Source organism: Paractinoplanes toevensis (assembly GCF_018332695.1).
GTDB lineage: Bacteria > Actinomycetota > Actinomycetes > Mycobacteriales > Micromonosporaceae > Actinoplanes > Actinoplanes toevensis.
In genome coordinates, this window is the sequence record NZ_BOQN01000011.1 from 1 (window position 1) to 57,671 (window position 57,671).

Consider the following 57,671-nt stretch of genomic DNA (forward strand, 5'->3'; position numbering starts at 1 on the left):
CGCCAGGGTGCTCGCCGGGGCCGGGCCTCGCCGTAGCGCGCCGAAGATGGCCGGCACCAGCTCCGGGCGGTAGTCGACCACGTAGATGGTTTCCTTGACGACGTCGTCCCAGGTCGCGCCGGCCGCGGTCAGCAGCTCGGTGATGTTCTCGGCGATCTTCGCGGCCTGGGCGGCGTGGTCGCCGGCGCCGATCAGCCGGCCGTCGGTGTCCCAGGCGACCTGGCCGGAGAGATAAAGCATGCCGCCGGCGGTCACGCCCTGGCTGATCACGTCGGGGACGGCGAAGACGGTGGGCGGGTTGAGGCGTTCGATTCTCATGCGAGGTGTCCGTCCGGTCGTACGAGTCCTGCTTCGGTCTTGATGTGCCTGCCGGTTCTTAGGCGCTCGAAGAGCGTGCCGTCGTGGTCGGGCACGCGCCGGCCGGTCGCGTAGGCCACGTCCAGGCCGGACAGTCGTTCGGCGAGCTGCCGGGACATGTCCGGTGCGGTGGCGATCAGCCGGCTCAGCAGCGCCCGCAGTGCCTGGCCCTCCGGTGTCCAGCCGGTCATCAGGGCGGTCTGGGCCCGGGTGTGTTCGAGCAGGGCGGCGCCGACCGGGTGGCGTTCCTCGTGATAGGTGTCGAGGAGGGCATCGGAGGCTCGCCCGGTCACCACCGCGGCGAGTTTCCAGCCCAGGTTGTGGGCGTCCTGGATGCCGACGTTCATGCCTACGCCGCCGGTGGGGAAGTGCTGGTGCGCGGCGTCGCCGGCCAGCAGCACCGAGCCCTGGCGGTAGACCGTCGCCTGCCGGGTGGTGTTGCCGAAGCGGGACAGCCAGACCGGGTCGCGCAGGCCGAGATCGGTGCCGGTGATGCGCCGCACCGACGCGCGCAGGTCGTCGAGGGTCAGCTCGCCGGGGCGGTTGTCCGACGGGTCGGCGCCGACCAGCCGGGTGATCCCGCCGCCCATCGGCACCATCATCAGCCCGCCGCCGGGGCCGGCGTAGTTCGCGAACCGTGGCTGGTCGAGCACCACGTCGCCGAGGAATCCCCAGGTGGTGGCGTCGGTGCCGGGGAAGTCGATGCCGGCCGCGGTGCGCACGACGCTGCGGGTTCCGTCGCAGCCGGCCACGTAGCGGCCCGGCACGATCTCGCCGCCGGTCAGTTCGACGCCGCGATCGGCGAGGCCGATCACCCGGCAACCCCGGCGGATGGTGGCGCCGAGTGCGCGGGCGCGGGCTTCGAGCAGTTCCTCGGTACGGGCCTGGGGCAGCGCGAGGGTGAAGGGGTACGGCGTATCCAGCACCGCGAAGTCCAGCCGGTCGGGGAGCCCGCCGAAGTGACCGTTCGGGATGCGTACGCCCTCGGCCAGGAACGTCTCCGCGACGCCGCGGCAGTCGAGGATCTCGATGGTGCGGGGGTGGATCGTCAACGCCTTCGAGTTCGGGTCCCGCTCGGTTCTGGTTTCCAGCACGGTGACGGTGGCGCCGCCCAGCCGCAGTTCGCCGGCGAGCCACAGGCCGGTCGGCCCGGCTCCGACAATGACGACATCGCTCTCTTGGTCACTGACCAAATTCATGCGGCGAGTACACTTGGTCAGTGACCAAGAGTCAAGGGGATGTGGTGCGGACCGCTCTGGCGATCCTCGACGAGCACGGCGCCGCCGCCGTCTCCATCCGGGCGATCGCGGAGCGGCTCGGCGTACACATGAATGCGGTGTTGTGGCACGCCAAGAGCCGGGCCCGGCTCGGCGAGCTGATGGCCGACGCGATCGTCGGCGGCGTCCGCCTCGACGGCCTGCCGGCCGGCTGGCGCGAGCGGGCCGCCGAGATCGTCCGGCGCTACCGGCGCGCGCTGCTCGCCCACCGCGACGGCGCTGCCGTGGTGACCGGCACCTACGCGGCCGAGCCGGCCACCCTCGACGTCGCCGAGGCGCTGATCGGCGCCCTGCTCGACGGCGGCCGGCCGGAGCGCGACGCCGCCTGGACGTGCTGGAGCCTGGTCTACTTCACGCTCGGGCTCACTCAGGAGGAGCAGGCCGGGCCCAGCCGCTTCACCCCCGAGCTGCAGGTCGGCGACCGTCCCGCGCTCCGCCGGGTGCTGCCCCACCTGACGGTGGACAGCTTCGACGAACGCTTCGAGTACGGCCTGGCTAGGCTGCTTTCATGATCGCTCACCCGGGGCTGCGCTTCGCCGATCACACCGTCACCGTGCCGCTCGACCACCGGCGGCCGGGTGCGGAGACGATCGAGGTGTTCGCCCGCGAGGTGGTGGCGGCCGACCGGGCCGGCGACGACCTGCCGTGGTTGCTGTTGCTGCAGGGCGGGCCGGGCGGCAAGGCGCCGCGGCCGGTGCGGGCCGAGAGCTGGATCGGCCGGGCCGTGCGCACCCACCGGGTGTTGCTGCTCGACCAGCGTGGCACCGGCCGTTCGCCACTGGGCGCGGAGGGCCGCACGCCGGAGGAGCTGGCCGACCACCTCAAGCTGTTCCGCGCCGACAGCATCGTCGCCGACGCCGAGATCCTGCGCGAGCGGGTGGCCGGCGGCACCAGGTGGGACACCCTCGGCCAGAGCTACGGCGGTTTCGTCACCATGGCCTACCTGTCGCAGGCCCCGCAGGGCCTGCGCAACTGCTTCATCACCGGCGGCCTGCCCGGCCTGACCGCGACCGCCGACGAGGTGTACGCCCGCACCTATCCGCGGGTCGCCGCGAAGAACGCCGAGTACTACCGGGCGTTCCCGGACGACGCGGCCGCGGTCCGCCGGATCGCCGACCATCTCGCCGGCACGGACGTCCGGCTGCCCGACGGCGACCGGCTGACCGTCGAGCGGTTCCGCTTCCTCGGCAGCATGTTCGGCATGAGCGACGGCTACGCCCAGCTGCACTGGCTGCTCGACGAGGCCTGGCACGGCGACCGGCTGTCGGACACCTTCCGGTACGAGGTGATGGCCCTGACCGGCTTCGTCGGCCAGCCACTGTTCGCGCTGCAGGAGTACTGCTACGGCCAGGCGAACGGCCCGACCGGCTGGGCCGCGGCGCACGCCATCCGGAACTATCCGGCGTTCGCCGCCGACGCCGACCCGCTGCTGTTCACCGGCGAGATGATGTACCCCTGGATGTTCGAGCAGATCGCCGCGCTACGCCCGTTCGCCGGCGCCGCCCACCTGCTGGCCGAGGCCGACGACTGGCCGGCCCTCTACGATTCCGAGCGCCTGGCCGCCAACGAGGTGCCGGTGCTGGCCGCGGTCTACGCCGACGACATGTACGTCGACGCCGGCCTCTCCCTGGACACGGCCGCGGCGGTGGGCAACGTCCGCACCTGGGTGACCAACGAACACGAGCACGACGGCCTGCGCACCTCGGGCGACGCGGTGCTGTCCCACCTGATGGAGATGGCCGCCGGCCTACGCTGATGCCGATCGACCCTGTGTCGCCAGATCGCCGCGTCGCGGGCGTTCGAGATCTTCATCGTCGTCACGATCGGCGCCAACGCCGTGGTTCTCTGCCTGGAGACCTATCGCGACCTGGCCGAGGCCATCCCGCCGCTGCACTGGCTCGAATGGCTGTTCCGGGCCATCTTCGTGATCGAGATCGTGATCCGGATCCTCGCCTACGGCCGCCGCCCGCAGGACTTCTTCAAGCACGGCTGGAACGGCCGGGGGTCGGCGGATTCCTGGCGCTCGCGCTGGTCACGTTCTATGTGTACGGGATGGCCGGCTGGCTGATCTTCGAGGAGGCCTACCCCGAGCAGTACGGCACGATCGGCCGCGCGTGATCACGCTGTTCGTGCTGCTTTCCCGGGAAACCCTGCCCGACCTGATCGAGCAGGGCATGGCACTGTCCCCGTGGACGCTGGTCTACTACGTCAGCTACGTGCTGATCACGGTCAACCTGCTGCTCAACATCCTGATCGCGGTCATCGTCAACTCCATGGAGGAGGCCCGCCGCCTGGAGATGACCGAGGCCCTCGGCACCGACGACGACGGTGACGGCATCCCCGACGACATCGACCGCATCATGATCAGCCAACGCCTGGACGACCTGCGCACCACGAGCGCCGAACTGGAACGCGAACTACGCATCGACCGCAACGACTGACCCTGCGGCATCGACGATTCGCAGCTGGGAGCCGGTGGTCCTGCCCGGTCTGCTCGCGATGTCGGAGTTGCCGGCCGTGACATTTCGGATCTTGCCGTACGACGTCGGCGAGCATCCGCTGCTGGGCGCGTCGATCGCGATTCTGGACTTCCCGGAGCCCACCGACTCGGGCCTCGTCTACCTGGAAGGTTTCGGCCGGTCGCGGAACTTCCTCCGGCTTGCGAACGAGGTCGCTCGGTACCGGGACGAGTTCGAACTGCTGAGCCGGCGTTGTCTCGACCGGCGGCGGACGACCGCGATGATCGACGGCGTTCTCGACCGCAACGACTGAGCGAACGCCGACTGCGGCCGCCGGCCGGAGCCGGCGGCCGCGGTTCGGCGGTCAGTACTTGAAGGTCGCCACCAGGCTGGTGAGGTCGCCGGACATCCGGGCCAGTTCGGCCGTGGCCTGCCGGGTGTGGGCGACGCCCTCGCTGGTGTGGTGGGCGGCGTCGGCGACGCCGGTGATGGTCTGCGAGATCTCCATGGTGCCGCCGGCCGCCTCGGTCACGCTGCGATTCATCTCGGCGGTGGTGGCGGTCTGCTCCTCGACGGCGGACGCGATCGTGGTCTGGAAGTCGCTGATCCGAGTGATCACGTCGGTGATCATCTCGATCGCGGAGACCGCGCCGCCGGCGTCGGACTGGATCGCCTCGACCCGCCGGGAGATCTCCTCGGTGGCCTTCGCAGTCTCCTGGGCGAGGTCCTTGACCTCGGAGGCGACGACCGCGAAGCCCTTGCCGGCCTCGCCCGCCCGGGCCGCCTCGATGGTGGCGTTGAGGGCGAGCAGGTTGGTCTGCTCGGCGATCGAGGTGATCACCTTGATCACGTTGCCGATCTCCGCGGACGAGACGCTGAGCTGGTTCATCGTGACCGACGTGGCGTTGGCCGCGGTGACCGCCTCGGTGGCGACCCGGGCCGCCTCGGAGGCGTTCTGGGAGATCTCCCGGATCGCGGCGGCCATCTCCTCGCCGCCGGCCGACACCGTGGTGACGCTGGCCGAGACCTCGCCGGCCGTGTTGGACACCGCGGCCGCCTGGCGGGAGGTCTCGGTGGCCGAGCCGGCGATCTGCTCGGCGGTCGCCGAGATCTCCTCGGTGGCGGCGGCCAGGTCGGTCGCGGAGTTGTTGATCGTCGACACGGTGGAGCGCAGCCGGTCGACCGCGGTGTCGAGCGCGCGACCCATCCTGCCCGGCTCGTCGCCGCTGGTCAGCCCGGTGCGGTGGGTCAGGTCACCGTCGGCCAGCGCTTCGGCCACCTCCTCGACCTTCCGCAGCGAGCGGACGATCGAGCGGCTGACCAGTTGGCCGATCAGGCCGGCGAGCAGCAGGCCGCCGACCATCAGGCCGATCGAGAGGGTCCGGCTGTCCCGGTAGGCGTCGCGGGCGGCCGCGTCGGCGGTGACCGCTTCCTTGTTCTCCGCGGCCAGCAGGCTCTCGACGTTCGTGCCGATCTTCTCCATGAGCGGCACCACCGTGTCGGTGCGCACCTTGGTCCAGGTGGCCGTGTCGCCCGCTTCCGCGGCCGGGATCAGCTTGTTCTGCACCGCTTCGACGTACTCGTCCCAGTCCTGCTGGAGGGCGTCGACGGTGACGTCGGTGGTGCTGGCCGCGCGGTAGGCGTCGAGGGCGGTCTCGAATGCCGCCGCGTCGGTCTTGAACGCGGCCGAGTATTTCTGGGTGGACGCGGCGTCGGTGGCCAGCATCAGGTTCGCGGTGTCCAGGCGGGCGGTGATGGCGGCGGCCCGGGCGTCGCCGAGCGCACTGACCGACAGCAGATTGTGCTCGTAGATCTTGTCCGCCGCCGAGCTGGCCTTCGACAGCGACATCAGCCCGGTGATGCCGATGGCCAGGGCGGCAGCACCGGCCACGCCGACTGAGCTGAGAATCTTCACGCCGGTGGGCAGGTCACCGAAATTACGGCGGTTTTTCACGGGAGCGCCTTTCGCGTCGCGCTGACGGGATCGTCACGTACCGCTATTGATCGGCGACCGAGGGTGCTACTTGATGCATCCTGCACCAGAATGCATTCTGCCCCGGCCGGTACGGTCGTCGATATGGACCTTCAGGGATTGCTCGACGAGGCGGCGAAACGACACGGGGTGCCGGGTGCGGCCGTCGCGGTCGGTGCCGGTGGAGACCTGTTCGAGGCGGCCACCGGCGTGGTCAATCGGGACACCGGGGTGGAAACGACCCCGGACGCCGTGTTCCAGATCGGTTCGGTCACCAAGGTGTGGACCGCCTCGCTGGTGATGCAGCTGGTCGCCGAGGGAGTGGTGGAGCTCGACGCGCCGGTGCGCGGCTATCTGCCGGAGTTCGGGGTGGTCGATCGCGCGGCGACCGAGTCCGTGACGGTTCGCCAGCTGCTGACGCACACCGGCGGCTTCGAGGGTGACCTGTTCGAGGACACCGGGCGCGGCGACGACGCCCTCGCGAAGCTGCTCGCGTTCATGCACACCCACGCCACCCCGGTGCACCCGCCGGGCGCGATGCACTCGTACGCCAACTCCGGTTTCTGCGTCCTCGGCGCGCTCGTCGCGAAGCTGCGCGGCAGCACCTGGGAGTCGGTGATGCGGGAACGGCTGGTCGAGCCGCTCGGCGTCACCCATCTGACGCTGTACCCGGAGGAGGGGTTGTGGTTCCGGGCGGCGGTGGGCCACCTGGGCGAGGAGCGGCACGTCGCCCGGGCCGATCTGCCCCGCTCCAACGCCCCGGCCGGGTCGACCCCGGCCGCCGCGCCGCGCGAGCTGGTCCGGTTCGGCCGGATGTTCCTGGCCGACGGCGTGGCCGCGGACGGCACCCGGGTGCTGCCGGCCGGCACGTTCGCCACGATGCTGGAACCGCAGGTCACCGTGCCGGCGCTGGGCGAGCGGTACGTGGCCCGCTGGGGTCTCGGGTTCGAGCTGTTCGACCACGACGGCGTGGTGGTGGCCGGCCACGACGGCGGCACCATCGGCCAGAGCGCGTGCTGGCGGATCGTGCCGGGCCGGGACGTCGTCGTCGCGGTCTCCGCGAACGGGCCGGACGCCACGCCGCTGATCGACGACGTACTGGCCGCGGTCCTGGCCGACACGGCCGGCATCCGGCTGCCGGAGCGGCTGCGGCCGCCCACCGAGCCGGTGCCCTTCGACCCAAGTCCCTACGTCGGCAGCTTCGAAGGACCGCTCGCCCGTTACGAGGTGGCCGCGGCCGACGGTGGCCTGGACATCACCACGATCCCGCGGGGTCTCGCCGCCGAGGTGGGCGAGAAACCGAAGACCGCCCGCTGCGTCGCCCTCGGCGACGACTGCTTCGTCGCGGTGGAGAAGGAGGAGGGCGTCCACCTGGTGGCGAAGTTCGTCGAGGGCGGACGCTACCTCTACGGCGGCGGGCGAGCGATCCCGCGAGTCTGACTACCGCAGCTCGGTCCAGTCGAGCAGGCCGGCTCCGAGGTCACGCACGGTGGCCAGCAGTCCGAGCCGGGCCGCTCGCAGGGCCGGGTCGTCGGCCATCACGAAGACCTCGTCGAAGAACGTCGACAGGGGACCGGCCAGCCGGGACACCGCGCCGGTGAACTCGAACAGGTCGGGCGACGCGGGCGGCTTCACCGCCGACACCGCCTCGTGCAGGGCGATCTCGGCCGGCTCGGTCAGCCGCGCCGGGTCGTAACCGGCGGCGGTCCCGGCCGGGACGATCCGGCGGCAGCGCTGGATCGCCTCGGCGACGGCCACGAAATCGGGGTTTGCCGCCACCGACCCGAGCTGGTTGAGCAGGTTGACGGCGACCGACGGGCGGTCGGCGTGCGGCAGCACGGCCCGCACCCGGTCGACCGGGTAGCCCTCCTCGACCAGGGCCTGCTCGAACCGTTTGGCCAGGAAGTCGGCCGCCGCCGCCGGCACGGCATCGGACACCTCGACCGGCTGCAGCGCGGCCGCCGCCCGCAGCGCCGCCGTCAGGGACAGGCCGGCCAGGGCCGGGTGCGCCCGGTGCACCGCGAGCAGGCCGAGCACGGCCCGCCGTACGGCGAAAGGGTCGCTGCTGCCGGTCGGCAGCCCGACCGTCGCGGCCAGGCCGGCCACCAGATCGAGCCGGTCGGCCAGCGACAGCAGCGCACCGGGCAGCGAGGCCGGCAGGTTGTCGCCGGTGTTGCGGGGCAGTTCGGCCTCGTAGACGGCCTGCGCGACGGTCCGCGCCTCGCCGGCGTGCAGCGCGTAGTCCCGCGCCATCACGCCGGCCAGGCTGGTCATCTCGGTGACCAGCTGGGAACCGAGGTCGAACTTCACCAGCGCCGCAGCCCGGTCCAGGGTGGCCGACGACAGGCCGAGGTCGGCCGCCAGGGACAGCGCGAGCGAGGCGATCCGGTCCGCGCGATCGGCCATCGAGCCGAGCCGGTCGGTGAAGGTCAGCCGGTCCAGCCGGGCGCGCAGGTCGGCCGGAGTGACCGATCGGTCGGCCCGGTAGAAGAACGCCGCGTCCTCGTAGCGGGCCCGCAGCACCGCCTCGTTGCCCTGCCGCACCAGCTCGACGTCGACCGGGCCGTTGGCCACGGTCACGAACATCGGCAGCAGCGCGCCGTCGGCGTCGCGCACCGGCAGATAGCGCTGATGCTTGCGCATCACGGTGGTCAGCACGGCGTCCGGAAGGGAAAGGTACGACTCGTCGAACGTGCCGAGCAGCGGCGTCGGCGCCTCCACCAGGTAGGTGATCTGGTCGATCAGCGCCTGCTCACCGCGCACGTCGATCCGCCCGTCCGGGTACACCTCGTCCTGGGCGCCGGTGACGATCAGTTCGGTGCGGTCCTCGGGGTCGGCGACGATGCCGTTGAAGGCGAGCGTCTCCATGAACGTCTCGGCCGAGGCGATGCTCAGCACCGGCTCGGCCGCGGTGCGCAACACCCGGGTCCGCCGGCCGGCCGCCAGGGTGCCGGCCGCGACCGGCACGACGTCGTCGCCCCACAGCGCGAGCAGCCAGCGGACCGGCCGGCTGTAGGACAGCTGCGGGTCGTTCCACCGCATGTTCTTCGCACCGCGCAGGCCGGTGACGACCTTCGCGAGCACCGGCGCCAGGACGGCCGCTGCCGCGCCGCCGGCTTCCGGTTTGTTCACCACCACATGGCGTACGCCGTTGAAGTCCCCCTCGGCGGCCTGGTCGAGCGACGCACCCTGCCCCCGCAGGAACCCCTGGAGCGCGGGCGTCGGGCTGCCGTCGGCCGCGTACGCCTGCGCCAGCTTGGGACCGCGCACCGTGCGTACGTGATCGGTCTCCCGGGCCGCGACGTCGGCGACCAGCGCGACCAACCGCCGCGGCGTGGCGAAGACGCGCACGTCGCCGTGGGCGAGGCGGGTCGCACCGAGACCGGATCTGATCTCCCGTTCGAGGTAGGCCAGGGCGGACCGGCACTCGGCCGGCGGCAGCTCCTCGGTGCCGATCTCGAACACCAGCAGCCGCGCCGCGTCCTTCTCGGCGGGCAGCGCGGCCGGCGTCGCGAGCGGCGGCACGGCGGCCAGGCCGAGCGGATGGCCCAGCTCGTCGCGGCGGGCCACCCACAGCTTGGCGACCTCGCCGGCCAGCCGCCGCATCCGGCCGAACTCGGCGGCCCGGTCGGCGGTGGAGACGGCGCCGCGCGAGTCGAGCACGTTGAACGCCTGCGAGCACTTGAGCACGTAGGTGTGCGCGGGCACCGGCAGCCCGGCGTCGATCAGCCGCTGCGCCTCGCCCGCGTACAGCTCGAGCAGTTGCCGGTTGGCGGCCACGTCGGCGTTGTCCAGGTAGTACCGGGACATCTCGTACTCGCCCTGGCCGAACACCTCGCCGTAGGAGACTCCCGGGCCGTACTCGATGTCCTTGAAGTGGCTCTTGTCCTGCAGCGCCATGATGATGCGCTCGATGCCGTAGGTGATCTCCACGCTGACCGGGTCGAGGTTGATGCCGCCGGCCTGCTGGAAGTAGGTGAACTGGGTGATCTCCAGGCCGTTCAGCCAGACCTCCCAGCCGAGACCCCACGCGCCGAGCGCGGGCGACGCCCAGTTGTCCTCGACGAACCGCACGTCGTGCGCGGCCACGTCGATGCCGATCGCGGCCAGGCTGCCCAGGTAGAGCTCCTGCGAGTTGCCCGGGTCGGGCTTGAGGATCACCTGGAGCTGGGTGTGGGTCTGCAGCCGGTTCGGGTTCTCGCCGTAGCGCGAGTCGTCCGGGCGCACCGACGGTTCGACGTAGACGACCCGCCACGGCTCCGGCCCGAGCACCCGCAGGAACGTCGCCGGGTTGAGGGTTCCCGCCCCGACCTCGGTGTTCATCGGCTGGACGGTCAGGCAACCCTGTTCCGTCCAGTACGCGGTCAACCGGGCCAGAGCGTCCTGCATGGTGAGCATGGTGGGCAAGTCTAGGAGAGCGGCCGAGAGGGTAGGTACGGAATATGCTCGCTGGAGATCTCTACAGCTTCGAGGACCTCCTTTCGGAGGACGAGGCCGCCGTGGTGCACCGTGTCCGCTCGTTTCTCGACGCCGAAGTCGTGCCGATCGCCAACGACCAGTGGGCGCGGGCTGCCTTCCCGTCCCATCTGATCAAGCGGTACGCCGACCTGGAGATCGCCGGGCGCGAGGGGTCGTCGTTGCTCAACGGATGGCTCGCGCTGGAGATGGCCCGGGCCGACGCCTCGATGGCCACGTTCTACGGGGTGCACGCCGGGCTGGCGATGGGCAGCATCCGCGCGTGCGGGTCGGCTGAACAGCAGGAGCGGTGGCTGCCCTCGATGGCCGCTTTCGATCAGGTCGGTGCGTTCGCGCTGACCGAGCCGACCGGCGGCTCCGACGTGGCCGCCGGCCTGCGCACGACGGCACGGCGCGACGGCTCCTCGTGGATCCTCAACGGGCAGAAGCGCTGGATCGGCAACGCCACCTTCGCCGACCTGATCGTGGTCTGGGCCCGCGACGTCGAGGACGACCAGGTCAAGGGCTTCGTGGTGCCCGGTGATGCGCCCGGCTTCACCGCCACCAAGATCGAGAACAAGATCGCTTTGCGTACGGTGCAGAACGCCGACATCGTGCTGGACGACGTGCGGGTGCCCGAGGCCGACCGGTTGCAGCGGGCCAACTCGTTCAAGGACACCGCGAAAGTGCTGCGCGCGACCCGCAGCGGCGTGGCGTGGGAAGCGGTCGGCGTGATGCTGGCCGCCTACGAGATCGCCCTGGCCTACGCCAAGGAACGCCATCAGTTCGGCAAGCCGATCGCCGGGTTCCAGCTGGTGCAGGACCTGCTCGTGCGGATGGCCGGCAACGTGACCGCGTCGCTCGGCATGTGCGTGCGGCTGGCCCAGCTGCAGGACGCCGGGCGCTACCGCGACGAGCATTCGGCGCTGGCCAAGGCGTACTGCACGACCCGGATGCGCGAGGTGGCCGGCTGGTCCCGCGAGCTGCTGGCCGGCAACGGCATCGTCCTCGACTACGACATCGGCCGCTTCGTCGCCGACGCCGAGGCGCTCTACTCCTACGAGGGCACCCGCGAGATCAACACCCTGATCGTCGGCCGGGCGGTCACCGGGCAGAGTGCTTTTGTCTGACGCTCCGCACCGTGATGCCGCGTTGGGCCGCCGTCGCGAGGATCTGCTCGCGTTCGCCGGGCTGCAGCGCGGCGGTGGGCATCGGCATGAAACCGGCCTTGCCGATCAGGAAGAGCAGCTGCTCCGGCGCGGCGTCGATGCCCCTGACCGCCGGCCACGAGTATCCGTGCTGGGTGAGCGCGTCGCTGCGCTGCACACCCCAGTCGGTGATCGCGAACGTGCCCGGCATGCCGTGGAACTGCCAGCACCGGTCCACCGCCCGCCGGACCAGCAGGGTCGGGGCCCCGACCGCGAACAACAGGCCCAGGCTGACGCCGAACACCCCGAAGATGTCCGAGGTGGCCAGGTCGATCAGGGCGACCAGCGCGAGCAGCAGCCCCAGGCCGCGGATGAGCCACAGCGCGGGCTGCGACCGGCTCCGGACGGCGGCCGTGATCAGCCGGCGGTCGGGCGGCGGCGAGGTCAGGATCTGCACGCGGCCCACCGTACGGCCTTGATGATCTTGAGGCTAGCCGCCGCCGCGCTTTTGCCGGAGCCGGTAGGCGGCCACCGCGTTGCGGTTGGCGCAGGTCGTGCTGCAGAAGCGCCGGGACCGGTTGCGGGTCAGGTCCAGCACGATGCCCGCGCAGGTGTCGTCGGCGCAGACCGCCAGGCGGGACATCTCGTTGCCGCGGACGAGGTCGGCGACCGCCATCGCGGTCTCCACGATCACCCGGCGGACGAGGGGCTCGTCGGCCGCCACCGCGTGCACGTGCCAGTCGATGTCGTCGTGCCGCACCAGCCGGGGGACCGCGCCGGCCTCGGCGAGCATCCGGTTCACCATCTCGGCGGCGTCGTCCCGGTCGGCGGCGAGCAGCTCGCGCAGCACCGGCCGGACCGCCTGCAGCTCGTCCAGCTCGGCGCGGTCGCGGTCGCGCCGGCCGGTGTAGCGGTACTTCGCATACCAGGCGTCGACGTCCTCGACCGTGAGCAGCGTGTCCGGGTCCTCACCGCTGTTGACCAGGTCGACCGCGGCCTGCAGCGCCGCCTCCGTGTCATGGGCTAGAAGCACCTTGACATCTTACCCACACGCTCATAGCGTCATGTGTCATGACGCAGATAGCCAATGACACACGCATGATCCCGGTCGGCGTCAGCGGCGGCATTCTGCTGGCCGCCTTCTCCGCCACCACCTTCGGCCTCTCCGGCCCGCTCGCCACCGGCCTGCTCGGCAACGGCTGGAGTCCCGGCGCGATCGTCCTCGCCCGCATCGCCATCGCCGCCATCGCACTGGCCCCGTTCACGGTGGTCGCGCTGCGCGGCAAATGGCATCTGCTGCGCAGCCAGGCGATCCAGATCCTGCTGTACGGGGTGCTGGCCGTCGCCGGCGCGCAGTTCTGCTACTTCTCCGCCGTGGCCACGATGGACGTGGCACCCGCCCTGCTGATCGAATACACCGCCCCCGCCGCCGTGGTCGCCTGGCTCTGGATCACCAAGGGCCAGCGCCCGAGCCGGCTCACCGTCATCGGGGCGGTGCTGGCCGCCGCCGGCCTGGTCCTGGTGCTCGACCTGATCTCCGGCGCCGACCTGGCCTGGTCCGGCGTCGCCTGGGCGTTCGCCGCGATGATCGGCGCCACGGCGTACTTCCTGATCTCCGCCGAAACCGGCAGCGGCCTCCCGCCGCTGGCCCTGGCCGGCGCCGGCCTGGTGGTCGGCGCGGTGACCCTCGGCGTCCTGGCCGCGACCGGCCTGCTGCCGATGCGCGCGAACACCGACCCGACGGCGTACGCGTTCGGCAGCCTGCCCTGGTGGGCCCCGCTGCTCCTGCTGGGCGTGGTGACCGCCGCCATCTCCTATGCGACCGGCGTGGCCGCGATCCGCCTGCTCGGCTCCCGGGTGGCGTCCTTCGTGGCGCTGCTCGAGGTGGTGGCCGCGGTCCTGTTCGCCTGGCTCCTGGTGGACCAGCTGCCCGGCCTGGCCCAGCTGGCCGGCGGCATCCTGGTGATCGCGGGCGTCGTGGCGGTCCGCCTGGGCGACCGCGACATCGCCTGACCGAGGGACGCGATAGACCAACAGTTGCGCGTTCCGGGCTTGCGAGGGCTGATCCGAACCTGCGGACGGCCAGGCACCCCTCCAAGGGGTGCGGTCAGGACGTGCGTTCCCGCAAAGGGGGCTGCTGCGGAGGGCTCGACGCGCGACCTTGTCGAGTTCCGGTTCGCTCCGAACATAAACTCCACGAGATCCCGGGGTGCGGAAGGGGGATGATCGTGGCGCGGGCGGTACTGGGAACGTGTGCGCGGCTGCTGGGCGAGCGCCTGGCCGCGCTGGGGTTCGAGGCCGACGGCGCCGTCTTCCGCCGCTACAACCCCGGCGGTGACGTGGTCATCGTCGACCTGCAGCCGCATCGGTCGTTTCTCGGCGACACCCAGTTCTTAGTGAACCTGGCGTTCCTGCTCGACCCCGCCTGGCGGCACTACGGCTTTCCGCCGGAGAAACGGCCGGACACCTCGCACGGCACCTGGTGGGAGCGGGTGAACCCGACCGACTGGGAGGACCACGACGACGGCGAGGGCTTCGTCGAGCAGTGGGTGGTCGCCGGCGAAGCGGACTGCGCGACCGTGGTGGAGCGGTTGTTCGCGCGGCTGGGCGAGCGGCTGCCGGTCGTGCTGGACTGGCTCGACCGTGACCGCCTGCGGCAGGCCGTCGCCGAGGGCACGCCGGTGGGCTACGCGACCGAGCTCTGGCTGATGGCCGAGGACGGCCCGTCCGACCGGCTGCGCGCGGAGCTGTTCGACTCCGGGCCACCGGAGGACGGCTCGGACGTCGACCGCGCGATCTGGGCGTATGCCCACCGGTTCAGCCGCTGACCCGGACTCGTCGCGCGGGCGGCTGTGCCAAACTCTGGCGATGGGATGGCTGCGGCGGCGTGATCCGCAACTGCTGGCGGTGCGCCGGGCCGCTCGGGTCACCCTGGTCGCCTGCCTCGGTTTCTACGTCTGCCGCTATCTGCTCGATACTCCGGCCATGGCGCCCTACGCGCTGTTCGGGGCGGTCGCGCTGGGTGCGCTGTCGCAGATCCCGGGTACGCCGAGGCGCCGCGCGGGCACCCTGATCGCCGTACTCCCGGTGGCCTGGCTTCTGGTTTCGCTCGGGACTCTGCTGAGCGTGAGCAATGTGGCCGCCGCGGCCGGGATGTTTCTGTTCGGGTTCGTGGTCAGCTATGTGGGGGTGGGCGGGCCGCGGCTGGCCGGGCTGGCCGCCGGCATGCAGCTGCTCTACATCCTGCCCTGCTTCCCGCCCTACGACCCGGGGTCGCTGCCGTCCCGGCTGGCCGGGGTGACCTGCGCGATCGTGCTGCTCGCGGTGGCCGAGGTGGCGCTCTGGCCGGATCCGGTGCCGACGCCGTACACCGCGCGGCTGGCCGATGCGATCGACAGCCTCGCCGACTGCCTGTCCGCGGTGGCCGACTCCTGGGAGCACGGTTCCAAGGAGCGGCTGGCCGAGTTGCTGCCGGAGGCCACCGACCGGGCCGACGCGCTGCGGCCCTCGCGGCTGCCGCCGCTGCAGCGGCCCGCGTCGGCGGGGCGGCGGGATCGCGCGCTCAGCGCCGCGGCGGGCACGGCCCGCCTGCTGCTCGGCCGGGCCGTCGATCTTTTCTTCGTCGAGCAGCGCGGGGCGGTCACGCTGCCGGCGGCAACCAATTTGGTACGCCGGACCGCCGGCTGTACGGCGTCGGCCGCGGCGTGGCTGCGGGGCCGGGGGCCGTTGCCGGACACCGATCAGGTCGCGGCCGCGCTCAGCGAGTTCCGGGTGGCCCGGATGAACACCGACCCGGGCGGCATCCCGCCGGAGCGGCTGCGGCTCGGTGCGCTCGCCCTGGCGCTGGGGGAGTGGACGAAGTCCCTGGTGGTGGCGATCCGGCTGGCGGCGGGGGAGCGGCCGGCGCACGCCGATCCGACGGGACCGTTCTGGTACGCGTACCGAAGCACCCCGAGCCTTTATTGGCACCGCCTGCGGGAAAATCTCACGCCTCGCTCCGTCGCCTTTCAGGGCGCGCTGCGCCTGGCCGCCGCCCTGGCGGTGGCCCGGCTGCTGGCCGGGGAGCTGGATCTGTCGCACGGGTTCTGGGTGTTGCTGACCATCCTGACGGTGCTGCGCACGTCGGCCGCCGAGACCCGGTCGGCGCTGCGGCCCGCCCTGGTCGGGACGGTGGCCGGGTCGCTGGCGGCGGCGGTGCTGCTGGTGGTGGGCGTGCATCCGACGGTCTACGCGGTCGTGTTGCCGGTGGTGATGCTGGTCGGGTTCGCGGCCGGGCCGCTGCTCGGGCTGGGCTGGTCGCAGGCGCTGTTCACGCTGGTCATCACGCTGGTGTTCGCGCAGGTCACGCCGGTCGACTGGCGGCTCGCCGAGGCCCGCGTGCTGGACGTGCTGGTGGGGGCGGCGATCGGGGTGCTGGCCGGACTGTTCGCCTGGCCGCGCGGCGGGGGCGGGGAGCTGCACCGGGCGGCCGGCACGTTCCTGGGCTCGTCGGCGGAGGTGATCCGGGAGACGGTCGCGGTGATGGCGGACGGCCGGCCGCCCGGCGCGGCTCTGCCGCGGGCCCGGCTGGCGGGGCAGCTCGCGGACGCGTCGTTCGCTCTGTACCAGAGCGAACGTCACTCCGCGGCCGCGGTGGACTGGCAGGCGACGCTGCTGGCCGGCCACCATGCGGTACGCGGTGCGGAGGCACTCGTGCGGTCCTGCCCGGCCGGCGGTCTGCTGCCGTGCGTGGCCCCGCTGACCTCGGCGGCGGACGACGTGGCCGGCCGATACGACCGGGCCGCGGCCGACCTGCTGGCCCATCGCCGCACCCTGGTCGAGCCGGTGCCGGCCGCGGTGGAGTGGCCCACCGACCTGGGTCAGGACCTCTACATCATCGCCGACCTGCGGGTCTGGCTGGACGGGCTGCGCGAGGACCTGGGCCGGATCCCGGGGCTTCCGGAGCCGGGCGACGACCTGCGGGTCCGGGTCTCCCGGGTGGCCGACGGGGCCAGTTGATCGTTTTCCGAAAAACCTGAAATAAGCGCGTCTATCAGACATTCTGCCCAGGTGGTGCAGCGTGCGGGGCCCAGCCGGGCCGAGGTCACCCAGGGTGTGAACGAGCGCCTGGACGCCACCCTGCACGCCTACCCGGGACTGCGGCTCGAGGTCGTCCCGGCGCAGTTCCTGCGCACCCCGGAAACCACGTCCGGCATCCGCATCCTGCGCGGCGGGCGGCTGCCGGAGGCCGGTGACGAGGTGTTCGAGGTGGTCGCGGAGCTGTGGCGGGACGCCGGCGCCCACGTCGAGGACGCCGCCGGGCTGGACGGGCGGCTGCTGGTCGCGCAGGACCAGGCCGGTTACGTGATCTCGCTGGTGCGGCATTCGGGGGACGACCCGATCCTCACCGTCGCCTCGCCGCCGATCCCGCAGCCGTTCCTGGACCGCGGCCTGGTCGCCGGCCTGTCGGCCGGGCTCGGCGCCGGCTGTCTGGGGCCCTGCGTCAGCACGGTGGTGCCGTCCGCGGTCATCCCGGCCCTGGTCGGCGCGCACCTGACCTACTGGGCCTGGGTTCCGCTGTTCCTGCTGGTCGCGGGCGGCAGCCTGTATTTCCCGGAGACCCGGCGCTTCGGCACCGGCATGGTCATCGGCGGCGTACTCGTCGGGCTGCCGATCGTCGCGATGTTCGGTTAGGCCGCGTCCCGGCTCGGGTCCGGCCCCGCAGCGTGTCTTCGCGCCGCGGCGCCTCCGTGGCACACGGTGTACTGGTACTCCACTACACCGATCCAGAAGGCTTCGAGGCATCGACGTGATCAACTTCCGGTTTTATGCGCTGGCACTCGCCTCTGTTTTTGCCGCCCTGACCATCGGCCTGGTCCTGGGTACCGCCGTGGCCAACGGGCCGGTGACCGACGGCCTCAAGGATCAGACCAGCGTGTTGAGCAGGAACCTGAGCAATCAGCGGGACGAGAACCAAAAGTTGCTGGCGGAATTGAAACGCGATCAGAACTTCGCCACGGAGGTCGCTCCGGCGTTGCTCGGCGGCAAGCTGTCCGGCCGGAAGCTGCTGGTGGTCGCGCTGCCCGGCTCCTCCGAGTACGCCGACGACGTGGTCGCCATGCTCACCATGGCCGGCGCGACAATCACCGCACAGCTCGCCGTCCACGACCGGTTCTTCGATCCGGCGGCAGCGTACGAGCTGCTCGACCTGATCCACCGGACAGGGCGGCCCACGGTGCCGATCGACGGACTTCCGGCCAACTCCGACGCTGTCGAGACGGCCGGCGCTCAGCTCACGCTCGCGCTTCTGCAGCACCCCGACAGCCTCCCGGCACCGGCCGACGTAACGGCGGTGATCACCGCGTACGCGAAAGCTGATTTTCTGAGCGTCGGTGACACTGCTGCCGGCGGCGCTGAGGGCGCCGTCATCATCTCGGGCGAACCGTTCTCCGACAAACACGCAACCGAGATGAACCGATCAGCAGTCACCTTGTCGACCCAGTTCAGCCTGAACAAGCCACTCGTCATAGCCGGCTTCGGCCCGGGCGACGGCAATCTCATCGCCGCCGTCCGGCGCACCCCGAAACTGGCCGGGACGATCTCGACCATTGACAACGCCGGATTCCCGAAGGGCCAGGTCGCGACCGGCCTGGCTACTGCCGAGCGGATGGTGCAAGGCAAGGTCGGCCAGTACGGCAACGACGTCGGCGCCACCTCCGAGGTGCCCAAAGCCGCCGCCTGAACGTGGTACCTAGGCCGCGTCCCGCTGGGCGCGGCGGCTGCCGCCGCCAAGTTCCTTCGTCTCCCGCTTGGCGTCGTACATCGCCGTGTCGGCGCCGCGCATCAGGTCGTCGTAGGCGTCCGCGTCGTCGGGGTAGAGCGCGATGCCGACGCTGCCGCCGATCCGTACCTGCGCGCCGTCGATGCCGAACGGCTCGCGCAGCCGGTCCACGATGCGCCCGGCCACCCTGGTCGCGATCTCCTCGTCCGGGTCGTGGGTCAGCAGGATCGCGAACTCGTCGCCGCCGAGGCGGGACACCACGTCGTTGTCGCGCACCGTCCCGAGCAGCCGCTTGGCCACCTGCTGCAGCAACTCGTCGCCGGCCTGGTGCCCGGCGGTGTCGTTGACCTCCTTGAAGCCGTTGAGGTCGAGCAGCATGAGGGCGACCCGGCCGCCGGTCGAGGCGGCCGAGGCGACCGCGTGCTCGGCACGTTCCAGCAGGTAGGAGCGGTTCGGCAGGCCGGTCAGCGAATCGTGGAAGGCCTGGTGGCTCAGCTGCGCCACGTGCGCCTGGGCGGCCTGGCGCATGCCGGCGCTGTCGACGATCAGCGCGCCCTCGACCGAGAGCTGCTCGGCCAGGATGCGGTCGCGGCTGGTCCAGTCGCGGGTCCGGTCGGCGTCGCCGCACAGGATCATGCCGACGCACCCCTGGCCGGACATCATCGGGATCGCAATGTACGACTTGAGGCCCATGGTGCGCACGAAACCGCCGGTCAGCACGGCGGCGGCGGTGCTGTCCGAGACCAGCGCGGGCTGGCCCTCGCTGATCGCCCGCCACACCGGGGAGTCGGTGGCGGCGCTGCCGATCAGGTGCCGGAAGCGGGTGTCGCCGTCGGGCAGGCCGACGCTGTGCACGTACCGGATGTTGCCGTCGCCGTCGACCAGGCACAGCGCGGCGAAGTCGGAGCGGAACGCCTCGGCCGAGCAGGTGACCAGGGTGCGTCCGGCCGCCTCGACACTGGTGGCCGCCATGCCCTGCTCGAACAGCCGCCGGATGGTGGTGGAGACGTGCGACAGGAACTGCCGCTGCTTCTCCGCCGCGATGCCCTGCAGCGTGGTGGCGAAGTGCAGGGCGAGCGAGGAGAGCGTCTCCGGGCGCAGCGCGGTCAGGTCGGTGCCGGTGAGCAGCAGCACGCCGACGGTCTGCCCGCCGATACGCAGCCGGATCGCCATCCGCTCGCCGTCGACCAGCGGTGCGGCGCCGGCCGCCATCCGGAACACCTTGCCCGCGGTGAGCAGGTCCCGGCCGCCGGCCGCGCCGACCCGGGCGGTCGGGTTGAGCAGGCCGGTCTCGGAGTCGAGCTCGAAGACGGTCGCGGCGGTCAGCCCGGCCGCCTTCTGCAGGAAGGGTTCGACCAGGTCGAGCACGTGCTGGACGGACGGGGTGTCCTTGGTCATGAACGCGACCAGGCCGGCGAGCAGGGCATCCTGCGGGTCGCCGGGGGCGCTGTGCGCCACCGGTGTCGCCGGTGCGGCGCCCATCGGCCGCACACCACTGCTCACGCTCATGGCCCTAAAGGTCGGCACTGCCGGCGGGCGGTTGAGTGGCCATCCGCGCAGGGCCGGTCGCAGTTCGGTTGCGCCTTGCCTCCTTGTACATAGATCGCCATGAAACCTTGACGAAACCTGAGCAATGTTGTTGAGCTGTGTTGGCTCATGGTGAAACACGAGCGCACTCTTCCGCTCCGAAGGGAAAACGCGCGTGACAAAACATGTCCGGGGCCGGTGGCTACTGGCCGCCGCGTCCGCCTCCGCCCTCCTCCTGAGCTTCTCCTCGGCCCCCGCCAGCAGCGCGCCCGGCGCCGGTGACGCGGCCGCCCCGGCCGCACTCACCTCCGCGGTGCGGGCCGACCCCACCGCCTGGCACGCCGGCATCCCGCCGCTGGCCACCCCCTGGACCAACAAGGTCGGACCGAACAACGCCCTGCCCGAGTACCCGCGGCCGCAGCTCACCCGGGACCGCTGGCAGAACCTCAACGGGGTCTGGGAGTTCGCCAAGGCGAACACCGGCGAGGCGGTGCCGGCCGGTAAGTCGCTGGGCGAGCGCGTTCTCGTCCCGTACCCCATCGAATCTGCCCTTTCCGGCATTCAGCGCCACGAAGATCGCATGTGGTACCGCCGCACCTTCACCGTCCCGGCCGGCTGGAAGGTGGGCAGCGGCAACCGGCTCCAGCTGCACTTCGGGGCGGTCGACTACGACGCCCGGGTGTATGTGAACGGCGTCCAGGTCACCACCCACCGCGGCGGTTACGACGGGTTCGACGTCGACGTCACCGACGCGCTCACCACCGGGCCGCAGGAGCTGATCGTCTGGGCCGAGGACCTCACCGACGCCACCGGCCAGCCGATCGGCAAGCAGCGCCGCACCGGCGACCGCGGCATCTTCTACCAGGGCAGTTCCGGCATCTGGCGGACGGTCTGGATGGAACCGGTGCCGGCCGCCTCGATCACCTCGCTCGGCATCACACCCTCGGTCTCCGGCGGCAACGTCAAGATCAAGGTCAACACCTCGGGGGGTACGGGTCTCAGCGCGCGGGTCTCCGTGAAGGGTGGCGGCTCGCTCGTCGGGGCGGCCGACACCGTGCTGACCGTGCCGGTGCCGCGCGCCCGCCTCTGGTCGCCGGACCATCCGTACCTCTACGACCTGTCGGTTTCGCTGATCTCGAACGGCCGGACCGTCGACTCGGTCGGCTCGTACTTCGGGATGCGCGAGGTCGGCACCGCGGCCGGTGCCGACGGGAAGCTGCGGATCACCCTCAACGGGAAGATCCTGTTCAACCAGGCCAACCTCGACCAGGGGTTCTGGCCGGACGGGCTGAACACCGCGCCCACCGACGCGGCCCTGCGCTGGGACCTCGAGCAGGACAAGGCGATGGGCTTCAACGCGGTGCGCAAGCACATCAAGGTCGAACCGGACCGCTGGTACTACTGGGCCGACAAGCTCGGCCTGCTGGTCTGGCAGGACATGCCGGCCGCCAACACCGGGCCGATCCCGGTCGAGTGGCGTCCGCAGTTCGAGTCCGAGCTGCACGAGATGGTTCGCGAACACCAGTCCTGGACCTCGATCATCGCCTGGGTGCCGTTCAACGAGGGCTGGGGCGAGTGGAGCCGGGAGGACACCGGGCGGATCGCCACGTCGGTGCAGGAGCAGGACCCGTCCCGGCTGGTCAACGCGCACAGCGGGGTGAACTGCTGCAACTCGCACGGCGACTCCGGCGCGGGTGACGTGATCGACTTCCATCAGTACCTCGGGCCGGCCACACCGGCGCCCTCCGGCACCCGGGTCGCCATCGACGGTGAGCACGGCGGGTTCGGGCTCAAGACGTCCAACCACATGTGGTTCGGGGACGGTCAGGCGTACGAGATGGAACCGGATTCTTCGGTGTTGACCGCCAAATACGTGGCCAATCAGGAGGCGGTGATCACCTCGGCCAAGTACTGTGGGATCAGCGCCGCCATCTACACCCAGATCACCGACGTCGAGGGGGAGCTGAACGGCTTCTTCACCTACGACCGGCAACTCGCCAAGATGGACCTGCGGCAGGTGCGGGCGATCAACAAGAAGATCATCGCCTCGGCCGACGGGTCCGGGGCCAACGTGCCGCAGCCGCCGGCCGGGACGCCCGGCCTGACCGGGATCGCGTTCTGGCCGCTCGACGGGTCGTTCGGGTCGCTGACCCCGGTCGGCGGGCCTGGGTTCGTGGACGGACATAACGGGCAGGGCGTCTCGTTCGACGGAGGTACTCAGTACCTCGACGCCGGGAAACCGGTGCTGAACACCGCCTCCGACTACTCGGCGGCGGCCTGGGTGAAGCTCGACAAGGCCGACGGCGCCTTCCAGACGATCATCAGCCAGGACGGGCCGTCGAACAGCGACTTCTTCCTGCAGTACTCCGGCGCCGACCAGAAGTTCGCGATGAGCTTCGCCGGCGTACGGGCGCTCGCCGGGTTCAAGCCGGCGGTCGGCCAGTGGTACCACCTGGTCGGGGTGCGCGACACCGTCAAGGGCGAGCTGCGGCTCTACGTCGACGGGGCGCTCGCCGGCACGGCCGGCGCGTGCATGCCGCAGGCGGCGCCGACCGGCAACACGGTGATCGGGCGCGGCAAGTACGGCGGTAACCCGGTCGACTACCTCGACGGGGTGGCCGACCAGGTGCACCTGTACGACCGGGCGCTGTCCGCCGCCGAGATCCAGCAGCTGTTCGTCTCCGGCAGCTAGATCCGGATGGAGCGGGGCCGACCCATCGACCCCGCTCCATGCTGGACGATCTACGACACATTCGGGCGTTTGCGCTGCTCACGGGCTTACTTTGACGGCATGACGGAACTGCGCATCTCGACGTTCAACCTCGAGAACTTCGACGAGACCCCGGACCTGGCCGACCGGATCGTCCTCATGCGGCCGCAGATCCAGCGGCTGCGCGCCGACATCGCCCTCTTCCAGGAAGTGCACGGGCAGGAACGGCCCGGCCAGCCGCGCGCCCTGCACGCCCTGCGCTCCTTGCTGGGAAGCACCAACCTGGCCGACGCCGAGCTCGTCAGCACCAAGCCCAAGGACGACGGCGTCTACAACGAGCGCAACCTGGTCGTCGCCACCCACCTGCCGGTGCTCTCCCGCCAGCAGCTGCGCAACGAGCTGGTCGCCGCGCCCACCTACCGCCGGCTCACCGCCACCCCACCCGACCAGTTCGCCATCGAGATCGGCGTCGAACGCCCCATCCTGCACGTCGAGCTCAACGCCGGCGGCCGCCCGCTGCACGTGATCAACGTGCACCTCAAGTCGAAGCTGCCCACCGACATCCCCGGCCAGATGGTCGACTCGTTCACCTGGCGCAGCGCCGACTCGTGGGCCGAGGGCGCCTTCATCTCCTCGATGAAACGCATGGGCCAGGCCCTCGAGGTGCGCCGCCTGGTCGACCAGATCCTCGACCGCGACCCCGACGCCCGCATCGTCGTCGGCGGCGACTTCAACGCCACCCCCGAGGAGATCCCGGTGCTGGCCATCCGCGGCCAGGTGGAGGACACCGGCAACGGCGCGCTCTCCGGCCGGGTGCTCGTCCCGATCGAGCAGACCGTCCCGGAGTCGAGCCGGTACACGCTGTTCCACCAGGGCCAGGGCAACATGCTCGACCACATGCTGGTGACCCGCAACCTGCTCGCCTTCTACCGCGGCTCGGAGATCCACAACGAGCTCCTGCACGACGAGTCCCAGTCCTTCGCCACCGACCGCAAGTACCCCGAGTCCGACCACGCGCCGGTGGTGGCCACCTTCGACCTGCCCTGACGTGCACCGCCGGTCGCCGCCTGACTACCTGTTCGGGTGGCGACGGGGGTGTGGCGTCATCGCCGGTTCCGGCTGTTCTGGACCGACGACACGATCAGCGCGGCCGGCGGGGCACTGTCCCTGGTCGCGCTCCCGCTGCTGGCACTCGAGGCGCTGCACGCCTCGGACACCGAGGTCCGCGATCCGCCAGGCGATCACCCCCACCCAGCTGCTGGGCCGGGTCAACGCCGTGGTCAAGAGCCTCTCCTACGGCGCTACCACGCTGGGCGCCCTGCTCGGCGGTATCGCGGCGGCCTGGTCCTGCCCGCGCCTCGTCATCGCCGCGGCCGCCCTGCTCTCCGCGACCGCCACGTTCTTCCTCCCCGGCTTCCCGGTCGACAACCGGCGCGGCGTCGGCGAACTGGGGCTTACCGATCGGCCGACCGCGGAGACCGTGCTGGATCATTACGAGTCGTGGCGCTCCAACCGGGCGGCGCGCAAGGGTGGGAAGTGAGCCAGTGGGGAGCGGCATGACCGAGCGGGAGACGTTGACCTGGGACGACTTCGGGCGGGCCGGCCGTGAGCTGGCGCAGCAGGTCGTCGATGACGGCTATCGGCCCGACCTGATCCTGGCGATCGCCCGCGGTGGGCTGCTTCCGGCCGGGGCGGTCAGTTATGCCCTCGACGTCAAGAACCTGCATCTGGTCAACGTCGAGTTCTACACCGGGGTCGACGAGCGGCTGGACCTGCCGGTGATGCTGCCGCCGGTGCCGCAGACCGTGGACCTGTCCGGCGCGACCGTGCTCATCGTCGACGACGTCGCCGACACCGGCGCCACCCTCAAGCTGGTTCGCGACTACTGCGAGGGGCATGTGGCCGAGGCTCGCTGCGCGGTGATCTACGAGAAGCCGCGCTCGATCGTGCGGTGCGAGTATGTCTGGTCCCGCACCGACAAGTGGATCAATTTTCCCTGGTCGAGCCGGCCATCGGTTATCCCGGCCTGACACCCCGCCCGCAGGCGGGGGACGGCCTTTCGGTGCAGCGAGGCCGGGCCCCTCGCCGGGACGCCGCTGTGCGTTTGGGGGAGGGGAACACCGTACGGCTAAAAGGTTTTTGCCTGTTCGGTCTGTCGCCGTGCCTCGGTGACGTCGGCCATCAGGTCGTCCCAGATCTCATCGGGGCGGAACGGTGGCAGTGACAGGCGCGGGGCGATGCGGGCGTTCGCGTATTCCCACCAGGCGGCCGCGCGGACCGGCCAGAGGCCGACCCGGATCGCGCCGGCCAGGAAGCAGCGGTGGGCCAGCAGGGTGGCGGCCAGCATGTCCGCCTCGAGGCCCTCCTCGTCCTGCGCCTTGCCGAAGGCCCGCACGTCGCGGTGCATCTCGGAGTAGGCGATCAGGCTGGGCATCGCGGGGACCCGCAGCTCGGCGCCCTCGTCGAGCACGGCGTCGGCGTAGACCGGGGTGAAGACGAAGTCGTCGGTGGTGACGATCAGCGGGAGGATCTCGCGGTGCCGGCGGATCTCCAGCTGGACGGCGGGCTCACCGGTCGGCACGAAGACCGCGGCCGCCTCGGTGACGTCGTCCGGCTCCACGACGGCGGTTTCGCCCAGGGCCGGCTGGTGGATGTTGACCGCGCCGCGGCGGACTTTCACCTGGGCGGAGGGGACCTCTTCCAACGCCTCGAGCAGTTCGAAAATCCGCATGCGCCCGTTATACGACACCCGGGCCAGCGATCTGCCGCGGCATGCCGTGGCCCCTACCGCCGAGGACCTCGGAGGATCCAACAAATGTTTCCGAGGAGTATCTGAGTGATTGCGGTGGGAGCGCTCCCATGTAATGCTGTGCGAACAGCCGGGAGCGATGCCCCTCGATACGCGAACGGCTGATCCCCCGGGCGCCAAGGGGCGCCGTCGCATGTCTCGAGGAGCCACCACATGAGACCTGTCCTCATCCGCGGACTGACCGCGGCCGCCGCGGCCTCACTGGTCGCCGGTGTCGGCATCTTTGCCGCCACCAGCGCGAGTGCGGCCGCCGGTTGCCGGGTCGACTACTCGGTGAACCAGTGGTCCACTGGCTTCACCGCGAACGTCACCGTCACCAACCTGGGCGACCCGATCTCGAACGGCTGGAACGTTACCTGGGCTTTCCCGGGCAACCAACAGGTCACCCAGGGCTGGAGTGCCACCATCACCCAGTCCGGTGCGAACGTCACGGCGGCCAACCCGTCCTGGTCCCCGGCGCTCGGCACCAACGCCACCGCCAACTTCGGCTTCAACGCCAACTACTCCGGCACGAACACCGCGCCGTCGTCGTTCAAGCTCAACGGTACGGCCTGTACGGGCAGCGCCCCGACCACGTCGCCGACCACCGGGCCCACGACGCCGCCCACCACCACCCCGACCACGCCGCCCACCACCCCGCCGACCAGCGGCCCGACCGGTAACCCGGGCGCCAAGGTCGACAACCCGTACTCGGGTGCCAAGGGCTACGTGAACCCGGAGTGGAAGGCCAAGGCCGACGCCGAGGCCGGTGGCAGCCGCGTCTCGAACAACCCGACCGCTGTCTGGCTGGACCGGATCGCCGCCATCGAGGGCACCGACGACAGCAGCTCCAACGGTTCGATGGGTGTTCGCGACCACCTGGACGCCGCGCTCGCGCAGAACGCCGGCTACATCCAGTTCGTGATCTACAACCTGCCCGGCCGGGACTGCGCCGCGCTCGCCTCCAACGGTGAGCTGGGCGTCAACGACCTGCCCCGCTACAAGTCGGAGTACATCGACCCGATCGCGGCGATCGAGGCGGACGCCAAGTACGCGTCGCTGCGGATCATCAACATCGTCGAGATCGACTCGCTGCCGAACCTCGTCACCAACACCTCCGGCCAGGCCGGCGGCACGGCGACGTGCGACACGATGAAGGCCAACGGCGGGTACGTGCAGGGTGTCGGTTACGCCCTGAACAAGCTCGGCGCGCTCGCCAACTCGTACAACTACGTGGACGCGGCGCACCACGGCTGGATCGGCTGGGACTCGAACTTCGGCCCGACCGCCGACATCATGCTGCAGGCCGCGCAGGCCTCCGGCAGTGTCAACAACGTCACCGGGTTCATCACCAACACGGCGAACTACTCGGCCCTGCAGGAGCCGTACGTGCAGCCCACCACCACGGTCGGCGGCACCAGCGTCCGGCAGTCCAAGTGGGTCGACTGGAACCAGTACACCGACGAACTGACGTTCGCCCAGGCGTTCCGGACGAAGCTGGTCTCGGTCGGCTTCAACTCGAACATCGGCATGCTGATCGACACCTCCCGCAACGGCTGGGGCGGTTCGGCCCGGCCGACCAAGGCGAGCTCCTCGACGGTCGTCGACACCTACGTCAACGAGTCGCGCATCGACCGCCGCATCCACGCCGGTAACTGGTGCAACCAGTCCGGTGCGGGTCTCGGCGAGCGTCCGAAGGCCGCTCCGGCCACCGGCATCGACGCGTACGTCTGGGTCAAGCCCCCGGGTGAGTCCGACGGTTCCTCCTCGCTGATCCCGAACGACGAGGGCAAGGGCTTCGACCGGATGTGCGACCCGACGTACACCGGTAACGCCCGCAACGGCAACAGCATGTCGGGTGCGCTGCCCAACGCGCCGATCTCCGGTGCGTGGTTCTCGGCCCAGTTCCAGCAGCTGATGGCCAACGCCTACCCGGCGCTCTAGTAACACCCCCCGCGTTACCCGCCCCCATAAACGCCGGGCCCCGCTCTCTTCCCACGAGGAGCGGGGCCTGGTGTTTTTTCCGGTACGATAGTGAGCATGGCTCATTATGATGATGACTCATATAACGCCGCCCTGGACCGGTTGCTGCTGCTCACGGTCATGCTCAACGACGACATGCAGCGCGGGCTGGCCACCGACGGGCTCACCCCGTCCCGCACCTCGCTGCTCTGGACCCTGCGCCGCATCGGCCCGTGCCCGCAGCAGGCCATCGCCGCCGCCATGCAGGTCAGCCCGCGCACGGTGACCGGGCTTGTCGACGGCCTCGTCGCGACCGGCTTCGTCACCCGCGAGCCGGACCCGGGCGACCGGCGAGCCGTGCTGGTGACCTTCACCCCGAAAGGCACGGCCGCCGTCGACTCGCTGATCGCCCAGCAGCGCGAGTTCAGCCGGCAGCTGTTCGCCGCCATGCCCCCGGAGCGGTTCGACGGCCTGGTCGCGGGGCTCGACGACGTGCTGGGCACCCTGCACGCCCTCGGCCTGAGGAGCCCGTTCTGATGCGCCTCGTCAAGTTCGTCATCAGGTACGAGATCCGCCTGTGGATCGCCCTGTTCCGCTGGGTCCTCCGCCGCCCGCCGCGGCTCCCGGCCGGCACCGCCCGCTTCCACTACTCCGGGGCCGTGACGATGATCCTGGCGGTGCTGCTGTTCGTCTCGGCCATCGAGATCCCGATCCTGCATCTCATGCTGCCGTGGGAGACCGTCCGGGTCATCTCGGTGATCATCGGCTGCTACGGGCTGTTCTGGATGGTCGGCCTGCTCGCCACCATGCGCGTCTACCCGCACCTGGTCGGGCCGGACGGGCTGCGCATCCGCAACAGCATCACCCTCGACCTCCCGATCGCCTGGCCCGACGTCGAGTCGATCCGGGTCCGGCCCCGGTCGATGCCGCCCGGCGGGCAGACCCAGGTCGAGGACGGTGTGCTGTCGCTCGGCATGGCGAGCGGGACGACGGTCGACCTGGTCCTCGCGCGGCCGCTCGTCGTGCCGGTGAAGAAGACCCGCGGCGAGCCGGTCACCCAGATCCGCTTCCACGCCGACGACGCCGACGGGCTGGTTGCGGCGGCCCGGGCCGTCCTGCACACCGAAGTGAGCTAAGAAGATCGGGTGGACATTCAGAAGGTCGCCTGGACGGCCGCCGGGCATCGGCTCACCGCGGCGGCCGGCAGCGTGGTGGGCAACCACTACGACGACAACTACGACGTCGTACACCTGGAACCCGGCCGTCCGCTGGCGGTCCTGGCCGACGGCATGGGTGCCGGCGCCGGCAGCGCCGCCGCCGGGCGGACGGCGGTCGACGTCTTCGCGCGCGCCGAGTCGGCTCCCGCCCCGGCCGCGCTGCGGCAGGCGGTCGCCTCCGCCCAGGCCGAGGTACGCCGAGCCGCCCGCACCCTGGACGAGCTGACCGGCTGCACCCTGACCGCGTTCGTCGCGCTCGCCGCCGAGGAGTCGGCGTGGATCGTGCAGATGGGCGACTCCCGGGCCTACCGGCTGCGCGAGGGCCTGCTGGAGCTGCTGACCGTCGACCACACGATCGCCTGGCTCGGCCTCCTGCACGGCTGGTTCACCGCCGACTCGGACGAGGCCAAGATGGCGCGGTACCGGCTGACCCGCTACGTCGGTCACCCCCAGGACCCGTCACCGGACATCCTGAACGTCGACCTGCTGGCCGGCGACGTCTATCTGCTGTGCACGGACGGGGTCGCCGACCAGGTCACCTACGAGCGCCTCAACCAGGTGCTCGGCACCGAACCCGACCCGGCCGCGGCTGTCCACCTCATCCTCGCGGACACTCTCGAGGCGGGCGGCGCGGACAACGCCACCGCCGTCGTGATCAAGGTGGAGCAGACGATCTGAGCACCCGGACGGATGACCGATGATCGGGCAAACTGCTCGATCCGTCCGGGCGGCGCGGAGGCGCCCCGGCCCGCGATAGCGTCACCGGCATCACGCGACGTGCCCGTACCGGGCACGTCGTTCGTTGTTTTCCGGCGGAATGTGAGACGTTGGCCATGAAGAAGGTGCTGACGGCGGTCGCGGTGGGTGCGCTGCTGGTGACCGCCGGACTGCTCGCCCCGGGTGCCGAGGCGGCAACCGGCCTCGTCTGGACGGCGTGCACGGACGAGGGCCTGATCGAGGCGGGCGCCCAGTGCACCCGGCTGACCGTGCCGGTCGACCACGCCCGGCCGTCCGGCGCGAAACTCACGCTCGCCCTGTCCCGGGTGCGGCACACCTCGCCGGACAGCGCCTACCAGGGCGTCATGCTGGTCAACCCGGGCGGTCCCGGAGCGCCCGGACTCGGTTTGGCCACGCTCGGCGCGTCCGTCCCGGGCGAGGTCGGCGGCCGCTACGACTGGATCGGCTTCGACCCGCGCGGCGTCGGCGCGAGCAGCCCGGCACTGACCTGCGACCCGGCGGTCAACGGCTACCACCGGCCCTACTACGTGCCGCTCACCAGGACGATCGAGAAAGCGTGGCTCGACCGCTCGCGTGACTACGCCGCCAAGTGCGGCCGGGCCGGCGGTGCCCTGCTCGACCATCTGCGCGGCACCGACATCGTGCAGGACATCGACCACATCCGCCGGGCCCTGGCCGCCCCGAAGATCAATTTCTACGGCTTCTCGTACGGCTCGTACCTCGGTCAGCTCTACGCCACCCGGTTCCCCGGCAACGTCCGCCGGATGGTCCTGGACGGCGTCGCCGACCCGGGGCGCCTCGGATACCGCGGGCAGAACCTCGACCAGGACCCGGGCTTCGACCGCAACATGGGCCTGTTCTTCGACTGGATCGCCAAGCACGACGACATCTACCACCTGGGCACCTCCGGCGCGGCCGTGGAGAGGACCTACTACGCCGAGGAAGCCAGGCTGCGCAGGGCGCCGGCCGGCGGGGTGATCGGGCCGGACGAGCTCAGCGACGCCCTCCTCGACGCCGGCTACGGCGTGCTCGGCTGGGCCGACGACGCGGCCGCCTTCGCGGCCCTGATCAACGACGACGACCCCGGGCCGGTCAAGGACCTGTACGACAGCGCCTACCCGCAGGAGCCCGGCGGTGACAACGGCACCGCCGGCTACCTGGCCACCGTGTGCACCGACTCGAAGTGGCCGCGCGACTACGCGACCTGGAAGCGCGACGCGACCCGGCTGCATCGCGTGGCCCCGTACGAGACGTGGGCGAACGTGTGGTTCAACGCGCCCTGCCTGTTCTGGCCGGCCCGGGCCGCCGACCCGGCCCGGATCGACGGCGGTCAGGCGCCGCCGGTGCTGCTGCTCAGCGAGACGTTCGACGCGGCCACTCCGTTCTCGGGTGCTCTCGAGGCGCGCCGCCGCTTCCCCCGGTCGGTCCTGATCGAGGGGGTGGGCGGCTCCACCCACGCGGCCTCGCTGAACGGGGTCGCCTGCACCGACGATGCGGTGGCGGCCTACCTGCGGGACGGCTCGCTGCCCCGGCGCCTGAACGGCAGCCGCTCCGACAAGCGGTGCGAGCCACTGCCCCAGCCGGACCCGTCGGCGACGACGGCCGCCGACCCGGCCGCGGCAAAGCTCGGGCGGCGGCGCTAGACGCCTTTTGAGGTCAGGGTCGCGAGAATCAAGACCTTTTCCGGTACGGGCAACACCGTCAACAACCGCAACCACCCCCGACCGCCGCCACCCCGCGACCAGCCTGCAACACCGGCACGTGCCGCGACTCTCGCGCAACCACACGGCCACGCCTTGCTCTACCCACCGCTCTGCCCGCAGGGGTTCGGCGGGTATCCGGCCCGCGGTGACGCAGCCGATGCCCTGCCGTGCGCCCGGCATCGCAGACCTTGTGGACTTGCCGCTCTGTCCGCACGGGAGTCCACAAGATCCGAGGTAGCCAGGGGCGGGCCGGGCCCGCCCGTAGCGGGCGCGCGGAGGGTGAGGTGCACCGGCCGGGACCGCGTGCCACGGGACTGAGCCGGCCCGTACGGAAAAGATCTCGAAAGTGCGAGGAAGCCGGGGCTGGGGTCCCGTCCCGTCCGTCGCGCTGGTCCAAACGTTTGACTCCGGACACTAGCCCCGGGTCAGCAGGGCGAGTGCGCCGTCGATGGCGTCGTCGATCGGGGCGGCGTCCGGGTACCAGCGGGCCTCGTGCTCCAGGACGACCGGGCCGGCGTAACCGGCGGCCCGGGCCAGATCCAGGACCTCGCGGCCGGGGACCGCGCCGGTGCCGGGGACCAGGGGAGTGCGGTCCTCGGCCGAGGCGGCGTCCTTGATCTGGATCTCGGCGAGCCAGGGGGCCAGCGCGGCGACGGTCTCGGCCGGGGTTTCCCCCGCCCGCCACGGATGCATGGCGTCCCAGATCGCGCCCACGGCCGGCGGCCGGACGGCGGCGGCCTCCAGCAGGCGGCGCAGGTCGGCGCCGCGCAGGAAAGCGTCGTGGGTCTCGACCAGCAGGCGGACGCCACTGCCGGCGGCCCGGGCCGCGGCGTCGGCCAGCGCCTCGGCGGCCCGGTCGAAGACGTCGGCCGGGACCGGTGACATCGGGCCGGTGCGCAGCGGGTCGGGGCCGCCGGGCATCAGGCGCAGGGCGGGGGCGCCCAGATCCTGGGCCAGCCGCAGGTGCTCGGTGAGGCCGGGGGCGCCGTCGGCCAGCCGGACGTAGGTCGCCAGGCCGATCAGGGTCAGGCCGGCGGCGCGCAGGTCACGGCGCACCCCGGAACGGGCCGCCGCGTTCAGGCCGACATGGACCGGTTCGTCGGCGGCGCAGCGCAGCTGCAGCGCGCCGACGCCGTGCCGGCGCAGCAGCGCGCCGACCTGCGGCAGCGGGAGCCCGGGGCAGCCGAGCGTGGACACCGCGAACACCGGGCTAGTCCCTCGGGGCGAAGTTGCCGTAGATGTGGATGCGCTTGCGTTCGACCGACGTCGCGTACGCCTCGTAGGTGTCGTCGGCCGCGTTGCGGTCGCCGCCGCCCCACTTCGCGGTGAATTTGTACTCGCCGGCCGGCAGCGTGGCGCCGGCCTTCAGCGTGAAGCGGTAGAGCAGGGCGTCCGGCTGCTTCGTCACCGTGCCGGTCACCGTGCCGGCCGCGGAGTCGACGCCCAGCGAGGACAGGCCGGGCGTCAGCGGCACCCGGACGGTCAGGTCCAGCTCGGTCAGGTCGGCGCCGGCCCGCAGGGTCACCACGCTGTCGCCGGAGTCCTCGATCGAGCCGTCGGACCAGAGCGTGCCCTTCTCGACCTGGGTGTCGCCGGGATGGCCGCGCACCGGGCTCGCCGACGGGGTGGGGGCCGAGGTGGGCGCGGTGGTCTCGTCGGGCGCCTGGGTGCGCGGGTGGCTGGTCACCTCGCGGCTCGCGGGGGCGGTCGCGGTGGCCACCACGCTGGGGACGGGGGTGGCCGGCGCCGTGGCCACCGGGGGAGCGGCGGGGGTCGGGTCCTGCGAGTCGGCCAGCGCCCACTTGCCGACGCCGCCGATGCCCAGCACCGTGGCCACCGCCAGGGCCGCGCCGGCCAGCCGGGCCACGCGGCCGCGCGGTTTCGGGCCGGCCGCGCGGTTGGCGGCGATGCGGTTGAGCATCGCCGTGCGGTCGGGGTGGCGGCTGTCGAGAGCCTGGCGCATCTCGTCGCGAAGGAAATCCTCGTGCTGGGAGTTCTGGTGCGGGGAGTTCACCGGGCCACCTCCCATCCGTCGAGGGTGTCCGGCAGGCGGGTGTCCTGCAGCAGGTCGGCCAGTTGTTTCGCGCCGCGGGAGGTCTGGCTCTTCACGGCGCCGACCGAGATGCCGAGGATCTCGGCGACTTCCTGCTCGGGCAGGTCGAACGCGTAGCGCAGCACCACGCAGGTGCGCCGGCGGTAGGGCAGGTGCTTCAGCGCGGTGCGCACGTCCAGCACGGCCGGGACGTCGGGGGTCCGCTCGCGCTCGCCGGCCCAGCCGAGCAACTGCAGGCCGCGCCGGGCGCGGCCCTGCCGGCGGATCCAGTTGCGGGTGAGATTGGCGACGATGCCCCGGGCGTACGCGGCGGGGTCACCGGCCGCATTGACCCGGTCCCAGTGCTTCCATACCTCGGTGAGCGCGTCGGCGGCCAGGTCGTCGGCGGCCGAGGAATCGCCGCTCAGCAGGTAGGCCAGGCCGGACAGCTCCCGGTGGTGCCGTTCGAAGAAGGCGTGGAAGGCCTGGTCGCGCATCTGCCAAGCCCTCCCGGTCGTCGATCGATCAGCCCGACGACGATAGCGTGTCGAGCAGGTCGTCGGCGACGGCCTGAGCCGGTTCCCGGAATGCGGCCTCGAGGTCGCGGAACACCTTCTGCGCGCGGCCGGCCGGCCAGTCGGCGGGCAGGTGCTCGACGGGCAGCCGGGGGTCGCGGCGGATCGCCTCCAGCCATTCGGCGATCAGCGTCAGCCGGGCCGCGAGCGGGTCGCCCGGCATCTCCGATCTGTCCCACCGGGTCAGGAACTCCTCGTAGCGGGCGGCCAGCTCGGACAGGTCGTAAGCATCCGCGATCAGGGCTCCGATGTCGGTGGTGTCGTCGGCCCGCGCCTGCCGGAAGACCCGGGCGTGCGCGGCCAGGCCCAGCTCGGCGACGATCTGCTGGGCGGGCACGTCGCCGGGGGCGATCCACAGGCCACCCTGCACCGGGCCGAAACCCGACCACGCCAGCCGGGACCGCAGGTCGTGCCGCTCGCGCTGCATCGACTCGGGCAGTGAGAAGCTCAGCAGCGTCCAGGTGCCGTCCCAGCGGTCGTTGACCGCGCCGTCCTGCCAGATGCGGGCGCGGCCGTCGTGCAGGATCGCGGTCGAGCGCTCGGTCAGCCCGAAATACATCTTCCGGCCGACCGGGCGGCGTTGCAGCAGGTCACGGCCGACCATGCGGCTCAGCGTGGAGCGGGTGGCGTGGGTGGAGACGCCGGCCCGGCCGAGCACCTCGATGATGCCGCCGGCGCTGAGGCTCGCACCCCGGTCGAGCGCGTACGTGCCGAAGAGCATCAGCATCAGGGTCTGCGGTTGCATGGCCCAATGTTAGGCACATTCTTGACGGCCGTGAAGGAGACGCCTAACTTCAGAAACGTGGACGACATCAATCTGACCGGCAAAGTGGCCATCGTGACCGGCAGCGGGCGGGGGCTGGGCCTCGCGTACGCCAAAGCTCTCGCCGAGGCCGGCGCCAAGGTCGTGGTGAACGACGTGGACGCGGCGGCCGTGGCCGCCGCGGTGAAGGAGATCGGCCCGGCGGCGTTCGGGGTGACCGCCGCCATCGGCGACACCGCCAGTGCGGACGCCCTGGTCGCGGCCGCGGTCGAGCAGTTCGGGCGGCTCGACGTGCTGGTCACCAACGCCGGCATCCTGCGCGACCGGGTGCTGTGGAAGATGAGCGACGACGACTTCGACGAGGTCGTGAAGGTGCACCTGCGCGGCACCTTCACCTGCGCCCGGGCCGCCGCGGTGCGGATGCGCGAGCAGGGCGAGGGCGGCCGGATCATCCTGATCTCGTCGCCGGCCGGGCAGCGCGGCAACTTCGGCCAGACCAACTACGCGGCGGCCAAGGCCGGCATCGCCGCGATGGCCCGCACCTGGGCGCTCGAACTGGCCCGCAACGGCATCACGGTCAACGCGGTGGTCCCGGTGGCGGCGACCGCGATGACCCGGACCATCCCGGCGTTCGCGCCGGTGATCGACGAGGCCGAGCGGACCGGGCAGCCGTTCCCCGCGTGGCTGCGCCGCGACGAGGGCCTCGGCACCGTCGAGGACGTCACCGGGCTGATCGTCTTCCTCGCCTCCGGCGCGGCCCAGGACATCACCGGGCAGGCGATCGGGATCGGCGGCGACCGGCTCGCCCTCTGGTCACACCCGTCGGAGAAGGCGGTCGCCTTCGCCGAGGGCGGTTGGAGCGCCGAGGCGATCGCTTCCGCCTGGGCGAACGGTGTCGGTTCGGAGCCCGAGACGTACGGGATCCCCGCCCCGAAACCACCGGCGGCGTGACGATGGACCTCGACTCACTCGTCGCCATCGACGTGCACACGCACGCCGAGGTGGGCGCCGACGGGCAGAGTTCGCTGAGCCCGGCGCTGATGGCGGCCTCGGCGGCGTACTTCAAGGCGCAGGGGCACCGGCAGCCGACGATCGACGAGATGGCCGCCTACTACCGTTCGCGATCGATGGCGGCGGTCGTGTTCACGGTCGACGCCGAGCACCTGACCGGGCACCCGGCGATCTCCAACGCCGAGGTCGCGTCGTCCTGCGCCGCCCACCCGGACGTGCTGATCCCGTTCGCCAGCATCGACCCGCACAAGGGGCGCGCCGGTGTCCGCGAGGCTCGGCGGCTGGTCGCCGAGTACGGGGTGCGGGGCTTCAAGTTCCACCCCTCGCTGCAGGGGTTCTCGCCCGACGACCGGATCGCCTACCCGCTCTACGAGGCGATCGAGGAACTCGGGGTGCCGGCGCTGTTCCACACCGGGCAGACCGGGATCGGTGCGGGCGTGCCGGGTGGCGGCGGGATCCGGCTGCGCTACTCCAACCCGATGCTCGTCGACGACGTGGCCGTGGACTTCCCGGAACTGCGGATCATCCTGGCCCACCCGTCCTTCCCCTGGCAGGACGAAGCCCTCGCGGTCGCCACCCACAAGCCGTACGTCTACATCGACCTCTCCGGGTGGTCGCCCAAGTACTTCCCGCCGCAACTCGTCCGGTACGCCAACACGCTGTTGCAGGACAAGGTGCTGTTCGGGTCGGACTATCCGGTGCTGACCCCCGATCGCTGGCTGGCCGACTTCGAGAAGCTCGAGATCAAGCCGGCCGTCCGTCCCAAGATCCTCAAAGAGAACGCGGCCCGGTTGCTGGGCCTTTCCCCCAAGGAGACCTCCGCATGATCACCGTCAACGGCCTCGACGAGCTCAAGGCGCTCGTCGGCAAGGACCTCGGCCACAGCTCCTGGCTGGAGATCACCCAGGAGCGGGTCAACACGTTCGCCGACGCCACCGGCGACCAACAGTGGATCCACGTCGACGTCGAGCGGGCCGCGGCCGGGCCGTTCGGCGGGCCGATCGCGCACGGGTACCTGACGCTGTCGCTGGTCATCCCGCTGTTCAGCGAGATCCTCAAGATCGAGGGCATCAAGATGGGTATCAACTACGGGCTCGACAAGGTGCGCTTCCCCAATCCGGTGCGGGTCGGCTCGAAGATCCGGCTGGGCGCCAAGGTGGTCTCGGTCGACGACGTGCCCGGCAACGGCACGCAGACCGTCTTCGACTTCACCGTCGAGATCGACGGGGTCGACAAGCCGGCCTGCGTGGCGCGCCCGGTCTACCGGCACTACGCCTGAGTCATGCGTAACGCCGGATTAGGGTCGTGGCCCTCGCGGCGCGCGGCCATCTCTCCCGGGCGGGCTGCGCTGATCTTCGGGGATCGGGTGACGACCTACGCGGAGCTGCATTCGCGGGTCGGGCGGCTCGCCTCGCAGCTGCGGGCGGCCGGGGTGGCGCCGGGGGACCGGGTCGCCTATCTGGGGCCCAACCACCCGGCGTTCGTGGAGACGATGTTCGCCACCTACGTCGTCGGCGGCGTGTTCGTGCCGCTCAACTTCCGGCTCACCGCGCCCGAGATCGACTATCAGTTGCAGAACAGTGGGGCCGGAGTTCTGGTCTACGGGCCGGAGTGTGCCGCGACCGTGCGGGAGTCGAAGCAGGTCGCGTCGCTGCTGCGGGTCGTGCCGCTCACGGCGTACGAGCAATGGCTGGCGGACGGCGAACCGGAAGCGGCGGCAGTGGCCGTGAGCCTCGACTCGCCGGCCTGCATTCTCTATACGTCGGGGACGACGGGACGCCCGAAGGGCGCCGTGCTCACCCACGGCAACGTCATCTGGAACTGCTACAACCTGCTGGTCGGGGTGGATGTCGCCGGCGACGAGGTGACGCTGATCAGCGCGCCCCTCTTCCACGTGGCGGCACTCAACCAGTGCCTGCTGCCGACGTTCCTCAAGGGCGGCACCTCGGTGATCATGCCGTCGTGGGGGACCGACGAGTGCTTCGACATGATCGCCGAGCATCGGGTGACCTGGATGTTCGGTGTGACCACGATGTATGCCGGGCTGGCGCAGTCGCCGCGGTGGGCGGACGCCGACCTGACCTCGGTGCGCAACTTGATCGTCGGCGGCGCCTCCATCCCGCCCGAGCTCATCCGGATCTATCTCGCCCGGGGGCTCACGTTCTGTCAGGGCTACGGGATGACCGAGACGGCGCCGGGGGCGACCTTCCTGGAGGCACCGGAGAGCGCCGATCACGTCGGATCGGCGGGTGTGCCGGTGTTCTTCGCCGACGTGCGCTGCGTGCGGCCCGACCTCAGCCCGGCCGATCCCGGCGAGCCGGGGGAGGTGCAGGTGCGCGGCCCGAACGTCACGCCCGGCTACTGGGACGACCCGGCCGCCAGTGAGCAGTCGTTCGCCGGGGACGGCTGGTTCCGGACCGGGGACATCGCGGTGGTCGACGACGACGGGCACTACCGGATCGTCGACCGGCTCAAGGACATGTTCGTCTCCGGCGGGGAGAACGTGTACCCGGCCGAGGTGGAGTCGGCGATCTTCGAGCATCCGGCGGTGGCCGAGGCGGCGGTGATCGGGGTGCCCGACGAGAAGTGGGGCGAGGTGGGGCGGGCGTTCGTCGTGCTGGCCCCGGCGCAGTCGCTGACCGCCGACGATCTGCGGGCGTTCCTGGCCGGCCGGCTCGGTCGCTACAAGATCCCGAAGTACGTCGACGTGGTGGATGACCTGCCCCGAACCGGATCCAACAAGGTGCGCAAGGCGCCGCTGCGGGAGATACCGCTGCCGGGCTGAGCGGTCAGTGTGCCGAAGCGGCCGCCTGGCCCGCCGGGGCCGGGCGGCCCAGGAAGAAACCCTGACCCAGCGGTACGCCGCACTCGACCAGCGCGTCGCGCTGCTGGGCCGACTCGATGCCCTCGGCGATCACCGTGCAGTCGTTGGCCCGGGCGAACTCGACCAGGGAACGGATCGCGGCCTGCCGTGCGGTCTCGGTCTCGACGCCGGCCAGGGTGGCCCGGCCCAGCTTGACGAAGCTCGGCTTCACCGCCTCCAGCCGGGCCAGGGTGTCGTAACCCGCGCCGGCGTCGTCGATCGCCACCCGTACGCCGTCGGGCAGGCCGGCCAGGTCGGCGCCGGCGGCGTCGCTGACGTCCAGGACCAGCGGGCGGTTCGCCTCGGCCAGCAGCGGCTCCAGGACCCGCTTGCGGCGCAGCAGGTCGCCGGAGACGTTCACGGCCAGCCAGGTGCCCGGCGGCAGTGCGGTCGCCGACGCCAGGGCGGCCCGGACCAGCGCCGCGTCCAGATCGATCTGCATGCCGTGCGCGGCCGCCTCGGCCAGGCCACCCTGCGGGCTGCTGCCGTCGGCGAAGCGGGTGAGTGCCTCGTAGCCGACCACCTCGCCGGAATCCAGCTCGGCGATCGGCTGGAAGACGGTGAAGAAGGTGAACTCCTCGAACGAGTTCGCGGCGGAGCGGGCCGCGCGGTCCTCGGCGTGCGTCGCGCGCACCGCGACCAGGCCGGACGTGCCGCCCCGGTCGGACCGGTAGTGCAGCACCGACGCCCAGTCGCCGATCGCGCCGTTCGGCAGGGTCACCGGGCCGTTGGCCGGCGCCTTCTCGGTTGTCCGCGGCTTCGGCTTGACCGGCCGGTAGAGCCAGTCCCGGATGTGCGTGGCGAAGTCGACGATCGTGTTGCCGACCCCGACGAACGCCACCATCGCGTACGTGGACAGGATGACGTTCAGGCCGGCGAAGACCAGGTTGGCCCAGCGGTGCAACTGCACGTCCTGCACTACCGTGTAGGCGCACAGGGCGATCAGGGCGATCGGGGCCAGCAGGTAGGTGCTGGCGGTGGTCGTCCGGTCGCGCACCTTCGGCGTACGTTTGAAGGCGCTCTTCTCCCCGGTGAGCAACTGCAGCAGCGACGCGAAGCTGCCCGACAGGTTGACCGGGAGCAGGATCAGGTTGAAACCGTAGATCCGCAGAATGTCCACGCGCCGGTAGCCGAGGTATTTCAGGTCCGCGCTCATCATCAGGAAGTACGGCACCGACACCAGCAACAGCATCGGATTGAGCAGGTCGGCGTTGAACGGGTAGGCCAGCATGATCAGCAGGCAGACCGAGCTCCAGAAGATCGACGCCATGTAGTTGACCCGCAGGAAGTACTCGCCGAAGCGGTTCTTGCCGCCGCGCGCCCGCCGGGCCCGGAACTGGTCCTTCAGCCGCGACAGGATGAGCAGGCCACCGTTCGCCCAGCGCTGCCGCTGGATGCACAGCGAACCGAAGTCCGGCGGGGTCGCGCTGTAGGCCATCCGCTCCGGGTAGTTGTAGAGCGTCCAGCCGTGCACCCCGAGGTCGATCGTCGATTCGGTGTCCTCGATGACCGTACGATCCTGAATGTAGCGTTTGATCTCCCAGTCACCCTCGTAGGAGATCTCCCGGATGTCGTCGAGGGCACGCTTGCGGATCACCGCGTTCGCGCCCACCCAGAACGTCGCCCCGTAGTGCGTCATGCCCTGGTGCACGATGTGCTGGATGTCGGTGGTGGCGCCGGAGATCCGCTCGATCCGGGTCGCCGAGCCGGGATAGGCGCTGTACGGGGTCTGCGCCACCGCGTCGGCCGCGTGCGCGCCCTGCTCCAGCAGGTGCACCAGGCGCAGGGCGTACTCGGGCAGGATCACGCTGTCGGCGTCCAGGGTGAGCACGTAATCGGGATCCGGGACGGTCAGCTCGGCCCGCCCCGGCCCGGCCGGCACCAGCGCGACCCCCAGCGGGGTGGCCACCTCCTGGTAACCGCTGCCCATCAGGCCGATGTAGCTGTTGAGGTTCATCGCCTTGTTCGGCTCGTGCGACAGCGACACGTAGCGCTTGCGCTCGAAGGCGCTCAGCTCGCAGTCGAAGATCGCCAGCAGCCGGCGGTAGAGCTGCTCCAGCCGCGCGGCCGGCAGCTCGGCGTTCTCCTCGGCGCCCTGCTCCAGCGCCTCCCCGACGGTGGCCAGGTCGGCGGCGATCCGGTTGACGATGTGCTCGACGAAGAACGCGTCGGTGTGGTCGACCATCTCCTGGCGGGCGCCCAGCCCGGCCAGCCAGCCCGCCGCGTACCGGTACTCGGCGGCCAGGTCCCGCATCCGGTCGCCGTTCTCCTCGGCGCGGAACCGCTCGTACGCCGCCTTGATCTTCTCGAACGGAACGGCCAGTTCGGCCTCGAGCCGGCCCGGCAGCGCCCGGGCGGCCAGCAGCAGGTCGCGGTTGGCCCGGGTCTTCGGCTGCTGCGGATCGTCGACCAGCAGCACCACCCGCAACCCCGGGTACTCCTGCAGCGCCGCCGACAGCAGCGTGGTGCGGATGACCCGCTCGTCCTCCTGGTAGGAGGGCACCAGCACGGTCACCGTCGGGGTGTGCCCGGCCAGGAAGTTGTCCAGCGCGATCCGCGGCGCCCGGTGATGGGCCCGGCTGCGGTAGAAGAAGCCGATCCGGGTGATCAGGTATGCCGTCGCGGAGCCGGCCAGAGCCGTCACCACCAGCATGTAGACGATCGCCTCGACCACCAGCCGCGCCGAGTCGGCGTGCCCGGCGACGAACTGCTCGATCACCGTGTAGGCGATGTAGCAGGCCCACACCCCGATGGTCAGCACGATCGCGAGCCGGCCCCGGGCGATCCGGCCCTCCGAGACCGGCGGCGCCACCAGAGGATGCGGCTCGGACCGGCGATCTGAGCCCCATTGCCGCTGCATGTGTGCCCCAATCTTCCGCTTCTCCCATCGGCCGGGCGAGGCGTCCGGGTTAGCGCCACCGACGTTCAGTTCTTCCGGATACCGGCCGATCTGGTGATCGTGAGCGACAGCACGCTGGTGGCCGATCCGCTCGCCGACCCTTCCTGGCAGGAGCCGGAACCGCCGGTGATGCGGCTGTCCTGGCTACGCCTGGGGTTCCTGGTGCTGGTGGTGGCCGCGCTCGGGGTCGGCGGCACCCTGGCGGTGCTGCACGTGCGCAACACCTCCGGCACGACCGCGAAGTCGTGGGCCGTGCCGTACGTCGACGTCACCCTCACCCCGACGTTCCAGTTCCAGGACCCGGACGCCAACCCGGCCAACGACGTGGCGCTCGCCTTCGTGGTCGCCGACCCGACCGACGGCTGCGCACCCAGCTGGGGTGGCGCCTACACCCCCGACGAGGCGGCCGCCTCGCTGGAGCTCGACCGCCGGATCAGCCAGCTCCGCTCGGCCGGCGGCGACATCATGCTCAGCGTCGGCGGGCTCAACAACTCCGAGCTCGCGGTGGCCTGCACCGACCGGAGCCGGCTCACCGACGCCTACCGGCAGCTGATCAAGCGGTACGACGCGGACACGCTCGACCTGGACATCGAGGGCACCGCGGTGGCCGACACCGCCTCGCTGGAGCGGCGCGCGGCCGCCCTGAAGACACTGCAGGCCGAGCAGCCCCTCGACGTGTGGCTGACCCTGCCGGTCACGCCGGACGGCCTGACCGCCGACGGGATCGACGCGGTGGCGACCACCCTCTCCGGCGGCGTCTCGCTGCGCGGTGTCAACGTGATGACGATGGACTTCAACACCGGCGGCACCGGCCCGGACTTGCTCGACCTCACCACCAGCGCCCTGAACGCCACCCACAAGCAGCTGACCGACCTCTACCTGCGGCTGGGCGTCAAGCTGACCTCACCGCAGGTGTGGTCCCGGATCGGCGCCACCCCGATGATCGGCCAGAACGACATCGACACCGAGCGCTTCACCGTCGCCGACGCCGAAGGCCTGGCGTCGTTCGCGGTCGACAAGGGCCTGGGCCGGGTGTCGATGTGGTCGCTGAACCGCGACGCGCCGTGCAAGGGGACCTTCACCAACGTCGTGGTGCACGCCAACACATGCAGCGGGGTGGCACAGGACGCCCTCGCCTTCTCCCAGGTGTTCGCCGGGCTGCCGGTGGGCACGGCCGGTCAGGCGGCGGTGGCGATCCCCGACGCGTCGCCGTCGACCGACGACCCGGCGACGAGCCCGTACCCGGTGTGGCGGCTGACCGCCCTGTACGTGACCGGCTACAAGGTCGTCTGGCACGCCGTGGTCTACCAGGCCAAGTGGGCCAACTCCGGGGTCGATCCGTCGGTGACCGGCTACACCTCCACCCCGACGCCGTGGGCGGTGATCGGCCCGGTCACGGTGACGGACGCGGCGCCGTCGCCGAGCGTGACCGTCACCGGGGTGACGGCCAGATGGACTTCGGCGACGATCTACGGCCGCGGCGAGCGGGTGCTCTTCGGCGGGTTGCCCTACGAGGCCCGGTGGACGACGACGAACGACACGCCGTCCACCGAGTTCCCGATCGACGCGGACGACCCGTGGAAGCCGCTGTTCACCCTGCCGGGCGAGCCCGCCTAGCGGAACGTCTGCCGGATCTCGCCGATCCCGTCCACCCGGCTGACCAGCGTCTCGCCCGGCTGCAGGTAACGGGGTGGATTGCGGCGGTTACCGACGCCGGCCGGCGTACCGGTGAAAATCAGGTCTCCCGGCAGCAGCGGGCAGACCGCCGAGATCCGGGCGACCAGGTCGTCCACCGGGAAGATCATCTGACTGGTCCGCCCGTGCTGGACGACCTCGTCGCCCAGCCGGCACTCGAAGCCGATGTCGTCCCGGTCGGCGAACTCGTCCGGCGTCACCGCCACCGGCCCGATCGGCCCGAACCCCGGGAACGACTTGCCCAGCGAGAACTGGGCGGGTGTCCCGCGCAGCTGCGAGGCCCGCTCGGACAGATCCTGCCCCACGGTCAGCCCGGCGATCGCCGACCAGGCCTGCTCGCGGGGGATGGCGTACCCGCCCCGGCCGATCACCGCGACCACCTCGATCTCCCAGTCCGGCTTGCCCGGCGGCAGCGTCACCTCGGTGACCGGCCCGGCGATGCAGGACGGGAACTTCGTGAAGATCAGCGGCTCCTCGGGCGCCTGGAAGCCGGCCTCCGCGGCGTGCGGCCGGTAGTTGAGCGCCACCGCGAACACCTGGCGGGGATGCGGCACCGGCGGCCCCAGCTCGGCGTCGGTGACAGCCTTGCCGGTGGAGAAGTCGGCCGTCGCCGCCCACGCCACGAGCTCGTCGAAACGGCCCAGCGCGGCGTTGACGTCGCCGCCGTCCTCGACGTCCAGGGCCAGCCCGTCCTTCACCAGGACGAGCCGCCCGCCGAGAGTCCCGAAACGCATCGCCGTCAGTCCGTGTAGAGCGAGCTGGCGTAGGGCGGGGTGTCGTGCGCGGCGCTCCACGGCACCACGTGGTTGCGCAGCAGCCCGACACCGGCGATCTCCGCTTCCACGGTGTCGCCCGGCTTGAGGTAGAAGTCGAACGGGTTCGGCTGCACCGCCGCCACCCCCGAGATCGTGCCGGTGGTGATGATGTCACCGGCCGAATAGCCCTGCGGCGAGTGGTGTGCGACCAGGTGCGGAATCGACAGCACCATGTTGTCGGTGTTGCCGGTCTGCCGCACCTCACCGTTGACCCGCAGCTCCATGGCGAGCTTCTGCGCGTCGGGCACCTCGTCGGCGGTCACGATCCACGGCCCGATCGGGCAGAACGTGTCGATGCCCTTCGAAAATGAGAACACCCCCGACTGCATCTCCCGCCGCTGAATGTCACGCGCGGTGATGTCGTTGAAGACCGTGTACCCCGCGATGTAGTCGACGGCCTCCTCCGGCCCGAACCACCGCCCCGACTTCCCGATGATCACTGCCAGCTCGAGCTCGTAGTCGAGTTCCTTGGTCAGCCCTTCCGGGTAGACGATGTCGTCCTCCGGCCCGATGATCGCGTCGACGTTCTGGAAGAACACGATCCCCTTGTGCACCGGGTGCGACCAGCTGACCTTCTGCAACTCTTCGTGGTGAACGGCGAAGTTACCGGCCGTGTGAAAGAACTTCTTCGGCACGATGGGCGCCCGCAGCCGCACCGCGTCGAGCGCCGGCCGCTCCCCGGTCTCCGGCACGGCGCCGCCCCGCTCGAAGAACTCCCGCGTAGACCCGCAATCGAGCTCGACCACGAGGTCATCCTCGATCCGCCCGACCCGCCCCGCGTCGAATGTCACCAGCCGCATGCCATCCCCAACCGTCGCCGTGCTTTCGCTCTACGAAAGCCGCTTTCTGAAACGGAATCCTCCGCCCACGCTCCGAGCGTGTCAAGGCCGCCCTTTTTCCGTACGGGGTTGGGCACAGTCCCCGCCGCAGGGACCGGCCGGGCGGGTGGTGACGCTCCGCGCCCGGCCACCGGGCGGGCCCGGCGGCGAAGCCGGGCTCGCAGGCTCCGCCATGCATCGCCCGCCCGCGTCGCCCTTCAGCGGTCGCCGGGCAGGCTTTGGCTGGGTGACGCCCAGCGGTTGCTGGGCGGGCTTCGGCTGGGTGACGGTCGGCGGTTGCTGGGTGGGCTTTCGGCGGCCGACGCTCAGGGGTCGCCGGGTGGGCTTTTGGTCGGGCGGCGCTCAGGGGCGGCGGCCGATCCAGACGTCGCGGGTTGCGCGGATGGTGAGGTCGTTGCGGTCCGGTGCGCCGGCCACGGCCGCGTCCAGCGCGGTCAGCTCGTCGCCGGTGAGGCGGTCGGCCAGGCGCTGCCGGGTGCGCTGCAGGGTCACCTGGGCATACCGGACGGCGTTCGGCGGCAGCGGCGGTCGCAGCTCGATGTCGAACCGGCGCTCACCCTCCAGCGCGAACCCGGCGGCCTTGAGCCGGGCGCCCCAGTCCTCACCCATGTGCAGGCCGGCCTCCTGGCGGAAGCGGGCCAGCTCGGCGTGGCAGCGCTCCTCGAGGGCCGCCCCGGCCGGATCGGTGAGGAAGCGGGGAAACCCGTCCAGCTCGGTGATCATGAAGGCCCCGCCGGGTCGCAGCGTCGCGTAGACCTGGGTGAGAGTGCGGGCCGGGTCGGCCAGGTGGTGCATCGACGCCGACGCCCAGACGAGGTCGGCCGGCCCCAGACCGGGCCAGTCTCCGTCCAGGTCGGCGCGAACCGTGCGGATGCGCTCGGCCAGGCCGGCCTCGGCGGCGCGGTGGCGGAGCCGTTCGAGCATGTCCTCGTCCATGTCGACGGCGGTCAGTTCGGCGTTCGGCAGCTGCCGGGCGAGGGCGAGCGTGCCGGTGCCGGTTCCCGCGCCGAGGTCCACGATGCGAGGGCGATCGGGGACCAGCGAACCGGCCCAGCCGATCACCTCCCGGTAGTAGTCGTGCAGGACCTCGGCGTCGAGATCGAGCATCTCGGCGAGGTCACCGTCCCCGTGGTGGCTGTGCGCGTGTGCGTGATCGTGTGCCATGTCCCCGACGCTACCGCCGTCTTGCGTATACGACATACAATCTTGCGTATGACGCAAGACAGCGAGTTGGATGCCCTGGTTCGTCAGCGCATCCGCGGGTTGCGGGTGGCGCGCGGCTGGTCGCTGGACGAGCTGGCGGCCCGCAGCTACCTGAGCCCGTCGACGCTGAGCCGGATCGAGACCGGCCACCGCCGGATCGCCCTCGACCAGCTGGCCCCGATCGCGCGGGCCCTGGGCACGACACTGGACCAACTGGTCGAGTCGGGCCGCGACGAGGACGTGGTGATCCGCCCCCACCACGACGACAACCGCGGCATCACCACCTGGTTGCTGTCGCGCGAGGGCGCCCCGATCGGCATGACGGTGGCGAAGCTGCGAGTCGACCGCCCCGTCCCCGCCGACCTGCGCGTGCATCCGGGTCGCGACTGGTTCGTGGTGCTGTCCGGCACCGTGGTGCTGCGCCTGGCCGAGCGAACCATCGTGGTCCGGGCCGGTGAGGCCGCCGAGTTCTCGACGATGGTGCCGCACGCGTTCGGTTCCAACGGCGGCCCGGCCGAGATCCTGTGCATCCTCGACCACGAGGGCGAACGATCCCACTTGGGCCCGAGCTGATCGCCGGACCGCAGCTGGGGAGGTTCGGCTCAGCTGAGCCGGTCGGTGAATTCGGTGGTGGCCGCGATCAGGCGGGGGTGACGCCGGGCGCGAGCGAGCAGTGCCCCGCGGCCGAGACGATCGGGAAGGCGGCCTCGGGCCAGCGGGTGGCCAGATCGTAGGCCGTGATCGGTGGGCAGCACTGGTCGTACCGACCCTGGACGATGACGCACCGTGCGGCCGCGCCGGCTTCGCCCTCCGGCGCTTACGGCAAAGGAATGGCAGGGTGATAGGTTTCCACCGTGATCATTCGACCGCTATCTATATCGGGCGCCTGGGAAATTATTCCTGAACTGCACGGCGATGCTCGCGGCGTCCTACTCGAATGGTATCGGGCCGACCATCTCTCGGCGGTGACCGGTGAAACATTCGCGTTCGCGCAGGCGAATATTTCTGTTTCGGCCCATGGTGTGGTGCGTGGTATCCATTACGCGGATGTTCCGCCGGGGCAAGCGAAGTATGTCACCTGCGTCCAGGGGAGAGTGTTCGACGTGATTGTTGACCTTCGGGTCGGATCGGCGACCTTCGGTCGCTGGGATGCGGTTTACCTTGACGACAAGGACAGGCGTGCCGTGTTTCTCTCCGAAGGGCTGGGTCACGGTTTCTGCTCGGTTACTGAAAGCGCGACCGTGGCGTATCTTTGCTCCACCGCTTACGACCCGGCCCGAGAGCGGGAGGTACACCCGCTGGATCCTCGGTTGGCGATCACCTGGCCGGTCGACACCCCCAGGCTCTCTGCGCGAGACAAGCATGCACCGACTTTGACCGACGCACTGGTGGCCGGACTGCTTCCAGCAGCCCATTAGCTGCCCCTCGAGTCAATCAGTGCGACGGCGTTTCCAGGTAGAACGAAGCGGTCGTAGCGTGGGATGGAACGGGCAGTATATGTGTGGATAACCCTTCGTGTGGTATTTGCATTGTCCGCAGTCCGTGCATGGCTGAATTTGACGACCGGTCGTGGCGGAAATCAGCATGTCGGGGTCCGCGAGTAGCGAGCGACCGAACAACACCACATCCGAGACGTTGTGCTCCAGAAGAGACGCGGCGAGTTCGGGTGTATCGATATTGCCGGCAATCATCACCGGCACGCCGAGCTCCGTCCGTACAGTCGCGGCCTGGTCGCGCCAAAGCGCCCGGGACAATGTGCGGCGCGGAATAATAACGTCGCGGGCGCGGGTGTACATGCCGCCGGAAATACTGATATATGCCAGTTTGGTGCGCAGATTCCGCAGACCTGCGATTGCCTGGTCGGGTGTCATGCCACCAGGAAGGTCCTCGTGGACGTTGATCCGGATGCCGATGCGGTGGCCGACTGCGGCGTGAGCCCGGGTGACGATCTCGTGCACGATGCGGAACCTGCGCTCCAGGTTCCCGCCATACCGGTCCTGGCGTGTGTTGGTCGCCGCGGAGAGAAATCCGGACAGCAGGTAGCCGTGTGCCGCATGCACCTCGATCAGGTCCGCGCCGGCGCGAGCGGCAATCTCCGCAGTGTGTACGAATTGGTCGACGATCAGCGATATCTCTCCCAGGGAGAGGGCGCTCGGCGAGCCTCCGACGACCGGGCACGGCGCAGCGGTGGCCGCGACGCTGGGTAGGCCGGTCTCATGGGGCCCGGTTTGCCGGCCCGCGTGTTCGATCTGGACGGCGACTTTGACGCCGGCGGCGTGGGCCGTTTCGCACACCAGGCGAAGGCCGTGTGCGCGCTCGTCGCGGTCGAGGCACATGGATGACCGGTTGGCCCGGCCGGCCGCCGCGACCGCGAGGCCGCCGACGCACAGAAGGCCCAACCTGTCATTGCAGAAAGACCGGTAGAACGAGAGCCCGTCGGTGCCGATGGAACCGTCTTGACCGAACATGCCCGAATTGAAAGGCGCCAATCCAATCGGCGCCTGAAGTCGCGTGTTTCCGATCTGCGGCTGCCGGTTCAATCCGTCGAGGGTCAAGCCCCCTCCCATCCCGTCCAGCACGGCCGCAGCGGCCGGCGCTCATATGGCGCAGCGTAATCGTCCACTTTGTTCAGCCGCAAGGGCAGTGCTGCGCGGGCAAATCCTCATCGCACGCGATCGTTCAGCAGCATCACCAGGTACTCGCCGTACCCGCTCTTCATCAGGGGCGCGGCCAGCTCCCGCAACCGTTCGTCGGAGATGAGGCCGAGCCGCCACGCCGCCTCCTCCACGCAGCCGATCTTCAGGCCCTGTCTCTCCTCGATCACGCGCACGTACTCGGAGGCTTGGATCATCGACCGAAAGGTCCCGGTATCGAGCCACACGGTGCCGCGCTCGAGGATGGTGACTTCGAGCCGGCCTCGGCGCCGGTACTCCTCGTTCACCGCGGTGATCTCGAGTTCGCCCCGTGCGCTCGGCTCCAGCTTGTCCGCGATCTGGACCACGTCCGGACCGTAGAAGTACAGGCCGGGGACCGCGTACCTGGACCTGGGCCGGGTGGGCTTCTCCTCGATCGACAGGACCTTGCCCGCGTCGTCGAGGGCCACGACCCCGTAGCGATGCGGGTCCGCGACCGCGTAGGCGAAGATGTGCCCGCCGCTGGGCTGCCGGAACCGGGCCAGCTGCCGGCCGAGTCCGACGCCGTGGAAGATGTTGTCCCCGAGAACGAGCGCGACCGGCTCGTCGCCGATGAAGTCGGCGCCGATCCGGAACGCCTGCGCGATGCCGTCCGGGTTCTCCTGTTCCGCGTAGGAGAGACTGAGCCCGAACCGGCTCCCGTCACCCAGCAACCGCTGGAAATGCGGCTGGCTTTCCGGTGTGGTGATTACCAGAATCTCCCGGATGCCGGCGGATACCAGAGTGGTCAACGGATAGTAGATCATCGGTTTGTCGAAGATGGGCATTAGTTGTTTGGACATGGCCATGGTGATCGGCCGAAGTCGGGAGCCGGTTCCACCGGCGAGAAGAATTCCGCGCACCGTGAAGGCTAAACACAGTGGACCGTCCGTGTACACTCGGCGACTGTGCGAATCCTCGTGACGGGCGGCGCCGGCTTCATCGGCTCGGCCTACGTGCGGGCAGTTCTGAATGACGAATACGCGGGTTCGGCGGACGCCTCGGTGACCGTCCTGGACCTGTTGTCCTACTCCGGCAATGTCGCGAATCTGCCGATGCAGAATCCTCGCCTTACCTTTGTCCAGGGCGATATCGCAGATTCCACCCTCGTACGTGACGTCCTTCCCGGGCATGACGCGGTCGTCCACTTCGCGGCGGAGTCCCATGTCGACAGGTCGATCGCCGGGGCCCTCCCGTTCGTCACCACCAACGTTCTGGGCACCCAGACGCTGCTCGACGCGGCCGGGGCCGCCCGCGTCGGCCGGTTCGTGCACGTCTCCACCGACGAGGTCTACGGTTCCATCGCGCACGGCTCGTGGACCGAGACCTGGCCCGTCGCGCCCAACTCGCCGTACGCCGCCTCGAAGGCCTCTTCCGATCTTCTGGCCCTGGCCGCTCACCGAACCCACGGCATGGACGTCGTGGTCACCCGCTGCTCCAACAACTACGGGCCGCACCAGTACCCGGAAAAGATCATCCCGCTCTTCGTGACCAACCTGCTGGACGGCATGCCGGTGCCGCTCTACGGCGACGGCGGCAACATCCGCGACTGGCTGCACGTCTCCGACCATTGCCGGGGCATCCAGTTGGTGCTGGAGAAAGGCAGATCCGGCGAGATCTACCACATCGGAGGCGGCTCCGAGCTGACCAACCGCGAGCTGACCGGCCGACTGCTCCAGGCGTGCGGCGCCGACTGGGACCTGGTGCGGCCGGTTGCCGACCGCAAGGGCCACGACCGCCGGTACTCGCTGGACATCACCAAGATCAGCGACGAACTGGGGTACGCGCCCAGGGTCGGCCTGGACGAAGGGCTGGCCTCCACGGTCACCTGGTACCGGGCCAACCGCGACTGGTGGGAGCCGCTCAAGACCCGCGGCGCTGCCTGATGCGCTGGCTGGTCACCGGCGCCGCCGGGATGCTCGGCCAGGACCTCACCGCAGTGCTGGCCAAGGTGGGCGAGACCGACGCGGTGGCCGCGACCCGCGCCGATCTGGACGTCACCGACCAAATGGCAGTGCGCGAGGCAGTCGCCGCCGCCGATGTCGTGCTCAACGCCGCCGCCTGGACCGACGTGGACGGCGCCGAGAACGCCGAGGAGGCGGCCACCGCGGTCAACGGGCACGCCGTCCGGCACCTCGCCGAGGCGGCCGGCAAGCGGCTGATCCACTTCTCCACCGACTATGTCTTCGACGGCCGCACCACCTTCCCGTACGCCGAAGCGACGGAGCCCGCACCGATCAACGCGTACGGGCGGGGCAAGGCACTCGGTGAACAGGCAGTCCTGGCGGCCGGGGGGTACGTCGTGCGGACCACGTGGCTGTACGGAGCCCACGGCCCCAATTTCGTCCGCACCATGCTGCGGCTGGCCGCCGAACGAGACACCGTGGACGTCGTCGACGACCAGCAGGGGGCGCCGACCTGGTCGTACGCTCTCGCCCGCCAGGCGGTCGCGCTGGCGGGCGCGGCCGCGGCCGGCACGGCTGCCCCCGGTGTCTATCACGGCACCGCTGGCGGGTCGACCACCTGGTACGGGTTGGCTCGGGCGGTCTTCGCCGAGGCCGGTCTCGACCCGAACCGATTGCGGCCGACCACCAGTGACCGGTTCCGGCGGCCGGCTCGGCGGCCGGCGTACAGCGTGCTGGGCCACGACCGGTGGGCGATGACGGGCGTCGACCCGCTGCCGGACTGGCGACCGATGCTGGCCGCGGCGATGCCGGCTCTGCTTCGCTGATCAGTCGCCGGCGCCGGTCATCGGTTGACCCGGATTAGCGGGAAGTACGCCGGGACGCGGTTGGCGGCGTAGTCCTCGACCAGCGCGGGCAGGTCTTCGTACGGCGTGGTGCTGATCGTCACCGGTGGCGGCATCCAGCCACGTCGCTCGCCGAACGCCATCGCGTCCAGGACTTCGCTGCGCCGGGCGTAATGAGTCTGGATGTGCTGATGCCGCTCGATGCATTCGATGGCGCGGACGAAGACCGTCTTCAGCCCGTCGCGCCAGCCCGCCGTGGTGATCACGCCCTGCCGCGCGAGCGCCTTGAGAGTGGCGGGCAGCAGCGAGCCGCCGAGATAGTCGACGAAGATCGAGACGCCGAGGCCATCGGTGCCGTCCCGCACCGCGTCAAGAAACGCCTGTTGGGAGGCCCGGTGCCGGGCCTTGCTGGCCGGGTCACGACGCTGCTCGTCGTAGGCGATGTCGGGGAACGCCCGCCGGTCGACCGCGGACAGGCCGTACTCCTTCGCCAGGGCCATGCGGTGGTCGTGCGAGGTGATGATGGTGGAGTCGGCGCCGTCGCGGAGGGTCGCCAGCGTGAGCTCGGCGAAGGTGGTGCCGCCGCCCCACCCCCACACGTACGGGAATGCCTGGTCCTCCTCGGTCAGCTGCAACCGCCAGGCTCCATAGGCGACGCGCCAGTTCGCCCAGGCGGTGACGTAGCGGATGGAGAATGCGGCCCACTGCTCCGCCGTGTGCGGGGTGTCGCGTGGCAGCGGCACCAGGCACTGTCCGGGAATCACGGTGCGGCGGGCCAGCAGTCCGATGGTGCCGGGGGCGTCGTAGCCGAACGCCGCGCCGTTGCGCCCGTACCCGTACCGGTCCGGGCGGACGTTGGCCTGCATCATGCAGAGGTCGCCCTCGCGCAGCACCTCATGGGTCGGCTCGGCCGGCGCGCGTAGCACCCGCACGACGCCGGAGTTGCCGAGCACGATGCGTTCCTCGCCACGGGCCCGGACGATGTCGAGCGGGCTGCGCTGTACGGCGTGGTAGCAGTTGCCCTCCCAGCCGACCAGGACCGGCTCGACGAGTGCGTCATGCGGCCCCGGCTCCGGCAAGGTGATTTCGCCGGGCACGAGGGCGCCTGGCGTGGGGCCGTCCGGCTCGCCGGCCGGCAGGATCCAGGCCTGGGTGGTGGTCATCAGCTCTCCCTTGCCCGCAGGGCAGCCGCGTCGAGGTCGACGGCGGTCCGCGGCAGCGGTGCGTCGAGGCCGGCGGCGGTCCGCGGCAGCGGTGCGTCGAGGTCATTGGCGAGAAGGTGCAGCATGCCGACAACGTCGTCGGCGAGACGCTCCAGGCCGTCGCGGGCGACGACGCCGTCGGCGTACGCGAAGGACAGCCGCAGGGCGCGGGCCTCGCGGCGGGCCAGCAGCACGATGTCGCGGGTGAGGCCGAACTCGCTCATCCGGGGCAGCATCGTCACCGCGGCCTCGCCGAGGGTGCGCGGCAGTTCGACGTCGGGCAGGTAGTTGAGCGAGACCCGATAGGGCAACGTGTCGCTCGGGACACCGTCGAGGTATGCGTGCTGGCTCATCGATATGCCCTGCTCCTCGTCGGCCAGTAGCAGGGCGTCGCGGACGGCGGCGAGCGCGCCGCGGGCGGTGCGTGGCGCGGCGATGTCGGCCGTGACCAGATGCGAGGTGGAGAGGAAGCCGACGACACGGTCGAGCTCGGGTCGGTCCCGGCCGGAAGCGCTGGACGGCACGCTCAGCCGAGGCTGCCCGCTCGCATGGTGCAGGGCCAGCATGAACGCGGTGAGCACCAGCATCGGCATGGTGGTCGCGGTCGTCCCGGCGGTGCGCTCCAGCGCGCCGGCCTCTTCGGCGGTCAACATCCGGTCGAGCACCGCCGCCGTGAGCGGCCCACGGGTCCCGGCCACGAACGGCAGGTCGGGCGCGGGCGCGGCGGCCAGTCGTTCGCGCCAGGCCGCCAGGGTGCGCTCCAGCTCGGCCCCGGAGTAGTGGCGACGCTGCCAGGCGGCGAAGTCCACCAGCCGCACCGGCGGGGCGACGAGGCCGTCGGGCACGCCGGCCAGCCGCGCCTCGTACGCCGTCAGCAGGTCGGCGAAGAGGATTCCCTGTGACCAGCCATCGGTTACGACGTGGTGCACGACGACGCTGAGGACGTGCAACTCCGGTCCGACGCGGTGCAGCACGAAGCGAAACAACCGCCCCCCGTCCGCGGCCAGTCCGGTCTCCGCCGCGAGCAGCAGGCCGACGAGCGTGTCCTCGGTGGCCTCGGCCACGTCGAGGACCGGGCCGACCGGTGACGGGGCGATGCGTTGTCGCCCGTCGGGGGTCATCTCCAGGCGCAGTCCGTCGTGCAGCTCAACGACTCGGGTCACGGCTTCGGTCAGCGCGCCGACGTCCAGCGGACCTTCGAGGCGCAGGTGCTGGGCGATCGTGGTGGTGACTTCGCCGTCGGCGAGCAGCCGCTCCTGGTTGAACGTCAGCGGGAACACGTCGCCGTCGGCGCGGGTGAGCGACTCGACGTGCGAACCCGCGCGCGTCTCGGGCCGGTCCAGCAGCGCCACGGTGAAGTCGGCCACGCTCGGGTGGTCGAACAGCAGGCGCAGCGGGATGTCCCGGTCGAGCCGGCTGCGCAGGTCGTACAGCATCTGCGCAGCCATCAACGAGGAACCGCCCAACTCGAAGAAGCCGACGTCCGGGGGCACTCGGTCGGTGCGCAGCACCGCCGCGAACGCTTCGGCAACCGCCGTGCCGACGTCCACGACCGCACCGTCCGCGGCGGCGTCACCGGTGAACCAATGCCGGCGCCGCTGCCACGGGCCGCTCGGCAGCGTCGCCACGGTCGCGTCCACGGGTATGACATCGGCCAGATCGACCGAGGCGCCGCAGGCGTACAGCGCGCCGAAGGCCGCCAGCATCGACCCGCGGTCGTCCTGGTCCCGCCGCAGCGAGCCGATCGCCCGTCCGTCGGCGAGGGCGGGCACTTCGTCGAGGACCTGCTGGACCGGGACGACCAGGGTCGGGTTGGGGCTCATCTCGAGGAACACCCGGTAACCGTCCGCCGCGAGCTTCTCGACCGCGGGATGGAACAGCACCGGGTCGCGCAGGTTGCGGGCCCAGTAGGCGCCGGTCATCTCCTCTCCGCTGATCCAGGTGCCGGTCACCGATGAGTACAGCGGGATCTCGGCCGGCTTGGCCGCCAGGCGGGCGAAGCGGACGGCCACCTCGGCGGCGACCGGCTCCACAACCGGAGAGTGGCCCGCCCCGCTCGCCCGCACGGCTCGGGCGAAGACGCCGAGTGCCTCGGCGCGAGCCCGGAAATCGGCGACTGCGTCGGCGTCTCCGGAGACCACGCACATGGCCGGGCCGTTGGCCGCGGCAAGGTGCAGTCGTCCGGCATAACCGGGTAGTTCGGCCAGCACCCGCTCGCGGGCGAGTCCGATGACCGCCATCGCGCCCAGCCCGCGCACCTCAGCCAGCAGCGCCGCCCGCACGCAGGTCAGCTCCGCGGCCTCGGCGAGGCCGAGCACCCCGGCCACGTGCGCGGCCGCGACCTCGCCCATGCTGTGCCCGACCACGGCGTCCGGCCGCACGCCCCGCTCCCGCCAGGCGGCGACGAGCGCGACCTGGATGGCGAACAGCAGTGGCTGCACCACCGCCTCCTCGCCGATCCGGGATTCCGGGCCATCGGCGTACAGCTGCTCGACCGGGTCGAAGCCGGCATGCTGCCGGATGTGCCGGGCGCACCGGTCGAACGCGGCGCGGAAGTGCTCGTCGTGGCGGTACAGGCCGCGCGCCATCCCGGCGTATTGACCGCCCTGGCCTGGAAACACGAAGACGACACGCCCGTCCGCGCCGGGACGGACCCGGCCGGTGACCGCGGTCACCGGCGCCTCCGCCAGCAATTCGGCCGCCTCGGACGTGCTCCTGGCAACGACGGCCCACCGGTGTTCGTGCTGAGCCCGTCGCAATCCGAGGGTGTGGCACACCGTGGACAGGGCGGCGCCGGACGCGGGCAACGCCTCGGCGAGACGGCGGGCGAGGTCACCCACCGCGGCCGGCGTCCGCCCGGACAGCACCAGCAGCTGGGGTGTCTCGTCGTCCGCCGGGCCGGTCGCGACCGGTGGCGCGTCGGTGAGGACGATGTGCGCGTTGGTGCCGCCCACGCCGAAGCTGTTCACGCCGGCCACCCGCGGTCCGTCGCCGGCGGGCCAGGGCTCGAGCCCGCCGGGGATTCGCAGACCGAGCGCGTCGAGGTCGATGTGCGGGTTGGTGTGCTCGTGGTGCAGGCTGGGTGGCAGCTGCCGGTGGTGCAGGGCCAATGCCACCTTGATCAGTCCGGCTACGCCGGCCGCCGACTCCAGATGGCCGATGTTGGTCTTGACCGAGCCGATCGCGCAGCGTTCCCCCGGCGGTAGCAGCCCGTCCAGCACCATGCCGACGGCGCTCGCCTCGATCGGGTCGCCCAGGGCGGTCCCCGTTCCGTGCGCCTCGACGTAGCGCATTCCGGCCGGGTCCATACCGGAGTTCTCGTAAGCCCTGCGGATGACCCGGGCGTGTGCCTGCGGGTTGGGCGCGGTCAGCCCGTTGGAGCGGCCGTCCTGGTTGACCGCGCTGCCCCGGATCACCGCGTAGATCCGGTCGCCGTCCGCGACCGCCCGCGCGAGCGGCTTGAGCAGGACCAGGCCGGCGCCCTCCCCGCGAACGTAGCCGTTGGCCCGTGCGTCGAACGTGTAGCACCGACCGTCCGGCGACAGAGCGCCGCTCTGGCACAGCGCCACCGTGGTGGTCGGCGAGAGCGAGAGGTTGACGCCGCCGACGAGCGCGGCATCGATCTCGCCGGCCCTGATCGCGGAAACCGCCTGGTGCACCGCGACCAGCGAGGACGAGCAGGCAGTGTCGACGGTGAGGCTGGGGCCGCGCAGATCGAACGTGTACGAGACCCGGTTGGCGGCCATACAGGCGACGTTGCCGGTTGCGGCGTACGGGCCGGCATTGACTCCGGAAGCCGCCATGAGATTCGCGTAGTCGCCGGTGGTCAGCCCGATGTAGACGCCGGTGGCGGTGCCGGCGAGGGCCGCCGGATCGATGCCGGCGTCCTCCATGGCCGACCACGCTGTCTCCAGCAGCAGGCGCTGCTGTGGGTCGAGGTATCTGGCCTCGGCCGCGGAAAGCCCGAAGAACGCCTCGTCGAAGCCGGCGACGTCATCGAGGAAACCGCCCCGCCGGGTGTACATCCGGCCCGGTGCCGGGCCGCCCGCCTGGTAGTACTCGTCGACATCCCAGCGTTCGCCGGGCACGTCGCGGATCGCCTCGACACCGTCGCGCAGCAGCTTCCAGAATGCGGCGGGTCCCTCGGCGCCGGGAAACCGGCAACCGATTCCGACAATGGCGACAGCCCCCGCCGGATTGTCCGCCGGCGCGGGCCGGTCCGCCGCGCGATCGCCGGCTCCGGTCCCGCAGACGTATCTGACCAGCGCATCGACGGTCGGATGGCCGTACACGTCGCCCACGCTGAACGGGCGGCCCGTGTACGACGAAAGCTCGGCGGCGAGGGCGACGACCTGGTTGGACACCAGCCCCTGAATCTGGAACGGGTCGGCCGGGCGGACCTCGGCGACCGGGCAGTCGAGCGCACCGGCCAGATGCGCGACCAGCCAAGCCCGGGTTTCCGCCGGGCCGGGCGGTGTCGGCGGCTCGCCCGCCGGGGCGACGGGATGCCGACGCAGAGTGCCGGCGGCGTACCGCTCCGCGGTGTCCCGCCGCTGGATCTTTCCGCTGGAGGTCTTCGAGATCGTGCGCGGCTCGAGCAGGACCACCTCATGCACCGGGATCTGATGCTCGTGCACGATGGCGTCGCGGACGGCTGCCTCCACCGCCGGGCCGGCGGTGGTGACCTCGGCCACCACGACGACCCGTTCGGCGCCGTCGTGTTCGACGCCGAACACGGCGACACAACCGGGGCGGACGGCCGAGTGGCCGAGCTCGGCCGTCAGCTCGATGTCCTGCGGGTAGTGATTGACGCCGTCAATGATCACCAGATCTTTGCGGCGGCCCAGGATGTGCAGCCCGCCGGCCCGCAGGGCGCCGAGGTCACCGGTGCGCAGGAACGGCCCGTCGCCGTCGGCCAGGCGCGCGCGAAAGGTCTCCTCCGTCTCGTCCGGGCGGTTCCAGTAGCCCGCGGCTACGCCGCCGCCGCGGATCCAGATCTCGCCCGGCTCGCCTGCCGGCACCTCGGTGGCGGTGTCCGGATCGACGATGCGCACCTCGGTGCCGGGCGGCGGGTCACCACACGCGGTGGCGCCTCCGGCCGCCGGCCCGCCCGATGCCGACGTCACGAGCAATGTCGCCTCCGCCAGCCCGTAGCAGGGCTGCAGCGCCGCCGGGTCGAGCCCGGCGGCGGCGAACCGCGTCGCGAATCCGCGTAGGGTGCTCGCGCGCACCGGTTCGGCGCCGTTGCCGGCCATCTGCCACGCCGAGAGGTCGATCCCG

At 71.0% G+C, this 57,671-nt stretch carries 50 protein-coding genes (1 of these 50 running past the window's edge); 30 read left to right on the plus strand and 20 right to left on the minus strand.

Translation table 11 applies throughout. The features are described from left to right. Together Ato02nite_RS04385 and Ato02nite_RS04390 are read right to left on the minus strand one after the other, a co-directional pair. The coding region (locus Ato02nite_RS04385) for a RidA family protein (RefSeq protein ID WP_213005061.1) at window positions 1-318 on the minus strand (318 nt) is incomplete at its 3' end. Further along, window positions 315-1,556, minus strand: a complete 1,242-nt coding sequence (locus tag Ato02nite_RS04390) for an FAD-dependent monooxygenase (RefSeq protein ID WP_213005062.1) — start codon at window positions 1,554-1,556, stop codon at window positions 315-317. The genes Ato02nite_RS04385 and Ato02nite_RS04390, both read right to left, overlap by 4 nt. Window positions 1,557-1,576: 20 nt before the next feature. Between Ato02nite_RS04390 and Ato02nite_RS04395 the strand changes: the two genes are divergently transcribed. From Ato02nite_RS04395 to Ato02nite_RS04410, 5 genes are all read left to right on the plus strand, one after another. After that, a complete protein-coding gene (locus Ato02nite_RS04395; RefSeq protein ID WP_213005063.1) occupies window positions 1,577-2,146 on the plus strand; it encodes a TetR/AcrR family transcriptional regulator in 570 nt (189 codons plus the stop codon). Further along, complete coding sequence (locus Ato02nite_RS04400) at window positions 2,143-3,390, plus strand: alpha/beta fold hydrolase (protein WP_213005064.1); 1,248 nt, start codon at window positions 2,143-2,145, stop codon at window positions 3,388-3,390. The genes Ato02nite_RS04395 and Ato02nite_RS04400 overlap by 4 nt, the downstream gene beginning before the upstream one ends. Before the next feature lie 81 nt (window positions 3,391-3,471). Further along, entirely contained in the window at window positions 3,472-3,702 is a 231-nt protein-coding gene (locus Ato02nite_RS51315; RefSeq protein ID WP_246606073.1) for an ion transporter, read from the plus strand. Window positions 3,703-3,748: 46 nt separating this feature from the next. Beyond that, window positions 3,749-4,075, plus strand: coding sequence for an ion transporter (locus tag Ato02nite_RS51320; RefSeq protein ID WP_246606074.1), 327 nt, complete (start codon window positions 3,749-3,751; stop codon window positions 4,073-4,075). 58 nt (window positions 4,076-4,133) lie between these two features. Then, window positions 4,134-4,406, plus strand: a complete 273-nt coding sequence (locus tag Ato02nite_RS04410; RefSeq protein WP_281419691.1) for a Scr1 family TA system antitoxin-like transcriptional regulator — start codon at window positions 4,134-4,136, stop codon at window positions 4,404-4,406. Between the two features lie 51 nt (window positions 4,407-4,457). Here the strand turns inward: Ato02nite_RS04410 and Ato02nite_RS04415 are convergent, their stop codons facing one another. Next, window positions 4,458-6,047 carry a methyl-accepting chemotaxis protein gene (locus Ato02nite_RS04415; RefSeq protein WP_213005066.1) on the minus strand — a complete coding sequence of 530 codons (1,590 nt, stop codon included), beginning with the start codon at window positions 6,045-6,047 and terminating at the stop codon, window positions 4,458-4,460. Between the two features lie 123 nt (window positions 6,048-6,170). Here Ato02nite_RS04415 and Ato02nite_RS04420 point away from each other — a divergent pair, with 123 nt between their 5' ends. After that, window positions 6,171-7,505, plus strand: coding sequence for a serine hydrolase domain-containing protein (locus tag Ato02nite_RS04420; protein WP_213005067.1), 1,335 nt, complete (start codon window positions 6,171-6,173; stop codon window positions 7,503-7,505). On the opposite strand, the gene Ato02nite_RS04425 is transcribed toward Ato02nite_RS04420, so the two are convergent. After that, on the minus strand, window positions 7,506-10,463 hold the full coding sequence (locus Ato02nite_RS04425) for a glycine--tRNA ligase (RefSeq protein WP_213005068.1): 2,958 nt from the start codon (window positions 10,461-10,463) through the stop codon (window positions 7,506-7,508). 44 nt (window positions 10,464-10,507) lie between these two features. Between Ato02nite_RS04425 and Ato02nite_RS04430 the strand changes: the two genes are divergently transcribed. Then, window positions 10,508-11,650: an acyl-CoA dehydrogenase family protein gene (locus Ato02nite_RS04430; RefSeq protein WP_213005069.1), complete on the plus strand. Its 1,143-nt coding sequence runs from the start codon at window positions 10,508-10,510 to the stop codon at window positions 11,648-11,650. On the opposite strand, the gene Ato02nite_RS04435 is transcribed toward Ato02nite_RS04430, so the two are convergent. Beyond that, window positions 11,625-12,125, minus strand: a complete 501-nt coding sequence (locus Ato02nite_RS04435; protein ID WP_213005070.1) for a hypothetical protein — start codon at window positions 12,123-12,125, stop codon at window positions 11,625-11,627. The two genes, Ato02nite_RS04430 and Ato02nite_RS04435, sit on opposite strands and share 26 nt — an antisense overlap. Window positions 12,126-12,158: 33 nt before the next feature. Continuing rightward, window positions 12,159-12,701 carry a CGNR zinc finger domain-containing protein gene (locus Ato02nite_RS04440; protein ID WP_213005071.1) on the minus strand — a complete coding sequence of 181 codons (543 nt, stop codon included), beginning with the start codon at window positions 12,699-12,701 and terminating at the stop codon, window positions 12,159-12,161. Window positions 12,702-12,739: 38 nt separating this feature from the next. On the opposite strand from Ato02nite_RS04440, the gene Ato02nite_RS04445 reads away from it, so the two are divergent. From Ato02nite_RS04445 to Ato02nite_RS04465, 5 genes are all read left to right on the plus strand, one after another. Further along, complete coding sequence (locus Ato02nite_RS04445; protein ID WP_246606076.1) at window positions 12,740-13,681, plus strand: EamA family transporter; 942 nt, start codon at window positions 12,740-12,742, stop codon at window positions 13,679-13,681. Window positions 13,682-13,896: 215 nt separating this feature from the next. Beyond that, the gene (locus Ato02nite_RS04450) at window positions 13,897-14,496 is read left to right on the plus strand and encodes a DUF4304 domain-containing protein (protein ID WP_213005072.1); all 600 of its coding nucleotides are present in this window, start codon (window positions 13,897-13,899) and stop codon (window positions 14,494-14,496) included. 40 nt (window positions 14,497-14,536) lie between these two features. Then, window positions 14,537-16,666, plus strand: coding sequence for an FUSC family protein (locus Ato02nite_RS04455; protein WP_213005073.1), 2,130 nt, complete (start codon window positions 14,537-14,539; stop codon window positions 16,664-16,666). 51 nt (window positions 16,667-16,717) lie between these two features. Beyond that, window positions 16,718-17,341: a hypothetical protein gene (locus Ato02nite_RS04460; protein WP_213005074.1), complete on the plus strand. Its 624-nt coding sequence runs from the start codon at window positions 16,718-16,720 to the stop codon at window positions 17,339-17,341. A 115-nt stretch (window positions 17,342-17,456) separates the two neighbouring features. Beyond that, the gene (locus tag Ato02nite_RS04465; protein WP_213005075.1) at window positions 17,457-18,389 is read left to right on the plus strand and encodes a copper transporter; all 933 of its coding nucleotides are present in this window, start codon (window positions 17,457-17,459) and stop codon (window positions 18,387-18,389) included. Window positions 18,390-18,398: 9 nt separating this feature from the next. On the opposite strand, the gene Ato02nite_RS04470 is transcribed toward Ato02nite_RS04465, so the two are convergent. Next, window positions 18,399-19,937, minus strand: a complete 1,539-nt coding sequence (locus Ato02nite_RS04470) for a sensor domain-containing diguanylate cyclase (RefSeq protein ID WP_246606078.1) — start codon at window positions 19,935-19,937, stop codon at window positions 18,399-18,401. 193 nt (window positions 19,938-20,130) lie between these two features. Between Ato02nite_RS04470 and Ato02nite_RS04475 the strand changes: the two genes are divergently transcribed. The 4 genes from Ato02nite_RS04475 (at window position 20,131) to Ato02nite_RS04490 (ending at window position 24,695) form a co-directional block, all read left to right on the plus strand. Then, on the plus strand, window positions 20,131-22,647 hold the full coding sequence (locus Ato02nite_RS04475; protein ID WP_213005076.1) for a LamG-like jellyroll fold domain-containing protein: 2,517 nt from the start codon (window positions 20,131-20,133) through the stop codon (window positions 22,645-22,647). 99 nt (window positions 22,648-22,746) lie between these two features. Continuing rightward, complete coding sequence (locus Ato02nite_RS04480) at window positions 22,747-23,712, plus strand: endonuclease/exonuclease/phosphatase family protein (protein ID WP_213005077.1); 966 nt, start codon at window positions 22,747-22,749, stop codon at window positions 23,710-23,712. 229 nt (window positions 23,713-23,941) lie between these two features. Further along, window positions 23,942-24,205: a hypothetical protein gene (locus Ato02nite_RS04485; RefSeq protein ID WP_213005078.1), complete on the plus strand. Its 264-nt coding sequence runs from the start codon at window positions 23,942-23,944 to the stop codon at window positions 24,203-24,205. Window positions 24,206-24,221: 16 nt separating this feature from the next. Then, the gene (locus Ato02nite_RS04490) at window positions 24,222-24,695 is read left to right on the plus strand and encodes a phosphoribosyltransferase (protein ID WP_213005079.1); all 474 of its coding nucleotides are present in this window, start codon (window positions 24,222-24,224) and stop codon (window positions 24,693-24,695) included. A 98-nt stretch (window positions 24,696-24,793) separates the two neighbouring features. Here Ato02nite_RS04490 and Ato02nite_RS04495 read toward each other — a convergent pair whose 3' ends face one another. Next, window positions 24,794-25,396 carry a hypothetical protein gene (locus Ato02nite_RS04495; protein WP_213005080.1) on the minus strand — a complete coding sequence of 201 codons (603 nt, stop codon included), beginning with the start codon at window positions 25,394-25,396 and terminating at the stop codon, window positions 24,794-24,796. Window positions 25,397-25,627: 231 nt separating this feature from the next. Between Ato02nite_RS04495 and Ato02nite_RS04500 the strand changes: the two genes are divergently transcribed. The 5 genes from Ato02nite_RS04500 to Ato02nite_RS04520 all read left to right on the plus strand — a co-directional run bounded on the left by Ato02nite_RS04500 (window position 25,628) and on the right by Ato02nite_RS04520 (window position 31,013). Further along, window positions 25,628-27,397, plus strand: a complete 1,770-nt coding sequence (locus Ato02nite_RS04500; protein WP_213005081.1) for a glycoside hydrolase family 6 protein — start codon at window positions 25,628-25,630, stop codon at window positions 27,395-27,397. Window positions 27,398-27,493: 96 nt separating this feature from the next. Further along, on the plus strand, window positions 27,494-27,952 hold the full coding sequence (locus Ato02nite_RS04505) for a MarR family winged helix-turn-helix transcriptional regulator (RefSeq protein WP_213005082.1): 459 nt from the start codon (window positions 27,494-27,496) through the stop codon (window positions 27,950-27,952). Then, complete coding sequence (locus Ato02nite_RS04510; RefSeq protein ID WP_213005083.1) at window positions 27,952-28,551, plus strand: hypothetical protein; 600 nt, start codon at window positions 27,952-27,954, stop codon at window positions 28,549-28,551. Before Ato02nite_RS04505 ends, Ato02nite_RS04510 begins: the two co-directional genes overlap by 1 nt. A 9-nt stretch (window positions 28,552-28,560) precedes the next feature. After that, a complete protein-coding gene (locus Ato02nite_RS04515) occupies window positions 28,561-29,310 on the plus strand; it encodes a PP2C family protein-serine/threonine phosphatase (protein ID WP_213005084.1) in 750 nt (249 codons plus the stop codon). Between the two features lie 155 nt (window positions 29,311-29,465). Beyond that, window positions 29,466-31,013, plus strand: coding sequence for an alpha/beta hydrolase (locus Ato02nite_RS04520; protein ID WP_213005085.1), 1,548 nt, complete (start codon window positions 29,466-29,468; stop codon window positions 31,011-31,013). Window positions 31,014-31,487: 474 nt separating this feature from the next. Here the strand turns inward: Ato02nite_RS04520 and Ato02nite_RS04525 are convergent, their stop codons facing one another. From Ato02nite_RS04525 to Ato02nite_RS04540, 4 genes are read right to left on the minus strand one after another with little or no spacing between them, the layout of a single operon-like run. Then, complete coding sequence (locus Ato02nite_RS04525) at window positions 31,488-32,279, minus strand: sugar phosphate isomerase/epimerase family protein (RefSeq protein ID WP_213005086.1); 792 nt, start codon at window positions 32,277-32,279, stop codon at window positions 31,488-31,490. A 4-nt stretch (window positions 32,280-32,283) separates the two neighbouring features. Then, complete coding sequence (locus tag Ato02nite_RS04530) at window positions 32,284-33,087, minus strand: hypothetical protein (RefSeq protein WP_213005087.1); 804 nt, start codon at window positions 33,085-33,087, stop codon at window positions 32,284-32,286. Beyond that, complete coding sequence (locus tag Ato02nite_RS04535) at window positions 33,084-33,602, minus strand: SigE family RNA polymerase sigma factor (protein ID WP_213005088.1); 519 nt, start codon at window positions 33,600-33,602, stop codon at window positions 33,084-33,086. The genes Ato02nite_RS04530 and Ato02nite_RS04535 overlap by 4 nt, the downstream gene beginning before the upstream one ends. 28 nt (window positions 33,603-33,630) lie before the next feature. Continuing rightward, window positions 33,631-34,425, minus strand: a complete 795-nt coding sequence (locus Ato02nite_RS04540; RefSeq protein ID WP_213005089.1) for a PaaX family transcriptional regulator — start codon at window positions 34,423-34,425, stop codon at window positions 33,631-33,633. A gap of 57 nt (window positions 34,426-34,482) precedes the next feature. On the opposite strand from Ato02nite_RS04540, the gene Ato02nite_RS04545 reads away from it, so the two are divergent. From Ato02nite_RS04545 to Ato02nite_RS04560, 4 genes are all read left to right on the plus strand, one after another. Further along, a complete protein-coding gene (locus Ato02nite_RS04545) occupies window positions 34,483-35,394 on the plus strand; it encodes an SDR family NAD(P)-dependent oxidoreductase (protein WP_438873011.1) in 912 nt (303 codons plus the stop codon). A gap of 2 nt (window positions 35,395-35,396) precedes the next feature. Continuing rightward, the gene (locus tag Ato02nite_RS04550) at window positions 35,397-36,281 is read left to right on the plus strand and encodes an amidohydrolase family protein (protein WP_213005216.1); all 885 of its coding nucleotides are present in this window, start codon (window positions 35,397-35,399) and stop codon (window positions 36,279-36,281) included. Then, window positions 36,278-36,733 carry a MaoC family dehydratase gene (locus Ato02nite_RS04555; RefSeq protein WP_213005090.1) on the plus strand — a complete coding sequence of 152 codons (456 nt, stop codon included), beginning with the start codon at window positions 36,278-36,280 and terminating at the stop codon, window positions 36,731-36,733. The genes Ato02nite_RS04550 and Ato02nite_RS04555 overlap by 4 nt, the downstream gene beginning before the upstream one ends. An 87-nt stretch (window positions 36,734-36,820) precedes the next feature. Further along, the gene (locus Ato02nite_RS04560) at window positions 36,821-38,239 is read left to right on the plus strand and encodes an acyl-CoA synthetase (protein ID WP_246606080.1); all 1,419 of its coding nucleotides are present in this window, start codon (window positions 36,821-36,823) and stop codon (window positions 38,237-38,239) included. 4 nt (window positions 38,240-38,243) lie between these two features. On the opposite strand, the gene Ato02nite_RS04565 is transcribed toward Ato02nite_RS04560, so the two are convergent. Continuing rightward, window positions 38,244-41,129, minus strand: a complete 2,886-nt coding sequence (locus Ato02nite_RS04565; RefSeq protein ID WP_281419687.1) for an EAL domain-containing protein — start codon at window positions 41,127-41,129, stop codon at window positions 38,244-38,246. Between the two features lie 147 nt (window positions 41,130-41,276). Here Ato02nite_RS04565 and Ato02nite_RS04570 point away from each other — a divergent pair, with 147 nt between their 5' ends. Then, window positions 41,277-42,833, plus strand: coding sequence for a chitinase (locus Ato02nite_RS04570; RefSeq protein ID WP_246606081.1), 1,557 nt, complete (start codon window positions 41,277-41,279; stop codon window positions 42,831-42,833). On the opposite strand, the gene Ato02nite_RS04575 is transcribed toward Ato02nite_RS04570, so the two are convergent. The 3 genes from Ato02nite_RS04575 to Ato02nite_RS04585 form a co-directional block, all read right to left on the minus strand. Beyond that, window positions 42,830-43,645: a fumarylacetoacetate hydrolase family protein gene (locus tag Ato02nite_RS04575; RefSeq protein WP_213005093.1), complete on the minus strand. Its 816-nt coding sequence runs from the start codon at window positions 43,643-43,645 to the stop codon at window positions 42,830-42,832. The two genes, Ato02nite_RS04570 and Ato02nite_RS04575, sit on opposite strands and share 4 nt — an antisense overlap. 5 nt (window positions 43,646-43,650) lie before the next feature. Next, on the minus strand, window positions 43,651-44,526 hold the full coding sequence (locus Ato02nite_RS04580; RefSeq protein ID WP_213005094.1) for a fumarylacetoacetate hydrolase family protein: 876 nt from the start codon (window positions 44,524-44,526) through the stop codon (window positions 43,651-43,653). Window positions 44,527-44,907: 381 nt separating this feature from the next. Further along, on the minus strand, window positions 44,908-45,729 hold the full coding sequence (locus Ato02nite_RS04585; RefSeq protein ID WP_213005095.1) for a class I SAM-dependent methyltransferase: 822 nt from the start codon (window positions 45,727-45,729) through the stop codon (window positions 44,908-44,910). 48 nt (window positions 45,730-45,777) lie between these two features. Here Ato02nite_RS04585 and Ato02nite_RS04590 point away from each other — a divergent pair, with 48 nt between their 5' ends. Continuing rightward, window positions 45,778-46,341, plus strand: a complete 564-nt coding sequence (locus Ato02nite_RS04590; RefSeq protein ID WP_213005096.1) for a helix-turn-helix transcriptional regulator — start codon at window positions 45,778-45,780, stop codon at window positions 46,339-46,341. Window positions 46,342-46,622: 281 nt separating this feature from the next. Continuing rightward, window positions 46,623-47,186 (plus strand): dTDP-4-dehydrorhamnose 3,5-epimerase family protein, encoded by a 564-nt coding sequence (locus Ato02nite_RS04595; RefSeq protein ID WP_213005097.1) that lies wholly within the window; start codon window positions 46,623-46,625, stop codon window positions 47,184-47,186. A 12-nt stretch (window positions 47,187-47,198) separates the two neighbouring features. On the opposite strand, the gene Ato02nite_RS04600 is transcribed toward Ato02nite_RS04595, so the two are convergent. Beyond that, on the minus strand, window positions 47,199-48,323 hold the full coding sequence (locus Ato02nite_RS04600) for an oxidoreductase (RefSeq protein ID WP_213005098.1): 1,125 nt from the start codon (window positions 48,321-48,323) through the stop codon (window positions 47,199-47,201). Between the two features lie 107 nt (window positions 48,324-48,430). Then, complete coding sequence (gene rfbA / locus Ato02nite_RS04605; RefSeq protein WP_213005218.1) at window positions 48,431-49,303, minus strand: glucose-1-phosphate thymidylyltransferase RfbA; 873 nt, start codon at window positions 49,301-49,303, stop codon at window positions 48,431-48,433. 45 nt (window positions 49,304-49,348) lie between these two features. Here rfbA and rfbB point away from each other — a divergent pair, with 45 nt between their 5' ends. Continuing rightward, window positions 49,349-50,326, plus strand: coding sequence for a dTDP-glucose 4,6-dehydratase (rfbB, locus tag Ato02nite_RS04610; RefSeq protein WP_213005099.1), 978 nt, complete (start codon window positions 49,349-49,351; stop codon window positions 50,324-50,326). Further along, a complete protein-coding gene (gene rfbD, locus Ato02nite_RS04615; protein WP_213005219.1) occupies window positions 50,326-51,171 on the plus strand; it encodes a dTDP-4-dehydrorhamnose reductase in 846 nt (281 codons plus the stop codon). The genes rfbB and rfbD overlap by 1 nt, the downstream gene beginning before the upstream one ends. A gap of 17 nt (window positions 51,172-51,188) precedes the next feature. Here rfbD and Ato02nite_RS04620 read toward each other — a convergent pair whose 3' ends face one another. After that, complete coding sequence (locus tag Ato02nite_RS04620; protein WP_213005100.1) at window positions 51,189-52,352, minus strand: MDR/zinc-dependent alcohol dehydrogenase-like family protein; 1,164 nt, start codon at window positions 52,350-52,352, stop codon at window positions 51,189-51,191. Further along, window positions 52,352-57,671, minus strand: the 3' portion of a protein-coding gene (locus tag Ato02nite_RS04625; protein ID WP_213005101.1) for a type I polyketide synthase. Its footprint extends 806 nt past the window's final position; 5,320 of the gene's 6,126 nt are visible here — the last part of the coding sequence; the start codon falls outside the window, past its right edge; its stop codon occupies window positions 52,352-52,354. The genes Ato02nite_RS04620 and Ato02nite_RS04625 overlap by 1 nt, the downstream gene beginning before the upstream one ends.

Coding starts and splice junctions, on each gene's coding strand:
- Ato02nite_RS04490 (WP_213005079.1), top strand. CDS start 24,222: ATGACCGAGCGGGAGACGTTGACCTGGGACGACTTCGGGCGGGCCGGC.
- Ato02nite_RS04580 (WP_213005094.1), bottom strand. CDS start 44,526: ATGCGGCTGGTGACATTCGACGCGGGGCGGGTCGGGCGGATCGAGGAT.
- rfbD (WP_213005219.1), top strand. CDS start 50,326: ATGCGCTGGCTGGTCACCGGCGCCGCCGGGATGCTCGGCCAGGACCTC.
- Ato02nite_RS04455 (WP_213005073.1), top strand. CDS start 14,537: ATGGGATGGCTGCGGCGGCGTGATCCGCAACTGCTGGCGGTGCGCCGG.
- Ato02nite_RS04390 (WP_213005062.1), bottom strand. CDS start 1,556: ATGAATTTGGTCAGTGACCAAGAGAGCGATGTCGTCATTGTCGGAGCC.
- Ato02nite_RS04430 (WP_213005069.1), top strand. CDS start 10,508: ATGCTCGCTGGAGATCTCTACAGCTTCGAGGACCTCCTTTCGGAGGAC.
- Ato02nite_RS04505 (WP_213005082.1), top strand. CDS start 27,494: ATGGCTCATTATGATGATGACTCATATAACGCCGCCCTGGACCGGTTG.
- Ato02nite_RS04575 (WP_213005093.1), bottom strand. CDS start 43,645: ATGCGTTTCGGGACTCTCGGCGGGCGGCTCGTCCTGGTGAAGGACGGG.
- Ato02nite_RS04495 (WP_213005080.1), bottom strand. CDS start 25,396: ATGCGGATTTTCGAACTGCTCGAGGCGTTGGAAGAGGTCCCCTCCGCC.
- Ato02nite_RS04550 (WP_213005216.1), top strand. CDS start 35,397: ATGGACCTCGACTCACTCGTCGCCATCGACGTGCACACGCACGCCGAG.
- Ato02nite_RS04420 (WP_213005067.1), top strand. CDS start 6,171: ATGGACCTTCAGGGATTGCTCGACGAGGCGGCGAAACGACACGGGGTG.
- Ato02nite_RS04425 (WP_213005068.1), bottom strand. CDS start 10,463: ATGCTCACCATGCAGGACGCTCTGGCCCGGTTGACCGCGTACTGGACG.
- Ato02nite_RS04555 (WP_213005090.1), top strand. CDS start 36,278: ATGATCACCGTCAACGGCCTCGACGAGCTCAAGGCGCTCGTCGGCAAG.
- Ato02nite_RS04470 (WP_246606078.1), bottom strand. CDS start 19,937: ATGAGCGTGAGCAGTGGTGTGCGGCCGATGGGCGCCGCACCGGCGACA.
- Ato02nite_RS04410 (WP_281419691.1), top strand. CDS start 4,134: ATGTCGGAGTTGCCGGCCGTGACATTTCGGATCTTGCCGTACGACGTC.
- Ato02nite_RS04535 (WP_213005088.1), bottom strand. CDS start 33,602: ATGCGCGACCAGGCCTTCCACGCCTTCTTCGAACGGCACCACCGGGAG.
- Ato02nite_RS04400 (WP_213005064.1), top strand. CDS start 2,143: ATGATCGCTCACCCGGGGCTGCGCTTCGCCGATCACACCGTCACCGTG.
- Ato02nite_RS04480 (WP_213005077.1), top strand. CDS start 22,747: ATGACGGAACTGCGCATCTCGACGTTCAACCTCGAGAACTTCGACGAG.
- Ato02nite_RS04540 (WP_213005089.1), bottom strand. CDS start 34,425: ATGCAACCGCAGACCCTGATGCTGATGCTCTTCGGCACGTACGCGCTC.
- Ato02nite_RS04585 (WP_213005095.1), bottom strand. CDS start 45,729: ATGGCACACGATCACGCACACGCGCACAGCCACCACGGGGACGGTGAC.
- Ato02nite_RS04520 (WP_213005085.1), top strand. CDS start 29,466: ATGAAGAAGGTGCTGACGGCGGTCGCGGTGGGTGCGCTGCTGGTGACC.
- Ato02nite_RS04590 (WP_213005096.1), top strand. CDS start 45,778: ATGACGCAAGACAGCGAGTTGGATGCCCTGGTTCGTCAGCGCATCCGC.
- Ato02nite_RS04510 (WP_213005083.1), top strand. CDS start 27,952: ATGCGCCTCGTCAAGTTCGTCATCAGGTACGAGATCCGCCTGTGGATC.
- Ato02nite_RS04500 (WP_213005081.1), top strand. CDS start 25,628: ATGAGACCTGTCCTCATCCGCGGACTGACCGCGGCCGCCGCGGCCTCA.
- Ato02nite_RS04445 (WP_246606076.1), top strand. CDS start 12,740: ATGACGCAGATAGCCAATGACACACGCATGATCCCGGTCGGCGTCAGC.
- Ato02nite_RS04620 (WP_213005100.1), bottom strand. CDS start 52,352: ATGACCACCACCCAGGCCTGGATCCTGCCGGCCGGCGAGCCGGACGGC.